A 57,671-nucleotide genomic window follows, 5' to 3' on the forward strand; every position below is an offset into this window, starting at 1 on the left:
GCCCGCAACCGTGCCTCGCGTTCTATCAGCAGCGCGGCGTGGGCGCTGGCAAGATCGTCAGGAAAGGAAAGCGGTGGTAACGACATGCCAGAATAAGAGCATATTTCTTCAACAAATTCAATGATGAAGAAACTCAAACGCGTGTTGGACGCCAAGTTTCCTGAGGAGCTCGCCAGTCAATTCCAGAGAGCAAATAGGAAAGCTGCGCCGGTGTGATCGCCACCGCGCCACCCTGCACATTCGGCCAGATAAACCGGCCGCGTTCTAATTTTTTCGTGAACAGGCATGCGCCCTGGCCATCATGCCAGATCAACTTTATCAGGTCACCGCGGCGGCCCCTGAAGCAGAACAAATGACCGCCCAGCGGATCATGCTTTAAAACTTCCTGCACCCGAAGGGCCAAGGATGGAAAGCCACACCGCATGTCGGTATGTCCGGTCGACAGCCACACCTTGATCTCCGCCCCCATCGGAAACGGATTCATCGCAATGTCTCCAAACCACGCATGATCCGTAGCAAAACGTCCACATCGATATCCTGGCCCATGATCACACGCCGGCCGTTCGCACTCACCACCTCTATGCGACCCCGGTCGGTGATGGGAGACGGCACCGCGACAGTTTCCGCAGGAGGCGTGCTCGCAAAAACAGGCTCGGCAGCAACGACAATCGCCGGAACAAACTCGTTCGTCGAGCGGTGGACAAGGCGTCCTTCCCGCACGGCCCTGCGCCAGGCATTCAACTGCCAACGCGTGATCCCGTGACGCTGCGCCGTGACTGTTACCTGCCGCGGGCCAGCATAACTCTCAGCCACGATCGCCAGCTTCGCTTCATCCGTGAAACGCCGCCGACGCCCGCTATCGACAATCTCCATCCGGCTGAAACGCCCCGAGTGATCGCTTGTGATGTCCATGAAAGCACCGTCTATATTGCCGTCTATATAGACAGAGCATCCACACGATCACTCAAATCCGCAATCCGGTTCAGCTCGGATGCGTACCTTTCAGATGACGCAGAGATCGAATTAAACGGTCAGAAGGTCACGCTCAAGGAGTTGAAAGAAGGTCATCTTCGCCACGCCGATTATACGCGCAAAACTCAGGAACTAGCCGAAAAGGCCAAGTTCGAAGACTCCCGAGTGGAGCAACTGCGCGAAGCCTCATTGCAATACTTCCAGAATTTGGAACGTGAAATCGCAATGGTGCTGCCACATGAGCCCAACTGGGCACAACTGTCGCAGGATGATCCTGTCACATACGTGCAGGAGTTGGAAAAGTGGAAACAGATCAACGCCCATCGTGACCGTTTGCGACAGGAACAGAACGTTCTTCAGCAGCAGGCCGCGCAAAAGCAGGCAGCTATCCACGCACAGAACGAGGCCCAAGGTCGTCGTAACCTAGCGCAGATGCATCCTGAACTAGCAAAGCCGGAAACGGGCAAAGCATCCCAACTTTCCGCATACCTGGAAGAACGCGGAATCCCAAGGGAAGCGATCGAAAAAGAGACGAACGCAACGATGTTCAGCATGGCCTATGAATCCATGTTGTACCGTCAGATGCAAAGCCAAAAGGCACAAGCAGTCAAGAAGGTAGACGCGAAACCTTTGCTGACCACGCCTGGCAGTAGCCTGTCAAAGACCGGCACAGCAAGCAAGACGGCTTTCGAAACTCAAATGGGCAAATTCAAACGCACTGGGTCACGTGAAGACGCGGCCAATGTTCTCAAGCATTTACTTTAATAAGGAGAGGCAAAAATGCCCACACTAATCACTAACTCCGCGACACATATTCGCGAAGACCTTGGCGACGTTATTTCCCGTATCTCGCCAGAAAAGACACCTTTCAAGACCGAGATCGGCACGACAAAGGCAACCGCAACCAATCACCAGTTCCTCAAGGACGCACTAGCTGCTCCAAACAAGAACAACGCTGCAATTGAAGGCGCTGACGCCGCTGCAAGCACGCTGGTAACTCCAGACCGCATCAGCAACCAGACGCAGATCTTCACAGGCAACGTTGTCGTTTCCGGCACGCTACAGGCTGTTGACACTGCTGGTTCCAAGGATGAATTCGCCCGTCAGATCGCCAAGGTTGGTTCGGAAATGAATCGCGACATCGAAGCGGCTCTCGTTTCGAGCAACGCATCGGTTGCTGGTACTGGCTCCGTTGCTGGTAAACTCGGCGGTGCAGAAGCGTGGATCGCATCCAACGTTCAGAGCGGCACAGGCGGTTCTACTGCTGGTTATGTCGGTGGTCAGGTTGGCGCAGTTGTCGCTGGTACTGCTCGTCCGCTTACAGAAGTGATGTTCAACACAATGGCACAGCAGGTTTGGAACGCTGGTGGCGATCCTACTTTGGTTCTTGCTCCTCCACTGTTGAAGCAGAAGATTTCTGGCTTCACAGGCAACGGAACAAAGTACCAGCAGGCCGACAGCAAGACCATCTACGCTGGCGTCGATTATTACGTCTCGGACTTCGGCAAGCACAACATCATCCCACACCGTTGGATGAGCACAACCACTGTTTTGGCTTTCGATAAAACACTTTGGGCAGTTGCTACGCTTCGCTCGATGAAGAAGGTTGATATCGCCAAGACCGGTGATGCCGACAAGAAGCAGTTGGTCACAGAACTCACACTAGAGTGCATGAACGAAGCCGGTAACGGTAAGATCGCTGACGTAAACTAACATAGAAAATGGGCCGGAGCATCTTGCGGTGTACTCCGGCCCATTTGCAAATCGCCAAAATAATAAAAACAAAAAGAAGGCGACTGATGAATGAAGATACTTTTCTAGCCTTAACAATGAATGAAGTGGTTCCCGATGGAGCGACAATTTGCGTCGAGGATGACGAAACTAAAACCGTTTACTGGAAGCGCTCGGGTGACAAGATCGAGCAAGTTACTTGCTGGAAGAACGTTTCCGCAGTGCTCGAAGCCAATCTAGCCGAAGCCAAAGAATTTTCCCGCACAGGCAAATTGAGCGAGTTGGTCAAGGTTGCATCGGTTCCGATTGGTCTCCACTACGACTGGAAAGCCAAGGGCTACACCGAAGACCCGGTCAAGATGGCTCGCCTGCTCAATGATCCTGACTTTGCGAAACTTCGCACCAACACGTTGAGGGTCTAACGATGGCCCTGCAAACGTATGCCGATCTCACCAGTGCCGTCGCGTCGTTCTCGCTGTGGCCGAACGCTCCAATCCCCATGTTTATCGCGCTTGCCGAAGAAGCAATCCGTCCGGTGCTCAAGCATCGTCTGATGGAAACCACAATCACGCTCAGCGTGGTTGGCGGTTCGTCTCCAACGCTGCCCGATGACTATCAGGAAATCCGCGCCGTCCTGTATAACGGGTATCCGATCAAGCCCGTCAGTTTTTACCGCACATCCAAAGCGTGTTCGGAAACCGGATACGTGATCACCGGCAACACCCTGCAAATTCTACCAACTCCCGCCGATGATTACACGATCGACCTCTATTACTATCAGCGCTTGCCGGCTCTCACAGACGCCAACCAGACCAACTGGTTGATGGCGAATTTCGCCTCTGTGTACCTCCACGCGACGCTTGCTCAGCTGTATCACTGGGCAAAGGATTCGGACGCAGAAGCAAAGGAAAAGAGCCTGCTAGGCGAAAGCCTGACCGTCATGGCGAGAGATCACACCCGCACCACCCAGTACGGCAACACTATTATTGAGGAGTTGTCTGGATGGTAATTGATCAACTGTTTGGGCCATGGCGTCCAGACTTGCCCGCCCTCAATAATCCCGGCGTGACCACTGCCAACAATGTCAGTCCCGCTCCGGGTACGCAGGGTGGGTCGATCTCGTATGAGCCGGTTCGACTTGCCACCCAGTATTCCAGCGGCACGCTTGCCAGCCGTCCACTGGGCGCGGTTAGCGGTCAGGACAAAGCCGGAAACGGCAAGGTGTACGTGGGCATCAGCGGCAATCTGTTGAAACTCACCCCGGCTACACTGCTTTGGACCAGCGTTGCGCGAACAGGAACCGCATACATCACTGGTACTGAACATTGGAAATTCACCAAGTTTGGCACTTGGGTGGTTGCCACAAATATTCTGAACAACCCCCAATACATCGACATGAACGTGGACGTTCGTTTTGCCGACCTGACCACGCTGGTCAAAGGCCGCCATATCACCACGGCTCGTGACTTCGTGGTGATTGCGAATACCAACGACGCCTTCGATGGTGACGTGCCGTATCGCATTCGTTGGAGCGGTCTTGCCCAGCCTCAGAGTTGGGATTTCTCCCTGACCACACAGGCCGACTTTCAGGACCTCAATGGGGGCGCTGGCGTCGTGCAAGGCATTGTAGGTGGCGAAGACGTGACCATTTTCATGAAGGAAAGCATCGTCAAGATGACCTACGTGGGCACGCCTTTGATCTGGCAGTTTGACGAAATCATCAAAGGCAAAGGCTGCGCAGTTCCAGAGAGTATCATTACGGCGGAAGGCCTAACGTTCTTTCTCAGCAACGATGGCTTCTATTGCTTCAACGGCAGTCAGACCCTCGAACGTATCGGTGAGGGCAAGGTCGATAACTTCTTCTACAAGAACGTCGATCCTAACCAGTTCGCTTTCATGAGCGTGGCAACCGATCCACGTAAGAAGTTGATTTACTGGAACTACGTGAGCACCGACGCCGTAGCAGGCAAGCCCGACAAGAAACTAATCTACAACTACGCGCTCAAGGAATGGTCCATTGCTGACGCGCAGGTTGATTTCATCTTCAACAGCGTAAGTCTGCCGTATACCATCGAACAACTCGACCGCTACGGCACAATCGAGAACGTCCCATCGCCATTCGATTCCGATGTATGGGCTGGCGGTGCGCCAACACTCGCAGGCGTCAAACAGGACGGTACGATCTGGACATTCGACGGCGTGAATGCCGTGGGCACCATCGAGACCACAGAGCAATACCTCATCCAATTCCTTCAGCAGTTGAACCCCAACATTCAGGGTGATCGCAGCGTGGTCTTGCGGGTTCGTCCGGTTGCCGATGGCAGCGGCGAAATCATGGTCAGCGTGGGCAGCAGAACGCTCAGTCAGGGCGATGTCAGTTGGTCATTGCCATGTCCTCGCGATCTCACAACGGGCTGGGCCAACGTCCGACAACCCGGTCGTTTCCATCGCGTTCGTCTTACATGCACAGGGTTTTTCGATCAGGTGCAGAGCATCCAGTACGACGCTGTGCCCGCTGGCTTTAGGTAAATAAGGCTAGAAACGGAGCAGGGGCGATGGCAGGTCTACGTCTAAAAGCGGGTGGCAATTTTACACCCACACAGGTCAAGGCAGTGACCGACCAACTGGGCGACCAAATCAAGTTGGTCTCCAACGTGGTTGATCAGACCACCGGCATCATCACCCCGGCTTCTTACACCGTAGCGCAATTGACCGCGTTGACCGGCCTTGTAGCGCCCAAACTCGCCTATGCGAAGAACGGCCGCAGAGCAGGACAGGCAGCAAACGCAGGCACAGGCGTCATGGTATTTTTGGACAACACAGGCGTGTGGATCGCTTGCGACACAGGTCTAGCAGTCACAGCATAAGAGAGAAGGACGTGGATGGCAGTACGCAGGATTGATGACGGCAAGGAATTCGAAACCGAATACCCACGCGTCCGATCCATGCTGCTTTCAGCCCTCGAAACTTCCACAAATCCCGACGAGCAGGCCCTTTTGCAGGGCCTTATTGATCGCCAATACCTGCTTTGGATCGGTGAGAAATCAGCTGCTGTAACCCATAATGTTGTCTGGGATAACCGCTTGGTTTGCCAAGTTTATCTGGCCGCTGGCGATCTCGATGAGATCCTCAATGTGGGCATCAACACAATAGAGGAATGGGCGAAATCAAAGGGCTGCGAGGGTTTTGTCCTCATGGGCCGCACCGGTTGGAAACGTGTGCTTGAGGCTCGTGATTTCAAATTTTCATCCATCGTCATGTTTAAGGAATTTTAAAAATGGGACAGTCATCCGCTCCATCAACCACAACTACGACCACAGAGCCGTGGAGCGGTGCAAAGCCGTACCTCACAGACCAATACGCGAAACTGGATTCCTTGTACTCGGCAGGCGCTCCGTTGCCGTATCAGGGCTCGACGGTTATCGACCAGTCCGACGCTACGAAATCCGCACAGCAGAGCGTGTTGAATACAGCGGCTGATGGTTCACCGTTGATCAAGAACGGCCAGAACGCCGTCAACAACGTAACCACTGGAGCAGCATTCACGCCCACAGCGGGCAACACGCTGACAAGAGGCACCAACTATACGAATGGTGGAATTGCCAATTCGCAGAGCCTCTACAGCACGCTCAGCGGTTCGACCAATCCCGGCCAGACGAGTTTGCAGGGAACGGCAAATGGCGATTACCTCAACAGCAATCCGTACCTGCAAAGCGCGATCAAATCGGCAAATCAGCCCCTAATTGACCAATACACTCAGCAGGTTGCTCCGGGTATCGACAGTCAGTTTGCCGCTGGTGGTCGTACTGGCTCCGGCGCTTACGCGGCAACCCGCAACACCGCTGACACCACGTTTACCAAGGCGCTGACCGATCAGACCGCCAACATCATGAACACCAACTATGCGAACGAGCGCCAAAATCAGGTTGCAGCGGGCACAAGCATTGGCAACCTGTACAACGCAAACGCACAGAATGCGCTCACAGCAGCAGGCCAGGTCACATCGGGCAATCAGGCACAGCAGGATTCACGAAACGCGGCTGCGAGTGCTCTATCCGGCGTACAGAACGCACAGGCACAGACACAGTTGACCGGCGCAGGCATGACAGGCCAGCAGCGTGCAAACGATTACTACGATGCTTCGCAGGTTGCAGGCGTCGGCGCAGCACAGGACACGTATGCGGACCTGTTGAAGCAGGCCGAAATCAGCAAGTGGGACACTGCTCAGCAACAGCCCATCAATAACATCGCGAATGAAATCTCGCTGCTCAACAACGGCGGATACAACGCGCAGACCACAACCAAGCCCGTCTATTCCAACGGCCTTTCGACCGGCATTGGTGCACTGGGCTCCATCGCAAGCATCTTCGGTATGCTCTGCGACACGCGTGCAAAGAACATCATCCGTGAAAGCGGCTGGATGCTCAACGGCACTCGTCTTTACGAATTCACCTACAAAAACGACCCCACCGGCACCGTCTATGAGGGTCCAATGGCACAAGAAGTTGAAATCACCCGTCCATATGCGGTTCGCGAGATCGATGGCTTCAAGCGCATTTCTAATGATGCCCTAATCGGAGGCCCCGCATATGTTTGATAGTATTAGCCAATTCCTAGATATGCTAAAGCAGGGAGGCTTGGCTGGTCAGGCTGGCCCTACTGACGGCAGCATTCCAATCCCCACGGCCAATCCCAATGGTCCCGGCTTGCCAGCGCCAATGGCTCAGCAGGTTGATCCTACGACAACCGGAGGAACTGCACCGAATACCGGTGTTGGCTTGCTAGCGGGTGCTGGTCAGGCAATCGGCACTAACGATGGCAAAGGTGGAGCAAGCACATTTGGTGGTCTGTTGAATTTCAAATCCGACGACAACAAGCAGGCATTTTTGCGTGGTCTTCTCTCGGCATCCGGCAGCATGTTGCAGGCCGGCGCTCCCTCAGATCATCCTCAGAGCCTAGGTGGCGCTGTCGGTGGTGCATTGCAGGCTGGAACCGGCGCTTACGATGGCTACGGTCAGAACAAGGCTCAACTGGCAAAGGCAGGCGCTGACACACTGAAGGCCACAGCAGCTGCCAATGCCGACCTTTACAAGACATCGCAGGAACAGCAGGCCGATCAGGCACGTCTACAGTACCTCAAGAGCCTTGGTGGCGTCGGATCTTTTAACGGAGGTAGCAACGCTGGCGCTACCAACGCTCCAGTTGATGCCAGCGCAGTTGGTGGCGTGTTGGGCAGTGGTGCTACGCCTGCTCAAACAGCGCAGGCCGGAAATGGCGATGCCGGTCAGTTCGGCTACACCATGGACAAACTCAAGAAGATTTACGCCTACAACATCGCCATCAAGAACGATGCCGGTGCAAACGATGCCCTTGGCATGATCCAGAAACTACAGCAGCAGGGCGCTTCGCAGGGTCTCATTGCTGGTCCTAACGGTTTCGCGGTCGCTCCGGGTTACGCCGAAGGCTTGGGCACAATCAAGCAGGCAGAGGCCACAGGCACGTCTATCGGCAACCGCAAGGAATGGACCAACGACCAAAAGGAACTCGCCGCGATTAACGAAGAGAACGCTGCGAACGGCAAGCCTGCTCTCGCTCTCAGCGATTATCTCGCAGCAAAGCGTCCAGATGGCGCAACCGGCGACATGAAGAACCTAGTCGTGATCAACCAGCAGCGTGTGGCGGCAGGCCAACCATCGCTCTCGTTGGAGCAGTATCAGGAAAGTCAGAAGCCAAACACAACCGTCACCAGCGATGGCAAGGGCGGCGTGACCGTCACACAGGGTGTGGGCAAATCCGGTGCTGGCCTCAACGAGGGCCAGACTGCATCGGCTACATTCTATGCCCGCGCACGCAACGCGCTGGCCAACTACGACAAATCAGGTGGTGACGACGCTTTAAACTCCGCTGCTGGCTACGCGACCAATGGTGTCCCCATCATGGGTCCGGTTGTGACCAGCGAAGGATACCAGTTGGCCAACAACTCCAAGCAGGAAATGATTCGCGCATTGCTCCGCAAGGAATCAGGCGCAGCCATCGGCAAGGACGAGTACCGCAGCGCGGATCAAACGTACTTCCCGCAGCCCAACGATCCACCGGCAGTGATCAAGCAGAAGAAGGACATGCGCGAGCAGGCCATCAAAACGCTCAAGATCGGCGTACCTGACTCGGTGATTTCAAGCATCGATGGGAGCGGCAAACAAGGCGCTCCCTCTGGAACGGTAACTACTAAAGCGGATTACGATGCACTCCCAAGTGGTGCGGTGTTCACTCGCAACGGAAAGCAATTTCGTAAGCCCTAATAAAAGATCCCCGAAAAGGGGACGAGGTGACTATTGGCCGATTTCAATTGGCAACGATATCTAACTGGTGGAGCGGCTGGCCGTCCTGATTCTATTTCAGGGATGCAGCCGCAATTCCGCGATGCCTTGCAGCAAATGATTGCATCGGCTCCTGCCAATGTCCAATCTCAGTTGCAGATTACCAGCGGGTTTCGCAGCCCACAAACACAGGCCCAAATTCTCGAACAGAGCCTAGGCAAGCGACTTGGACCGGATGCGGTTGCCAAGTGGCAGGGTTACGTCGCGGCAAATAACGGCGACGTGGTTGCAGCGGGACAGGCTGCTCGTCCATGGCTCAAGAGCGAGGGTATCACCAAGTGGGTAGCACCTCCGGGTGGTTCGAATCACCAAAAGGGCGATGCCGCTGACTTCAAATATCTCGATCCATCTGCGACCCAGTGGGCACACGACAACGCACCCAAATACGGCTTGAACTTCCCGCTATCCAACGAGGATTGGCACGTCGAACCCGCAGGGCTTCGCAATGGCGGTGCCCCGGCTGCATCGACGCCGGATCAGATGATGGCGCAGGTCCAGGCGAAAACAGCCGATCCCGTCGCTGATGTGATGGCCGCAGCAGGCAACCCCACGATGGGTTTTGCTTCTGCGCCAACCGATCTGACTGCAACACCAGCGCCAACGCCTGATGCTTCGCCGACCACGCAGCCAAGCATTTTGGGCATAAACGTCCCCAAGGGCTTGCCTGACCTGTTGAAGTTTTCGGCCAGTGCGATTGCAGCGGGAACACCTCAACCAACCGACGACAGCACACCACGCGGTGGATTGCTCCAGTCGCAACCACTCCAGAATTTTCAGGCCGCAGCCAATGTGGCTCCCACTCCTGTTCTCAAGCCGTGGGAACAGCAGATCATGAACATGTTTAGCAGAGGGGTCGTATAATGGCTCAAAGTCTCGGTCTTTTGGCTCATCCACAACCCGCTACAGATAGTGCGGTGCCGGATTGGATGTCCGACGCAATTCCCGTCGATGCCGCTGCACCCGCTGATGACACCCCTGATTGGATGGCTGATGCTATTCCGATGAGCACTGGTCCCGACGCAAACCAGATCGATCACACCATGGAAGCCCCGGCAATGGTGCGAATGCAGGTTGGTGCACTCGACAAGCCGGAAGACCGTTTGAAGGCTTTGCAGAAGACCTATCCAGACGCTCAGCCCTATGGCGGCGACAACTTCATCATGACCGATCCAGAGACTAAAAAGACGATCATTTACAACCAGCCGAATTGGTCGCCTTTTAATGCCGGTGACGTGGCTAGCATTGTGCCGGAAATCGGCGAAGGCATTGGCGGCATTCTCGGCGCTGTTGGTGGTGGTGTTGGCGGTGCAGCCGCAGGAACGGCCGTTCCTATCGTGGGAACAGCTGCTGGCGGTGTCAGTGGAGCAATTGCCGGTGCCGGTGCTGGCGCAACCGCTGGCCGTGAGGCTACACAGCGCAGTCTCAACTACCTGTTCGGCAACGACGACACACGAACAGCAGGTGAACAGGTTGGCGATGCCGCAAAAACATTCGCGCTAAATGCGGCGGGTGAAGGCGCTGGCTTGGCCGTGGCCAAAGGCGCAGGCGCACTTTACAAGGGCATCAAGGGCGGCGTTAAGAGCGGCGTTGTTGGAGCAGCTGATAATGCTGATGCTGCGGCTGCTCGTGCCATCGACCTCAGAGACATTGGTGTTGAGCCAACCGCTGGTATGGTCAACGCTAATCCGGCAACCGCTGTTAAGGAACAGGCTTTGGCCTCGACTAGCAGCGGCAAGCCAATTCAGGATCGCATTGCCCAGGCATTCGATGCACAGGGTAGATTGTTCAATCAGACCGTTGATGGCCTGACCCCACAGACGTTGAGCCGTCAGGAACTGGGCGATGCCCTCAAAACTCAGGCACAGGTTGCCAAGGACGCAAGCGCGGCCCGAGGCGATGAGCTGTATGGTCGCGTTGGCACGCTAGCAGGTGATGCACCCGCTACGGGCAACAATGTCGAGGAGTTCTTGACCAAATTGGAAAGTCAACGTGCTGGCCTAGGTCAATCCGCTGCTCTGAACAAAGGTCCCGCTTTCGAGCAGGCACTAGCGCAGGCACGTGCGATCCACGGAGACATCAGTGGTGGCAATGCTACGTTCAGCACGTTGAAGGATGCCCGCACTAGCATTGGTGCGCTGGCAAACGATCCGTCTACTGACGCTGTTCTAAAGGGCCATGCTAACGATCTGTATGCGGCTCTCACAGCGGACATGAGCGATACCGCTGCTGGTGCTGGTGATGACGCGCTGGTCGCATGGAAGAAGGCAAACAATCGTTTCCGTCGCACGATGACGCCCGACAGCGTTTTCAATCCCAAGACTGCGATCGATCCCATCATCAAGGCGAAGACGCCGGAACAGGCAGCGGATTGGGTTCTAGCGCAAGCCAACAAGGGTGGCACGCGTTTGCAGGCTGTGCGTCGTCAGGTGGAAAACTCGGATGGCGGTCGCGACGTGTGGAATCAGGTCACAGGCTCGGTTGTCGAGCGCATGGGCAAGAGTGCACCCGACGCGGAATTCAACCCAAACCAGATGGCGAGACAGTGGAACGCGATGTCGCCTGAGGCCAAGAGCGCACTATTCGCGGGCACAGATCGTGTTCAGTACCGTCAGAACTTGGATCGCATCGCTCGTGTTGCAGAGAATTTGAAGAACTATCGCCGCATGGACAATCATTCCAACACGGCCAAGTTTGGCGAAAACCTCAAGACCTCGAACATCATTTCGAATGCAACTGTGCTTGGCGTGTTGTTCAGCAACCCCGTTGCTGGTGCTGCGATGGTCGCCGGTAAAGTGGGTGATGTAGTTGCGAACAAGGCGTATCGCGCGATGCAGGTCAAAATGCTGACCAACCCCGAAACCGTCAACTGGCTTGCCGGTGCAAGCGCGGCGTCAATGCGTTCAGGTGGATGGAAAGCACACATGGCCAAGTTGGGCGAAATCGCTGCGAACACCTCGGATCAGGCATTGGCCACGGCGATCAACGATTACAAGCGTGAACTAAAATACGACGACAAAAAATAACTGCGCCCGACAACGATCAGGCGTCACCCAATAACAAGAAAAATAAAGTGGTGCACATATGGCAGACCTAACCAACAACAGTTGGAACGAGAACGATTCCCAGAACACAGCAGCAAGCCCCAACGGCTTGGCTACCGGCTCGCTTCCATCCAACATTCCAGCGGTCATTCGCATGATGATGGGAGCGCTCAAGCGTTTCTTCGACCGCCACAACAACGTGGCTGTGGTCGCCAACACCGGCAACGACTACACGCTGACGTATTCGGTTGCCCCGGATGGGTACGTGAAAGGTGAGGAATACACGTTTTTCGTCAACGCGACGAATACCGGTCCTGCGACACTCAACATCAACGGGCTTGGTACGAAAGCACTCCTTGCTCAAGGTGGTGGTGCTTTGACCAGTGGTGATTTGCTGGCCAGCGCGTCAGTTTCGGTTGTCTACGACGGCACCGCATTCCGCCTCAAAGGCCCATCGTTCAATCCCTCGTTGGGCAATATGAACGCGTCTGCGTTGAATGTGGCGGGTTCGCCGGTTTTGACATCGGCAAATTTCACCGCAGCCACGTACGTACCGCAATCAAGTTACGTTTCGTATCAAAGCGCCGTTCAGGCAGCGCTCAACACCAAGCAGAACAACTTGGGATACGCACCGGTAAGCCGAACCGGCGATGCGATGAGTGGTGATCTTAACCTGACAAGGGCGAGCGCATCTCCGGGGCTATTCTTCACCGCCAGTGGCGTTCGTCAGTGGTACTTGCAGGCCAACAGCGATGCGTTTTTTCGAGTTGTAGATGCCAGTGCTGGTGCAGAGGCATTCAGAGTTGGTCCGAGTGGTGAACTTTGGTGCCGTCAGTTTGGTGACGTGAATTCTCAAATTGAAAACCGTGCCCAGGCTTGGGCAACAGATCGCGCAGTCGCCTATTCCAACAACTGCGTTCAGCAGTCGCAGGCCGCTGGCTACGTGGAAGCATCGATCAAGACTGGCTCGGGCGGTGGTGGCGATATCAACAACGGCGGCTACTACATCTGCCGAATTTACAAGAGCGGCACAGAGCAGATCAACGCGGCAAGCCGCCAACTTCAACTTTACGTTCCCAGCCGTGGTTGGTTCGCAGCGTTCCCATTTTAAGGATTTTCATATGTACGATTTTGGTATTCTCACAGCACGACCAGAAACCGTTGACATGCAACTGCCCGATGGCAGCCTCACAGCGGTAAAAATCTCCGTGCTTTATAATAATGATGGGGTGGAGTGGCACGATGTTTTCCGCGACAGCCCAACATGCGATTACTATGTAGCATTGGACAGCAAGAGCCGCGTAGTGTCCATGGAAGCCGATCCAGAACATTCTCAGATCGCAGGCCATCGCATCGTCGGCCTCACAATTGCTGAAACCAGCGGTTATACGCGTGGCGAAGGCGGTAACGTTTATGGCAAGCAATGGAATGGCACTGCGCTGGGCGATCCTGTGCTCTCGCGTGACGAGTTTGTTCCATTGAGCCCAGCGCAATTGCGCAAGACACTTGTGCGCAGGGGTTATAGCCTCGCCGTGATCCAATCGGCTATCGATGGGATGCCAGAAGGACCGGCAAAAGACGAGGCCCAGATTGACTGGGAATTTGCCGAGTCCTTTGAACGTCTCAACCCTACGCTACTGGCTGTGGCAGCTGCTCTAAGCATCACGGATGACCAGATCGATGAGATGTGGGAGCAGGCTTTGGCTTCCTAATGCTTCACTCTGAGTGAAGGCTACGAGTTGCTAGCCTTCACTTTCTCATGCGCTGCCATAATGCCATCAACCCGATCTGCGGGATAAAAGAACTCAACCACTTCGCGCATTGCATCGGTATCCGATTTGCAATGCCAAACGTTGATCAGTTTCCCGGTGCGGTCGAAGTCGTAGGACTTGGTCGCCCCGCCAACTTGAATTCGAACGGTCTGCGCGTGGAAATCCACGCAGATGTCGTGAACAAAGTTGCGGATGGCCTGCGCTACTCGGCTTCGGCTCAGGAAAACCTCTTCGGGAGAGCCAGAGACCCATAAGGCTCGTTCCTTGCGGATCATGTCCACAACGTCAACAGCCTCGCTTTGCTTGTCATCGATTTCGCGTAGTTCGCTCTGGCGCTCGCTTAACTCTGCGCGTGCCTGATCGATCTGTGGCCGCAACTCTCGCAGCGCTAGGACCAACTCGGCCCTGTCTTCGTCTTCCTCGACGGCCTGAGACATGGCCAGAGTGTTCTTGCGTGCCTTTTCCAGATTGGCCAGTTTTTCACTAATCACTGATATCGCGGCGAGGAGTTCGTCACGAGGTGTTGAGCCAGCCTTTCGAGAAAGATCGCTGTCCAGATAGAATTCGCTGACGTTATCAAGAACGGCTGCTTCCAGTGCGGTATAGGGGAACAATGCGGATGGACCCGGGCAATTAGCGTCCTGATATCGCCGTTTGCAGCGGTAATATTGGTATTCGCTTGTGGTCGATCTGACCAAACCCAACCCACCACCGCAGTGCTCGCAGCGCGTTATCGTCTGGAACAGGTTCGCGTAGGAAAGCCCTTTGCGACCGGCTTTTGCTGCCTTTGGCTTGTTGCGTTGTACGCGCCAAAACAGTTCTTCGCTGACCGCCCCCGGATAGTAGTTGGGGAGTGGATCGCCCATTGGCACAAGTTTGCCGTTGACCGTGTCATGAACCTGTAGCGTGCCGATAGCGGTCTCGTTCTTGAGGATACGAGCGACCGTGTTCTCCCACCATTTCGTGCCAATCGCTTTTAGGGGTGGAGTATTTGATTCATTGAGAATGCGGGCGATGCTTAGGGGACCAACGCCTTGATCGGCCAGTTCGAAAATCCGCTGCACCGACTTCGCATGAGCGTTTAACGAGAATTTGCAGTCCTTGGTGCCCTCGATCCGCGTCTGGTCGATCCAGCCAACACAACCCGACTGGAAGCGGGGTAGGCCAGCCAGCATATCTCTGCGGTTAGCGTCGTGGTTCTTTTTGCTGTTGTAGGACTTTCTCGCGCTTTCTTCGTGACCTCGCGACATGATCGTCAGCGAGACAATCATTTGGGTGAAATCTCTGCCTCGCTCGTAGACTTGACCGTCCATGAGAGTGACGATTTTGATTCCCGCTTGTAGGATCGCGATGAACTGAGCCTGCGCGTCGATTGGCGCTTGTCGAGATAGCCGGTCTAAATTTTCCACCAGCAGATACGAGCCGACCGCGATCTTGCCGCGTGCCACAAGGTCCAGAAACACACCTAGCGCACCCGATTTAACGTGATCGCCATGAAAGCCTGATTTACCAGGATCAATGTGAGACTCGTCGAGATTGAGGCCATGTTTGGCAGCATACTCACGCGCTGCATCCAACTGCCGTTCTTCGCCTCGTCCCTTGCGTTGCTCGGGGGTGGAAATACGAACGTACGAGTATGCCTTGATCGCCATGCTTGCTCCTTGACCCGATCCTAGCGCAGCACCCTTAATGCGTTGTGTACAATACATACGAAGCGCGTCGGCGGCGGCGTGCAGGATTTCGAGGCGATCAAGCTGATCAAGTTCTCGGTCAGCTGAAGCACCCCTCATCCGCCTGACTGCACCTTCTCCCCGAGGGGAGAAGGGAATGCCGGCACCGCCTCTCGCTCCATCTCCCTCTGCCTTCGGGGAGAGGGCAGGGTGAGGGCGCGGGCCGCCTACTCGATCTCATATGAAAGATGTCCCATGACCTATGCCCAGATCACTCCGCCCTCAGCGGAGGCGTTGACGCTCGCCGGGGTGAAGGCCCATCTGCGGCTGGATACGTCCGACGAAGACGAGCTTGTTGCCGGCCTGATCGCGGTTGCCCGCGAGCATCTGGAGCGCAGCACAGGCCTTTGCCTGATGACCCAGCGCTGGCGTCTCTATCTTGATTCAATCTGTGAAGACGGCGTGATTCCGATTGCCAGGGGCCCGGTGCAAGCCATTGTTGCCATTACCGTTTATGACGAGCTCGGCCAGCCCTCGATAGTCCCGCTCGAAGGTTATGTGCTGGATGGCATCAGGCAACCGGCGCGGCTTATGCTCCGCCAGCGCCTGTCGTCCGGTCGCGCCGTCAACGGTATCGAAATCGATTTCGTCGCCGGTTTCGGCCCGACCGCCAACGATGTGCCGGACACGCTGAAGCGGGCAATGCTGACCCATGTGGCGCAGATGTTTTCGTGCCGCGGCGTCATCGGCATCGAGGACCAGCCGGCGCTGATCCCGCCCGGCTACGACCGGCTGGTTGCGCCCTTCCTGCTCCGGAGCCTTTGACCATGCGCTCGACCTTCTTCGACCCCGGCCGCATGACCGCCCGGCTCAATCTGGAGGCGCCGCTCGAAACGCCAGACGGCCAGGGTGGCGTTACCCGGACCTTCGTCGAGACGGCATCGTGCTGGGCGCTGATCGAGCCGGTCAGCGGGTCGGTGGAAGAGGAAGCGTCGAGCGAGATATTCAGGCGCACGCACCTGATCTGGCTGCGCTGGCGCAGCGATGTCGTGCCCGGCATGCGGCTTCGCAAGGGCAACCGGCTGTTCTCTATCGGCGGCACGCAGGACCCCGACGATAGCCGCCGGTATCTGATCTGTCATTGCCAGGAGAAGTCGGTATGACCGCCCTTTCGACATATACCCTGCCAGACCTCGCGGCAGTGCTGGCAAAGCTCTTGGCTTCCGGCAACGCGCCTTTTCGGCACCCGGCAGGCAAGGAGACCCGACGATGAGATCCGCTGCCAACGAGTTGTTGCAGGCCATCCACACCGCGCTTGCCGGCAGCATATCCCTGACAGAGACGATCGGTAGCGACGGTATTCGCGATCGGCTTGTCACCGGCCGGCAATTGCCGTGCATCGTCGTTTCCGAACTCGCCAGCAACGATTATTCGACATCCACCGAGCCCGGAGAGGAGCATTTTCTGACGCTGCAGGTCTGGTCCGATGCTGCCGGCCAGCGACAGGCCCAGCAGATCGCCGCCATCGTCGGCAGTCTCCTGCAGGACGCGTCCCTGCCACTTGCCACATACGCGCTGGTCAATTTCCGCCATCTCGCAACGAAGGCAAGGCGCGAGCCGAAGACGCGGCTGTTTTGCGCCGAGATGCGGTTTCGGGCGGTGACCGAGTAGAGATGGCAGCGACCGGCTATGACTCTCACGCTTGCGCCAGCACGGCACCCACCGCCGTTGCCCGCCGCACCAATAGTCCGAGCGCCAGGATCAGCATGAGTGCGCCCGACGAGAGAACGACACAGACGCCCAGCGCAGTCGGCGCTCCGGCGTAATCGAGGACGGCGGTGAAGACTACAGGGGCAGTGGCATTGGCGAGGTTCTGCGGCAGCGATAATCGTGCGGAATGCAGGCCGTACTCGCTTGGCGAAAACAGCGCCAGCGGCAGCAGCGCCCGCGCGACCGCCATGACGCCGGAGCCGAACCCGAACAGCAGCGTGAAAATGACAAGCTGCGCCGTGGACGCTCCGAAAAGCAGCAGGAGCAGGAAGCTCGTGACCATGAGGCCTATGCCGATGATGGCGCTCAGCACCGGGTTGCCGCGCCGGCCAAGCAGCATGTCCATCAGCCGCGCGGAAATACCGATGACACCGCGTGCCGAACCAAGTTGCAGCGCCAGTGCCGGCGACGCGCCGTATTGCCGGAAGATCTCGAGCAGCGACGGGGCCAGCCCGAAGGTCACGAAGGTGGATATCGTCGTCGCCGATGCTATCAGCAGGAAGGCCTTGCGCCGGCCCGCCGGTGACAGCGGTACAGGCGGCGTCAGGTGTCCGGGCTCGCCTCTTTCGACGACGACAGGCTTCGGCAGGGCAAATAGATAAAGCGGCAGGCAGAGACAAAGGTGCAGGGCGGCGCAGGCGACATAAGTTCCCCGCCATCCGAGATGGGCATTGAGCAGGGTCAGGATAGGCCAGAAAAGGGTGGCCGAGAGGCCGGTAAACAGCATCATGATGGTGATGATGCGCTTGCCGTTCATCCCCTCGCGCTCGATGACGGCGGCATAGGCCGGTGCATTCAGCCCGAGCGCACCGCCGAACCCGATGACAAGCCAGGCGATCCCGTAGACGACGATACCGTTTGCCGCCGAAAGCAGCAGCAGGCCGACTGCAAAGACGATCGATGAGGCTGCAAGCACACGCGCCGCGCCGTAGCGGCCAAGCCAGCGACCGGTGACCGGGCTGCAGAGGCCGCTGACTACCATCATCAGGGTCAGGCCGGAAAAGACCACCTCGTTGGGAAGGCTGAGATCGGGCGCTACGATGCGCCCCATCACGCCGAGCATGTCGAAGCTGGTGCCCCAGCTGATAAGCTGCGTGATGCTGAGGACGGCAACGATCTGGGCCGAGCGCGGTGAGAAGGCTTTGGGCATGAAAAGCGGTGCTTTGTGACCTGTTTGTGACCTTGCGTAGCAGCTTGGCCGAGGCGTTGAAAGTGACATCTCGATGACGTCCGGACGCTGCCTTTTGCCGATGTCCGGCGCGCAGAAAATTCCGGTTTTGCAAGCGCCGGTTACGGCGCATTTTCCTTGAAAGGATATCCCGATGGTCGCGCAGAAAGGCAAGGACCTGCTGTTGAAGATCGACAATGGCGGCGCTTACGAGACGGTGGCGGGCCTGCGCAGCAAAAAGCTGTCGTTCAACGCCGAGACGGTGGATATCACCGATGCCGAGAGCGCCGGGCGGTGGCGCGAGCTTCTTGGCGGCGCCGGCGTCCAGCGCGCCGGGCTTTCCGGTTCGGGCCTGTTCAAGGATCATGCGTCGGACGCCCTGATCCGAACCGCCTTTTTCAACGGATCGATCCTCTCCTGGCAGATTGTCATTCCCGATTTCGGCACCGTCAGCGGTGCGTTCCAGGTATCGGCGCTCGATTATGGCGGCGAGCACAATGGCGAGGTTACCTTCGATATCGCACTGGAATCGGCAGGCGTCATCACCTTCGGGGTGCTGTGATGCTGCGCCCGCGCACAGGTGCCCGCGCCAATCGTCGCCGCGGCGAGATCGAGGCGGAAATCGACGGCGAGCGCCGCATCCTCTGCCTGACGCTCGGCGCACTGGCCGAACTCGAGACCGCGTTTGCTGCCGACGATCTCGCCGGCCTGGCGGCAAGATTTTCGCAAGGCGGCCTTAAGGCGGCCGATCTCATCCGCATCCTCGGTGCCGGCCTGCGGGGAGGCGGTAACGTCTATTCCGACGACGACGTCGCGGCGGCCGGCATCGGCGGCGGCATCGCTGCCACGGCGGCTATCGTTGGCAATCTGCTGGCGGCAACGTTTCTCGGCGATCAGGAGCAGGCATCGCCGGGCCCTCGCTAGCCGCAGCAGGCGAGGCAGTTGACGGGGCCGACAGGGCAGGGCCAACAGCCTTTCCCTGGCATCGTGCCTTGCATGTCGGCCTCTGCCTGCTGCGGCTTCCCCCCGGCATATTCTGGGCGATGACGCCCATTGAATTCCACGCCATGGCCGGAGGCCTGTCGCCGCACAGTTCGTCGCTCGACCGCGCCGGACTGGCCGCAATGATGGTGCTCTTTCCGGACTGATCCCATCAAACGTTGCACCGAGCTGCAGGAACCCGATGACCGAAACAACCGATCTCTCAGACACCAACACCGAGGCGCAGGCCTTGAAGCATACCCTCGACGATCTCGACAGCCGCTCACGGTCGTTCGGTTCGGCGCTCGGCAGCGCACTGACGTCTGCGACCACAGGCGGCAAGGGGCTCGACAGCGTGTTGCAGGGCCTTGCCAGCCGGCTGACCAATATCGCCCTGTCGGCCGGGTTGAAGCCGCTCGAAACGGCACTCGGCGGCGCTGCGGACAGCCTGAGCAGCGGCATCGGCAAGCTGTTCGGCTTTGCCAAGGGTGGCGTACCCGGGAACGTAACGGCCTTTGCCGACGGCGGTGTAGTAGCCTCGCCAACCTATTTTCCGATGGGCAGCGATCTCGGGCTTATGGGCAAGGCGGGCTCCGAAGCGATCCTGCCGCTGAAGCGCGGCTCCGACGGCTCGCTCGGAGTGGCGAGTTCAGGCGGCGGCGGTTCGTCCGTTGTCGTCAACATCACCACGCCGGATGTCCAGGGCTTCCAGAAAAGCCAGGCGCAGATTTCCGCCATGCTGGCGCGCACGGCACTGCGCGGCCAGCGCAATCTTTGAGGCTACCGATGACCCTCGCATTCCACGATATCCGCTTTCCGCTGCGCCTGTCGCTGGCCACCAGCGGCGGGCCGGTGCGGCGCACCGATATTGTCAACCTGTCGAACGGCCGCGAAAGCCGCAACAGCCGCTGGCGCGATGCCCGCCGCAGCTACGACGCCGGCTCTGGCGTCCGCTCTGTCGCCGATCTCTATGAGGTACTGGCGTTCTTCGAGGCCCGCAGCGGCCAGCTTTCCGGCTTCAGGTTTCGCGATCCCATCGACTTCGCATCCGCACCGCCCGGCGCACCGGTGACGGCCCTCGACCAGCCGATCGGCACGGGTGACGGCACGACGACCAGTTTCCCGCTTACGAAGACCTATGCAGATATGGCCGGGCAGTCCGTGCGCGGGATCGCAAAGCCGGTGGCCGGCTCTGTGCTGGTGGCCGTCGGAGGCATCGCCGTTCCGGCAGGCGACGTCTCCTGCGATCCGGCGACAGGCCTTGTCGTCTTTGCAAGCCACGCCATTCCGGCGGCGGGTGTTTTAGTGACCGCCGGCTTTGCCTTCGATGTCCCCGTAAGGTTTGCCATCGACCGCATCGATATCAGCCTGTCCGCCTTTCAGGCGGGCCGCATCCCTTCCATTCCCCTGGTGGAGATCTTGCCATGAGAACGATCGATCCGGCGCTGGCTGCCCATCTCGCCGGCGACGCCACAACGTTGTGCCATTGCTGGCGTGTCATCCGCCGCGACGATATCGTTCTTGGCTTCACCGACCACGACCATGACCTTAATTTTCTTGATACACGTTTTCTCGCGGCAAGCGGCTTTGCAGCCAGCGACGGCGAGGAACAGGCCGGATTGCCAGCAACCACCAGCGATGTCACCGGAGGCTTCTCAAGCGATGCCATTTCCGAGGCGGACCTCGCCGCCGGCCGCTACGACGCGGCTCGTGTTGAGGTCTATCTCGTCAACTGGTCCGCGCCCGACCAGCATCTGCTCCTGAAGGTGCAGGAGATCGGCGCTGTCACCCGCCAGATCGGCCAGTTCCAGGCGGAGTTGCGCAGTCTCGCCGCCCGCCTCTCCGAACCGCAGGGACGCATCTACAACCGCCGCTGCGACGCCATCGTCGGCGACCCCAGGTGCGGCATCGATCTCGCCTTGCCGCAATACCGCGCTGAGGGACTTGTCGCGTCCGTGGAAGATGCAACCAGGATGACGCTAACCGGCATTGCCGGGTTCGCTGACGGCTATTTCGCGCGAGGCAGCATGGTTCTTCTCGATGGGCGAAACAGTGGCACGGCCGCCGATGTCGATAGCCATTCGACCAGCGGCGCGGTAACGCAACTGACCCTTTGGCTGCCCCTGTCAGACGCGCCCGAGATCGGCACCCGCGTTGCGCTGACGGCCGGCTGCGACAAGGCGTTCACCACCTGCCGCGCCAAGTTTGCCAATACTGCCAATTTTCGCGGCTGCCCGCACATGCCGGGCGCCGACTTTGCCTACACCTACGCGGACGGGACGAGCCTGCACGACGGGAGCCCGTTGTTTCCATGAGCGAAGATGTTGCACGACAGGTGCTGGAGATTGCCGAAAGCTGGATTGGCACGCCCTACAGGCACCAGGGCGCCAGTAAAGGCGTGGGGTGCGATTGCCTTGGTCTCGTCAGGGGTATCTGGCGCGGACTCTACGGTGAAGATCCGGAGTTGCCTCCTGCTTACGCGCAGGACTGGGCGGAGCGCAGCGGCGAAGACCGTCTGTTGAACGCAGCGCTTCGGCATTTCGGACCATCCGGGTGCCTCGAAAATGCAAAGCCGGGCGATCTCCTCCTGTTTCGCTGGCGAGCGGAGCATGCTGCCAAGCATGCCGGTATTCTCGATCATGCCGGACATTTCATCCACGCCTACGAACAGGCAGCCGTGATCCGCTCGCCATTCGTACCGTCCTGGCGCAGACGGGTGGCCGCCACGTTCCGCTTCCCGCCGCGTTAGACAAGGGCGGTCACTTGCAAAAGGGCGCAACCTTTAGTATTTTGAAGTGGTGAGCGAAGCGCTAACCTCGCTCACCGTTTGCCTACGCTATGATGTGGACCCGGACGGTTACAAACCAGCCCGTCCGGGTTTTTCTCACAGTAAGCGTGATGCTAAGTGGAAACCACCACATAACCTCACCTCCATGTTCGAGAGCAAGGCCTTTGCCAATGCCGGCGTAGCCAATGCTCGCCGACGCGCCGGCTGGTACGACGCTTTCTGCTTCTGCTCCCGATCTTTGACGACAATACAATTTAAAAGGGTATTTTCAAGCGCGGGATTTCCCGGCGCTGACCTCCCTTGTCCAACTCAGCGAGATGTTCATGGCAACCATCCTCTTTCAGGCGGCGGGTGCTGCTCTCGGTAGTGTTTTCGGACCGGTCGGCGCGATGATCGGCAGGGCCGCAGGTGCGTTGGCGGGCAGCGTCGTCGATAAGGCGCTGATCAACGGCAGCCGCACCGTTTCGGGTGCGAGAATGGCGACGGCGCGCATTCCGGGTGCCGACGAAGGGGCGGCAATCATCTGGCTCTACGGCACTGCACGACTGGGAGGCACCTTGATATGGGCGACCCGTTTCGAGGAGGAGGTCTCCACCGAGCGCTCCGGCGGCAAGTCGACCGGGTCGCGTGTCGAGACATTCCGCTATTTCGCCAACTTCGCCGTCGGCCTTTGCGAGGGACCCATCGCCTGCATCCGCCGCGTCTGGGCGGATGGCAAGGAGGTGGATCTGACCCAGATCGAGATGCGCGTCTACAGAGGCTCCGAAGACCAACTGGCGGATCCGCTGATCGAGGCCAAGCAGGGCGCAGGCCATGCACCGGCGTACCGGGGAATTGCCTACGTCGTCTTCGAACGACTGCCACTCGATACATTCGGTAATCGCATTCCGCTGTTCCAGTTCGAGGTGGTGCGGCCGATCGGGCGCCTGGAGCGGCAGATCCGCGCGGTAACGATCATTCCGGGCTCGACAGAGCACGGTTACAGCACGACCCGGGTAACCGAAAAAACCGGTGCCGGCAGCATGCGCGCCATCAACCGCAACGTGTTGACAGCGACGACCGATTGGCAGGCCTCGCTCGACGAACTGACGGCACTATGTCCCAATCTGAAAAGCGTCGCACTCGTCGTTGCCTGGTTCGGCACCGATCTGCGCGCCGGGCACTGCCGCATCGTTCCCGGCGTGGAGACGCTGGCCCGTGACAGCGAGAGCAGTCGGTGGTCCGTGTCGGGTATCAACCGCGCGGACGCCCATCTGATCAGCCTCAGCGAGGGTACGCCTGCTTATGGCGGCACCCCGGATGACGCCAGCGTATTGCAGGCAATCGCCGATCTCAGGCAGCGCGGGCTGGGCGTTTTCATCTACCCGTTCCTGATGATGGATATTCCGCTCGGCAACGGGCTCCCGGATCCGGAAGGGGCAGGGGAGCAGGCGGCCTATCCGTGGCGCGGCCGGATCACCGCCTTCCCGGCGATCGGCAGGCCCGGCACGGTGGACCGGACAGCTGTGGCGGGCGCACAGGTTGCGGCTTTTTGCGGCGCGGCCTCCTCAACCGATTTTTCCATGGACGGCGCGGCGGTCGCCTATCACGGCACTGACGAAGGTTATCGCCGCATGCTGCTGCACTACGCCCATCTGGCTGTTGCAGGGGGTGGCGTCGACGGGTTCATCATCGGTTCGGAACTTCGTGGGTTGACGCAACTGCGCGATGCCGGCGGCAGCTTTCCCTTCGTACAGGCTCTGGCGACGATGGCGACAGACATCCGTGCCATCGTCGGCCCCGCGACAAGGCTCACCTATGGCGCCGACTGGAGCGAATATTTCGGCTACCATCCAGACGACGGCTCCGGCGACGTCTATTTCCATCTCGACCCGCTGTGGGCCTCGCCGGATATCGACGCCGTCGGCATCGACAATTACATGCCGTTGTCCGACTGGCGCGACGATGACCTCGCAAAGGCCAATCCCGACGGCTTCCGCATCCAGGACGATCTTGCGGGCATGACGGCGGCAATCGACAGCGGTGAAGGCTTCGACTGGTACTACTCAAGCGCCGCTGACAGGATTGCGCGGGACCGGTCGGCGATTTCGGACGGCCTTGCGGCAAAGCCCTGGGTGTTTCGCTACAAGGATATCGGTAGCTGGTGGAGCAGCCTTCATTATGAGCGCGTCGGGGGTGTCGAGCGCACCACGCCGACAGCCTGGGTACCCCATGCAAAGCCGATTTGGCTGACGGAACTTGGATGCCCGGCAATGGACAAGGGCGCCAACCAGCCGAACGTCTTTCTCGACCCGAAATCGGTGGAATCTGCCGCGCCCTATTTCTCCAACTGCATGCGTGCCGACAGCGTTCAGCGCCGCTTTCTCGAGGCCCACCACGATCACTGGGCCGGCTCCGGCGTCGTCGATCCCAATCGTATTTTCGTCTGGACCTGGGATGCGCGGCCTTATCCTGCTTTCCCTGTCGATACCGGCCTTTGGAGCGATGGGAGTAACTGGCGGACGGGGCACTGGCTGAACGGACGGCTCGGCGCCGGCACCCTAGCCGACGTTATCGCTGCCATCCTGACGGATCAGAATTTCACCGATTTCGATGTTTCCGAGGTGAGCGGAGACCTCTCCGGCTATGCCCAGGGAGATGTCACCTCCGCTCGCGACATGCTGACGCCGCTCCTTGAGATCTTCCAGATCGACGTGATCGAGGACGGTCCTGTGCTACGGTTTCGCTCGAGGGCTGCGGCCAGCCTGGCTCCCATTCTTATTTCCGCCGTCGTCGATGTCGAAAGCCAGCCGCTCTGGCAGGAAACGCGCGGCCACGACAGCGATTTCGCCGCCGAGGCCATCGTCACTTTCTACGACCCCCTGGCCGACTACGAGCAGGCCAGCGTCCGCTCGAGGCGGGCACCCTCTGCATCGAATCGCGTGCTCCGCAACGATCTCGGCGCCGTCGTGCCGGAGGAAGCGGCGCTGCAGGCAGCCGAAAATCTGTTGCGCGACAACAGGGCCTCGCGCCGCTCGGTCACCCTGTCGCTTTCGCCGACAGCCAGTCACCTCCAGCCGGGCGATGTGATTTCCATGGCAGATGGCCCCGAAGGCCGCTTCCTGGTGACCCGCATTGAGGACGGTGCCGCGCGAAGTATCGAAGCGCGCGAGTTCGCATCGCTTGGCGGCGGCGCGATCGCAGCCTCGACGCCGGTAAAGGCGAGTGGCGGCGGGGCGGCCTCTGATGTCTTTGCCCCTGTCGTCGAACTGATGGACCTGCCGCAGTTCGAAAGCGGCTCGCCAAGCGATTTTGCATGCGGTGCCGTCTACGCCCGACCGTGGCGCACGACCGTCCTGTCCTCGTCACCATCCACCGAGGCGTTTGCCCGGCGCGTGATGCTCGACCGTCCGGCAAAGATAGGCTCGGTCGTGGCGCCACTATTTCCCGGCGTCAGCGGTCGGTTCGACTGGTCGCAGTCGCTTACCGTCGATCTTGCCTATGGCGGGCTGGAGTCGGCACTGAAGATCTCGGTGCTCAACGGCGCCAATCGCTTTGCGGTGCAGAGCGTCCCGGGAATGTGGGAAATCGGCGCGTTCATCGAGGCGGAGGAAATTGCGGCTAAACGCTGGCGGCTGTCAGGCCTGCTGCGCGGGCTGGCGGGAACGGAGGATGCTACGGCGGCAGGCATTGCCACACATGCTCCGTTCGTCATACTCGACGCGGCCGTCAAACCGCTCGGCCTTGCCAGCGGCGAGATGGGCCTGCACCTCAACTGGATCGCCGAGGCGCCAGGATCGAACGACCGGGCAGGACCCATCGTCTTTGCAGGCGGTATCCGCGCCGAGACGCCGCTGTCGCCGGTCCACATCGCCGGGAGCCGGAATGCGGAAGGGGCGGCTGTCTTCACCTGGATACGCCGGGGGCGGATCGATGCGGACAACTGGATACCGTCCGACATTGCCCTCGACGAGCCGACCGAGCGCTACCGTGTCGATCTCATGCAGGGCGGGGTGCTGAAACGGCGGGTCGAGGTCGTTACGGCCGGATGGACCTATTCGGCGGGCGACGAGATCGCCGATTTCGGCGCGACCCAGCCCCATCTTGAGATTGTCATTTCGCAGATGGGCCAGCGGGTGCCGATCGGCATTCCGGCCGCTGCCGTCGTGGCAGTCTAGTTTTCAACCAGAGGAGTAGAGCATGGAAGACGGGAAACACTGGTACTATTCGAAGACGATCTGGGGCGCGTTGCTGGCGATCGGGTCGTCCGTCCTGCAGATGAAGGGGCTTCAACTTGGCGAGGCGGACCAGGCGACGATCGTCAACTCCGCCGTTTCGATCGCCGGCGCAGTGGGCGGATTGCTGGCAGTCTACGGCCGCATCGCTGCCAGCACCGCGATCAAAGCCAGCTAGCCAACGCTGCTTTCGGGGAATGCCGTTCCCCATACAGGATGGGCACAGGATATCTATGCCCATTCATTTGCCATTCAGACGGCTTTGAGTAACTATTCGCTCACGTTATTGTCCCCCACGGAAGTTAATGAGCATGGCATCATCCTTGAGCGTAGCAGCGGTACTCGCCATCATGGCGGGATCGGCTGTGTTGCCGGTGACGACGCCGACGCTTGTCGCGCGAGCGAAGTCGGATTGCAGCGATGCGGCGTCGCAGGTGGTCGAGAAGACCGGCGGGCAGCTTCTGTCCGTCCAGCCGTCCGGCGACAGCTGCGTCATAACAGTTCTCGTTCAGGGCAATGGGGAGCGCCCGCGTAAGGTGACTGTAAAGGTTCCGATGTAGGAGGAGCCTCGTCAGGTATCGCGAATCGTTAGGAATTGGGCGGAAACATGCGCATTCTCGTAGTTGAAGACGACGTCACACTGAACCGGCAGCTTGCCGACGCGCTGAAAGAGGCCGGCTACGTCGTCGATGTCGCTTTCGATGGTGAAGAGGGACACTATCTCGGCGATACCGAGCCATACGACGCCATCATCCTCGACATCGGCCTGCCGGAAATGGACGGCATCACCATGCTGGAAAAATGGCGTGCGTCCGGCAAGGGAATGCCGGTGCTGTTGCTGACGGCCCGCGACCGCTGGAGCGACAAGGTCGCCGGCATCGACGCCGGTGCCGACGACTACGTGGCCAAACCATTCCATGTGGAAGAAGTGCTCGCCCGCATCCGTGCGCTCATCCGGCGGGCTGCCGGCCATTCCTCCTCCGAAATCACCTGCGGCCCGGTGCGGCTCGACACCAAAAGCTCAAAGGCGAGCGTCGATGGCAAGCCGTTGAAACTCACCTCGCACGAGTATCGCCTGCTCGCCTATCTCATGCATCACAAGGGCGAGGTGGTCTCGCGCACCGAGCTCGTCGAGCACATGTACGATCAGGATTTCGACCGCGATTCCAATACCATAGAAGTATTTGTGGGCCGCTTGCGCAAGAAAATGGGAGTTGATCTCATCGAAACGGTCCGGGGGTTGGGCTATCGTATTCAAGCGCCGACCAATGATAATTAAGTCTCTCACCGCCCGCGTCCTGCTGCTGACCACGATCTGGTCTGCCATGGCGCTGGTGGCCATCGGCTTCGTCATCTCGACCCTATACCGAAATAGCGCGGAGCGCGGTTTCCAAGACCTCTTGCGGGCGCAGCTTAATAACGTCATCAATTCCGTCACTATCGGCGAACAGGGCACGCTGACAGGCAACCCACAACTCGGCGACCTGCGCTATGCCCAGCCGAAGACAGGCTGGTACTGGATCGTTGAGCCGCTAGGCACCTTCACGTCAGCGCCGTTGGTGTCCCCCTCGCTGGGTTCGGTCAACCTGCCGGTCCTGTCAGTGATGGAAGCGCCTTTCAACAAGTCCTACGAACGGTACTACATCGTCACCGACAGCGTCGGCAACCGGGTCCAGGTGGCAGAGACGGAGATCGTGTTCGTCGAAGGGGATGGCCGTGCGGCACGGTTCCGGGTGACCGGCAATATCGGCGTCATCGAAGCCGATGTCGAAACCTTTTCCCACAGCCTCTATCTAGCGTTGGGCGTCTTCGGGATCGGCAGCCTGATTGTCAACGCGCTTGCCATTCTTTACGGCCTCAGGCCGCTCGACGAGGCGCGTGGTGCTCTCGAGCGCATCAGGGCGGGTGAAAGCGAGCGGCTGCAGGGCGATTTCCCACGCGAAATCCTGCCGCTTGCCAACGAAGTCAATGCGCTGATCGACAGCAATCGCCGCATCGTCGAGCGGGCCCGCATGCAGGTCGGCAATCTCGCCCACTCGCTGAAGACGCCGATCGCCGTGCTGCTGAACGAGTCGCGCGTGCTGGATCAGTCGCATGGCGATCTCGTCAAAGGTCAGGCCGAGGCCATGCAGGGCCAGGTGCAGTCCTACCTCAACCGCGCCCGCATCGCAGCCCAGCGGGAATCGGTACTTGCCCGGACCGACGTAGAGCCGGCGCTTGAGCGCCTGGTTCGGGTGATGCGGCGGCTGAATACCGAGATCGAGTTCCAGCTCACTGTCTCCCCCGGTCTGGCGCTGGCGATGGAGCAGCAGGATCTGGAGGAAACGGTGGGCAATCTGCTCGAGAACGCCGCCCGCTTTGCGAAGACAAAGGTGATTGTCACAGCCAGCGAGGCCGCCCCGGACGTGAAGGGTCTCGATCCCGCCCGGCGCCACTGGGTCGCGCTTACCGTCGAGGACGATGGTCCGGGACTGGAGCCCGATCAGATCCGCGAGGCGATGAAACGCGGCCGCCGTCTCGACGAGACGAAGCCCGGCACAGGCCTTGGCCTGTCGATCGTCAGCGAGATCACCGCGGAGTATCAGGGAGTGCTGACCCTCTCGCGCGGCAGCGCGGGTGGTTTGCAGGCAGCCTTAATTCTGCCGGGCATCGTAAAGGATGTTGCGTGAGAGACGGCATGATGACAGAAAGATCATACGCGCCATGGGGATGCCCTGTGGAGACCACGGAACGATATTTTATTTTTTTGGCAGTTAATTCTGGTTCGGTTGCATGAAGCTTGGCATTTCCTCTTTGACCGCTGCCGCCCTCCTGGCCGCCCTGTCCCTATCCGGCTGCAGCACTACAGCTGGAAAAGGCGCTCTGGCGCGCCTGTCGCCGATCAAGAGCAACTCCTCGGCGACCTTCATTACTGCGCTCGACGGTGGCATAATCGGCAATACCGGGCTGACGATGAGCGACAGCGACAAGCAGCGCGCGCTGGAAGCGGAATATCGCGCCCTGGAGGCAGCCCCGGGCGGCCAGCCGGTGGTCTGGAGCGGCCGTACGATGAGCGGCCAGGTGGTCGCCGCTGCGCCCTACCAGGTGGGATCGCAGAATTGCCGCCAGTACACCCATACTGTCACTGTCGACGGCAAGCAGACCGTCGCACGCGGCTCCGCCTGCCGCAACGACAACGGCACCTGGACACCGCTGGAATAGGTTTTCGGTCTAGTCGGGAAATGAGAGCGTCAAGCTCTCTGTGTCCAGCACAGCGTCGCGGCCGATCGGAACGACGAGCGGCGACATGCCGTGCCCGAGCGGCAGTCCGCCGAGAACCGGAACGCCGAGCGTTTCGAGATGCTCCCTTAGAATATCGATGGCTGACATTACACGCGGCGTCTCGAACCCGGTGAACTGGCCAAGCGCTATTCCGGCCACGCCCTGAAGGTGTCCCGCCTTGCGGAGCATTGTGAGTTGGCGATCCAACTGCCCACGCATCATGTTGACTGCCTCTAGCAACTGGATGGCGCCAGCCAGCGGTGGCAGTGCCCAGCCCGCAGTCGTTGCCACCATATCGAGATTGCCGCCGATAAGCGGACCCCTTACATGGCCGGATGTGGTGAGCGCCGCAGTCAACTCGTCCGGTCGCGAGAAGATGGAGGCATGACCCGGCAGCATCAGCGCCTCGTGCATGGCCTCGCAATTTTCTGCATCGAAGGCTCCGTCGGCATTTGGCATGACGGCACCGTGAAGCCCGACCAGGCCGCAGTGGCGATAAAGGCTGAGATGCAGCGCGGTGATGTCGCTGAAGCCGACCATGAATTTCGGATCCCTGCGGACGGCGTCGAAGTCGAGACGGTCGGCGATGCGGTAGGAGCCCTTGCCACCCCGCGTCGCGAAAATGGCGCGAATCCCAGGATCCTGGAATGCTGCGTTGACGTCGGCCAGCCGGTCGTCGTCTTCGCCGGCAAGATATCCTTTTTTATCGAAGATGTGGTCGCCGAACTCGACCTGCAGCCCCCAGCCTTCGAGGATCGCGGTCTGGGCAAGCACACTTTCTCGCTCGGGAGGGCTGGCTGGCGAAACGAGCCGGACCCTGTCGCCAACCGTCAGCGTCGGTGGGATGACGGCCATCGGTATCTCCCGTCGCGTCGAATGATGCACAAGACTTAGCGGCGATGATACGGCCCGGCAAGCGGCTGCAAAATCCCGGCATGATTGCGCCTCACTGCGCCTCTAGGATGCTTGCGACCAATCGCCTCAAATCTCTGCGATTATCGCTTTGGTGATTGGAATGTCTTGGCCGTTCAAGTATTGGAAATCCATGTTGTTCTGGATCATCGTCGCCGTACTGACGGCCAGTGTCGGGGCTGTTTTACTCAGGCCGTTGTTGCGCGGCGCGCAGGCGGTAGCGCTTGGCCGCGAGGGCGAAGCTGCCGTATACCGGGACCAGCTTGCAGAACTCGACCGCGATCTCGCAGGAGGGGCGATTACCGCCGAACAGGCAGGTTACGCCCGGGCGGAAATCGGCCGCCGCCTGCTCGCAGTCTCGGCTGCTCCCGAGAAGACGCGGCCGGCACAGACCGGACGCAAGACCTACCGGCTGGCGCAGGCTTTCATCATCGTTCTTCTGCCTGCCCTCGGGCTCTGTCTTTACTTGCGGACCGGCGATCCCGGTCTCCCGTCGCAGCCGCTCCAGGCGAGGCTCGACAATCCCGGCAACGACATGGCCATTCTGGTGGCCAAGGCCGAGCGCCATCTGGCAGAACACCCGGATGACGGAAAAGGCTGGGATGTTCTGGCGCCGATCTATTTCAGGACGATGCGCCTGCTCGATGCCGAGGTTGCCTATCGCAACGCGATCAGGCTGCTGGGGCCGACACCCGATCGGCTTGGCAACCTTGCCGACACACTGATGGCTGCCTCCGACGGCATGGTCACTGCACAAGCCCGCGAAGTGCTGCAGCAATCGATACAGCTTCAGCCCGACAACCCGCGCGCCCAGTTTTACCTGGCGCTGGCTTTCGAGCAGGAAGGCAAGGCGGAAGAGGCGAGAAATGCCTTCACCGCCCTCGCCAGCCAATCTCCGGCGGATGCCCCTTGGCTGCCTGTTGTCAACGAGCATATCGCCAAGAACGGCGGCACGCCTTCAACCCCGAAGACTGCGGACGCGAAGAGTGCCGACCCGAAGGCGCCCGGCGGCCCCGATGCCGCGCAGGTTGCTGCTGCCCAGACCATGGACGCCGGCGACCGCCAGCAGATGATCAGGGGCATGGTCGACACGCTCGATGCCAAGCTCCGGCAGGACCCGTACAATTTCGAAGGATGGATGCGGCTGATACGATCCTATGCCGTGCTGAACGACAGGGAGCGGGCGGCCGATGCGCTGAAACGCGGACTGGTGGCTTTCCCGGCCAGCGGCGAGAAGGGCCAGCAACTCGCCGCCCTTGCAACCCAGCTGGGTCTTCCTCTTGAAGGTGCCACGCCATGACCCGCAAGCAGAAACGCCTGGCCGTCATCGGTGGCGGCATGAGCTTCATCATCGCGGCCGTGCTGCTGGTGATGTTCGCCTTCAGCCAGTCAGTCGCCTATTTCTACATGCCCGGCGACCTCGCCAAGAAGCCGGTCGGGCCCGGCACGTTGATCCGGCTCGGCGGCCTGGTCGGCGAGGGGTCGGTGGTGCGCGGCGAGGGGACGACGGTGCAGTTTGCCGTCACCGACGGCAGCGACGCCATCAAGGTCCGGTATACCGGCATCCTGCCCGATCTGTTCCGAGAGGGGCAGGGCGTCGTCACGGAGGGGCGTTTCGAGCCGGGCGACGATGTTTTCGTTGCCGACACGGTGCTCGCCAAGCATGATGAGCGCTACATGCCCAAGCAGGTTGCCGACCGCCTGAAGAAGGACGGCGTCTGGAAAGGCGAGGAAGCCAGCAAATGATCATCGAGCTCGGCCATTACGCACTGGTTCTGGCCTTGGCCACCGCCATCATTGTCGCGACACTGCCGATGGTCGGTGCGCGCAGGCTCGATCAGGCAATGATGGACGTGGCGCGGCCGGGCTCGATCCTGCTGTTTGCGCTGGTCGCGTTTTCGTTCAGCGTGCTGACCTATGCCCATGTCGTCTCCGACTTCTCGGTCGCCAATGTCTGGGAAAATTCCCACTCGCTGGTGCCGATGGTCTTCAAGGTGTCCGGCGTCTGGGGCAATCACGAGGGATCGATGATGCTCTGGCTGCTGATCCTCGCCCTGTTCAGCGCCCTCGTCGCCCTGTTCGGCCGCCATCTGCCGGACACGCTGCGAGCCAACGTATTGTCCGTTCAGGCGTGGATTTCGGTAGCATTCCTGTTCTTCATCCTTTTGACCTCCAATCCCTTTATCCGCCTCGACCCGGCGCCGGCCGAGGGCAAGGATCTCAACCCGGTGCTGCAGGACATCGGCCTCGCCATCCATCCGCCGCTGCTTTATCTCGGCTATGTCGGCTTCTCCGTCTGTTTTTCCTTTGCCGTCGCCGCGCTGATCGAGGGCCGCATCGACGCGGCCTGGGCGCGCTGGGTGCGGCCGTGGACGCTGGCGGCATGGATCTGCCTGACGGCAGGCATCGCCATGGGGTCCTACTGGGCCTATTACGAGCTCGGCTGGGGCGGCTGGTGGTTCTGGGATCCGGTCGAGAACGCCTCGTTCATGCCGTGGCTTGCCGGAACCGCGCTGCTGCATTCGGCGCTGGTCATGGAAAAGCGCGATGCGCTGAAGATCTGGACGGTGCTGCTGGCGATCCTGACCTTCTCCCTGTCGCTGCTCGGCACGTTCCTCGTGCGCTCCGGGGTTCTCACCTCCGTGCACGCCTTTGCCAGCGACCCGACGCGCGGCGTGTTCATTCTCTGCATCCTGCTGATCTTCATCGGCGGTGCGCTGTCGCTGTTCGCCTTCCGCGCCCCGCGCCTCACGTCCGGTGGGCTGTTCGCGCCGATCTCGCGTGAAGGGGCGCTAGTGCTGAACAATCTCATTCTCACAGTCTCCTGCGGAACGGTGCTCACCGGCACGCTCTATCCGCTGGCGCTGGAAACGCTGACCGACGACAAGATCTCTGTCGGCCCTCCCTTCTTCAACCTGACCTTCGGCCTATTGATGATCCCGCTGCTGCTGGCGGTTCCCTTCGGACCGCTGCTCGCCTGGAAGCGCGGCGACCTGCTGGGCGCCTTCCAGCGGCTCTATACGGCGGCGGGCCTTGCCTTCGTCGCGGCGCTGGTGCTCTTTTATGTGCAGCATGGCGGGCCGGTGATGGCCGTTCTCGGCCTTGCCGCCGGCCTGTTCCTGATTTTCGGCGCGGCCACGGACCTCTGGTTCCGGGCCGGCATCGGCAAGGTTGCCGCCGACGTGGCGTGGCGGCGTTTTGCCGGCCTGCCGCGATCCGCCTTCGGCTCGGCGCTCGCCCATGCCGGACTTGGCGTCACCGTTCTCGGCATCGTCGCCGTCAGCACCTTCCAGACTGAAAACATCCTCGACATGAAGCCCGGCTCAACCACGGAACTCGGCGGCTACAGCCTGCATTTCGACGGCATGAAGCCCGGCATCGGTCCCAACTTTACCGAGGATCGCGGCACCTTCACCGTCAGTCGCGGCGGCGTCGCGGTCGCCACCGTCTCGTCGGCCAAACGCATCTTCACCGCCCGCAAGAGCGCCACCACCGAAGCCGGGATCCTGACCTTCGGCCTCAGCCAACTCTACGTCTCGCTCGGCGATGCCGGCGCCAATGGCAGCATTGTCGTGCGCATCTGGTGGAAACCGTTGATCGTCTGCATCTGGGGCGGCGCCATCATCATGGCACTCGGTGGCATGGTCTCGCTTAGCGACCGCCGCCTGCGCATCGGCGCCCCCAGCCGCCGTGCCAAGCCTGTGCGCGTGGCGATGGAGCCGGCGGAATGAGAGCGTGGGGGTTATACCCCCCTCTGTCGGCTGCGCCGACATCTCCCCCACAGGGGGGGAGATCATTCTTTTCCCTATTTGGCTCTAACGTCTCGGCTAATCTCCCCCCTTGTGGGGGAGATGTCCCGAAGGGACAGAGGGGGGCTCTCGCCGCAATCGCGATACTCCTGGTCCTCATGCTGTTCCCCGTGGCGGCCCTTGCCGTCAATCCGGACGAGGTATTGCCCGATCCAGGTCTCGAGGCGCGGGCGCGGGCGATCTCGACCGAACTGCGCTGCATGGTCTGCCAGAACCAGTCGATCGACGATTCCAACGCGGATCTTGCCCGCGACCTTCGCCTGCTGGTGCGCAAGCGGCTGATGGATGGCGACAGCGACCGGCAAGTGCTGGATTACATCGTTTCCCGCTACGGCGAGTTCGTGCTGCTGAAGCCTCGGCTTAGTGAAAAGACCTATGTGCTCTGGGGCGCCCCTATTGTCCTCTTGGCCGTCGGCGGCCTCGCCATGGCACTTTTCGTCCGTCGCCGTGGCGGTAAGCCGACTGGCACAGGTCTTACTCCCGACGAGGAAGCGCGTCTCGAGGAATTGCTCGGCAAGTAACGTTTCGGTTTCTTCACCTTGGCGGAAACATTCTGCAACATTACCAACATTTCATGGGCCGGACAGTTCACCGTAACGTGCAAGATCCTATATCCTTTCCATCAACTGATCGCCGCTGACCCCACGGCGCCAGTCCAGACGAAAGAGAAGGTAACGCACATGTTCGAGACCATCAAAGGCCGCCTGACGCGCAGCACTGCCTTGAAGGCTTCCGCTGTCGCCGGCATTGCTGTTGCTGCCCTGGCGACAGGCGTCCCAGCCATGATTTCCAATTCCTATGCAGACGCCGTGGTCGTCCAGGCGCCGCAGGTTCCAAGCTTCGCCAATGTCGTCGATGCCGTGTCTCCCGCCGTCGTGTCGGTGCGTGTCGAGTCCCGCGTCAACCCCGCGGCTGCCGATGAGGACGACAGCTTCGGGCTCGGTCGCGGTTTTGACGACCTGCCGGACGATCATCCGCTAAAGAAGTTCTTCAAGCAGTTCGGCCAGCAGCCGAACGGCAAGGGCATGCAGGGCGAGCAGCAGAAGCCGAATGCCGACAAGGGTCGCCTCCGTCCGGTTGCCCAGGGCTCGGGCTTCTTCATCTCCGATGACGGCTACCTCGTCACCAACAACCATGTCGTCTCCGACGGTGCCGCCTTCGTCGTCGTGCTCAGCGATGGCACAGAACTCGATGCCAAGCTGATCGGCAAGGATCCGCGTACCGATCTTGCCGTGCTCAAGGTCGACGACAAGCGCAAGTTCACCTACGTCAAATGGGCCGACGACGAGAAGGTCCGCGTTGGCGACTGGGTCGTCGCTGTCGGCAATCCCTTCGGTCTGGGCGGCACGGTCACCGCCGGTATCATTTCCGCCCGTGGCCGCGACATCGGCTCCGGCCCTTACGACGATTATCTCCAGGTCGATGCGGCCGTGAACAAGGGCAACTCCGGTGGCCCCACCTTCAACCTCAGCGGCGAAGTCGTCGGCATCAACACGGCCATCTTCTCGCCATCGGGCGGCAGCGTCGGCATCGCCTTCGCGATCCCTTCGACGACCGCCAAGGACGTCGTCGCCGACCTCATCAAGACAGGCTCCGTCTCGCGCGGCTGGCTTGGCGTGCAGATCCAGCCCGTCAGCAAGGACATTGCCGAATCGCTCGGACTTTCCGAGGCAGCCGGGGCGCTTGTCGTTTCGCCGCAGGAAGGTTCGCCGGGCCAGAAGGCCGGTATCAAGAACGGCGACGTAGTGACCGCAGTCAACGGCGAACCTATCAAGGACCCACGCGATCTCGCACGCCGCATCGGTGCCATGGCGCCGGGCAAGAAGGTCGAGGTCGCCATATGGCGCAACGGCAAGTCGCAGTCTGTCACCGTCGACCTCGGAACCTTGCCTGCCGAGCAGAAGGCATCGGCCGACGGCAACAATGCGCCGCAGGCAGAACCGCAGCAGCCAGCCTCGGAAAAGGCGCTTACCGATCTCGGCCTCACCGTCGGTCCGTCCGACGATGGCAAGGGTGTCGCGATCACCGGCGTCAATCCGGACTCCGACGCTGCCGACAAGGGCGTGAAGGAAGGCGAGAAGATCACCTCGGTCAATAACCAGGAGGTCGCCAACGCCCAGGATATCGCCAAGGTCATTACCCAGGCGAAGAAGGACGGCCGCACCCGCGCGCTCTTCCAGATCCAGTCGGACAACGGCAGCCGCTTCGTGGCTCTGCCGCTCAGCCAGGGCTGATCGCGGAGAAAGTAACGTGGAGGAAGCCGTGCAAGCCCCCGCCTGCACGGCTTCCTTGTTTTCAAAGCAACCATGGGTGAAATCATGACCACCGGTAGCCAGCCAAAATCAAACGCCGCCGATTCCGGTTGTGCAGCAGTACCGCCGGCGGGTAATGTCACGCACATGAAGATTTTGATCATCGAAGACGATCTCGAGGCCGCCGCTTACCTGACAAAGGCGTTCCGCGAGGCCGGTATACTTGCCGATCACGCCAGCGATGGCGAGAGCGGCCTCTTCATGGGCTCGGAAAACACCTACGACGTCATGGTCATCGACCGTATGCTGCCGCGACGCGACGGGCTTTCGGTCATCGCCGAACTGCGCCGCAAGGCGATCCATACGCCTGTGCTGATCCTTTCGGCGCTCGGCCAGGTCGACGACCGCGTCACAGGCCTTCGCGCCGGCGGCGACGACTACCTGCCGAAACCCTATGCTTTCAGCGAATTGCTCGCCCGCGTCGAAGTTCTGGGCCGCCGCAAGGGCACGCCGGATCAGGATGTGCTGTACCGCGTCGGCGATCTCGAACTCGATCGCCTGTCCCACGAGGTCCGCCGGGCCGGCAAGGAGATCGTCCTGCAGCCGCGCGAGTTCCGCCTGCTGGAATACCTGATGAAGAACGCCGGCCAGGTGGTGACCCGCACCATGCTGCTGGAAAATGTCTGGGATTACCACTTCGATCCCCAGACCAACGTCATCGATGTCCACGTCTCGCGCCTGCGTGCCAAGATCGAGCGGGATTTCAACATGCCGCTGCTGAAGACCATTCGCGGGGCAGGGTACATGATCAAGGACGAGGGATGAGTCGCTTCCGCGTCCTCTTCAAGTCCACCGCCGTCCGCCTGTCCGCCCTCTACATCCTGCTTTTCGCGCTCTGCGCTGCGACGCTGGTGTTCTACGTGACATCCATGTCCGAGCGGCTGATGACGGGCCAGATCCGCGATGCCGTCAGCCAGGAAGTCAATCAGGTCAAGCACGCCTATGAGGGCGGCGGCCTTAACCTTCTGCTGCGTACGATGGAGCGCCGCGCTCGCCAACCGGGAGCCAATCTTTACGTTATTGCGAGCCCTACGGGCGTCATTCTTGCCGGCAACGTCGCGTCCGTACAGCCCGGCACCTTCGACGACCAGGGCTGGACCGAAGTCCCCTTCACCTACGAGCGATATGCCGATACCGGCGCCGAGCGTCGCCACCTCGCCATCGCCAACATCTTCACGCTCGACAACGGCCTGCGCATCCTGATCGGCCGCGACCTCGGCGAGCCCGAGCGGTTTCGTCTGCTCGTACGCCAGGCGCTGATGCTGGCGCTGGCGATCATGGGTGTCGGGGCACTGGTGATCTGGTTCGGCATCGGCCGCAATGCGCTCCGCCGCATCGACCGGATGACCGATGCGAGCCGCAAGATCATGGCCGGCGACCTGTCGCAGCGTCTTCCGGTCGGCGGTTCCGGCGATGAGTTCGACCGCATGTCGGATTCGCTGAACACCATGCTGGAGCGCATCGAGAAGCTCAACGAAGGCCTGCGCCAGGTTTCCGATAACATCGCCCACGACCTGAAGACGCCGTTGACTCGTCTGCGCAACAAGGCGGTCGACGCGCTCGACATCGACAACGAGGATCGCCGGCGCGGCGCACTCGAAGGCATCATCGCCGAATCAGACCAACTGATCCGCACCTTCAACGCTCTTTTGATGATCTCCCGTGTTGAGGCCGGCGCGGTTGCAGCCGAAATGACCACGGTCGATCTCTCCGCCATTGTCGCCGACACCGCCGAACTCTACGAGCCGGTCGCCGAAGATGCCGGGCTTGTCCTCACGGCCGAGATAGAGCCCGGCGTTGAAATCCAGGGCAATCGCGAACTGATCGGCCAGGCGTTGTTCAACCTCATCGACAACGCTCTGAAATACGCGCCTGGCGGCAATGGTCAGCCGGAGGTCATTCTCAAGCTCAGCCGTGGTGCCGATGGCGTAACGCTCTGTGTCGCTGACCGTGGTGCAGGCGTGCCGGTAGAAAGGCGCGAAGACGTGGTGAAACGCTTCTTCCGTCTCGACGAAAGCCGCTCGAAGCCGGGCACCGGCCTCGGCCTGTCGCTGGTCGAAGCTGTCATGGAACTGCACGGCGGCAAGCTGCAGCTTTCCGATACCGACCCCGACAGCAGCGAGGCCCGCGGCCTGACCGCGACGATGGTGTTTGCGAACGCCGGCAAGGCGTAGGGCGGCCTTCACAAATCGGACATCGACCCATATTACCGCTGTGAACAACTTCAATGAGGACCTCACGCCATGGCTTCAGTCATTTCCGTCGCCCGTGATCAGGTGCACCAGTTCTCCAAGGCTGTGGTCGATCGCATCGAGATCGTCGAGAATTTGGGCGTTGAGGGCGATGCCCATGCGGGCGTCACGGTGCAGCATCGCTCGCGGGTGGCTGTCGATCCGAACCAGCCCAATCTCCGTCAGGTCCACCTGATCGAGCGTGAACTGCTCGATGAACTCGCAGGCGAGGGGTTCGAGCTGCAGCCGGGCGATCTGGGCGAAAACATCCTGACCGAGGGAATTTCGCTTCTGGAACTGCCGACCGATACGATCCTGAAGATCGGACCCGACGTGAGGCTGAAGGTGACCGGCCTGCGCAATCCCTGCGCCCAGATCGAAAACTTCCGGACCGGGCTTTTGAAGAAGGTCGTCTATACCGGAAAAGACGGCAACATCGTCCGCAAGGCCGGGGTCATGACCATCGTGCTTTCTGGCGGCAGAGTGCAGCCCGGCGACCAGATCGCGGCCGACCTGCCTCCGTTGCCGCACCGCCCTCTGGAACGTGTGTAAGAGAAAATCATTGCCATGCCCTTGTCGCGAACCATCGCGATCAACGCTATTGGCGGGGAGTGCACTTCGTCCTAGATTGGCTGGCAATCAGCGTCGCGCCTGTTGGCCGGGGCGTCTGACCACGACCGCTTGAACAGGCCGGAGTGCTGTGTGACCCCATCGACAGATCGACTGGATACCGTGGCTCCCGGCCTTCTGCGACCGTTGAGCCAGGCCGAAGCCAAATCTGCCCTGGCCAGACTGAAGACCCTTGGCAAGACCGAGCCGACAATAGCGGCGTTGCTGGACGGCGATACGGCGTTGCGGGATTTTATCGTCGCGGTCTTCACGCTTTCACCCTACCTCCGCGATACCGCCGAGCTCGACGCGCCTCTGCTCGCATCCGCGATCAATGTGCCGTTGCTGTCGCAGATCGACCGGTTGGTTGCCGATGCCCGGGAGGCGTGGCGGCCCGTCGACGGCGTCGCCCCTTCCGAAACCGAGCTGATGGCCCGGCTGCGGCGTATCAAGCGCAAGACGGCATTTCTGATCGCGCTCGCCGACCTAGGCCGGCTGTTCGATGCAAAGACGTCGGCCCGCCTGCTGAGCGGACTTGCCGAGGCCTCCATTTCCGCAGCAATCGACTTCCTGTTGCTGTCGGCCCACGAGGCCCGCAAGCTGACGCTGGTGAACGTCACGGCGCCAAGCCAGGGCTCCGGCCTGATCGTTCTCGGAATGGGCAAGCTCGGGGCAGAGGAACTGAACTATTCATCCGATGTCGATCTGGTCATCTTTTTCGACGAGATGGCCGGCATCGTTGCCGATCCCGACGACGCGATAGAGATCTTCCCGCGACTGATGCGGCGGCTCGTCCGCATCCTGCAGGAGCGCACGGCCGACGGATATGTGTTTCGCACAGACCTGCGCCTGAGACCCGATCCTGGCGCCACCGCCCTTGCCATGCCTGTCGATGCGGCGATGATCTATTACGAGGGCAGGGGACAGAACTGGGAGCGCGCCGCCTTCATCAAGGCCCGCCCCGTGGCCGGCGACCGGGAGGCCGGGGCAGCCTTCATCCGCGATCTCGTGCCCTTCGTCTTCCGCAAATATCTGGATTTCGCCGCCATCGCCGATATCCATTCGATCAAGCGGCAGATCCACGTCCACAAGGGCCACGGCGCGATCACCGTGAAGGGCCACAACGTCAAGCTCGGGCGGGGCGGCATTCGCGAGATCGAATTCTTCGCCCAGACCCAGCAGTTGATTGCCGGCGGACGCATGCCGTCGCTGCGCAGCCGGGCAACGGAGGCAACGCTTGCTGAACTGACCAGGGCAGGCTGGATAGATGCGGAAACGCGCGACGAGTTGACCGAGGGCTACTGGTTCCTCCGTGATGTCGAGCACCGCATCCAGATGGTGCGTGACGAGCAGACCCACCTGCTGCCCGAGACAGACCCCGAACTGAGGCGCATCGCGCTGATGATGGGCTTTGCGGACCTGCCGCGCTTTTCGGAGCGGCTTGTGTCCGTGCTGAAGACAGTCGAAAAGCGCTATTCCCAACTTTTCGAGTACGAGAAGGGATTATCCGGCGAGGCCGGCAATCTCGTCTTTACCGGCCAGGCTGATGATCCCGAGACACTCCAGACCCTGCAGCGTCTCGGCTTTACCCGCCCGGCCGATATCTCCCGTATCATCCGCACCTGGCATTACGGCCGATATCGCGCGACCCAATCGGTCGAGGCACGGGAGCGTCTGACGGAACTGATGCCGCAATTGCTGCGCGCCTTCGGGGAAAGTACGCGGGCCGACGAGGCGCTACTGCGCTTCGATCAGTTTCTCGCTGGACTGCCGGCCGGCATCCAGCTCTTTTCTCTGCTCGGCAACAATCCCGTGCTGCTCGGCCTTCTCGTTACCATCATGTCGGCGGCGCCACGGCTAGCCGATATCATCGCCGCGCGCCCACATGTCTTCGATGGCATGCTGGATCCGGGCATCATGACCGAGCTGCCGACGCGTGACTACCTCTCCTCGCGCCTCGAAAGCTTCCTGCAGCCCGCCCGGCACTACGAAGACACACTCGACCGACTCCGCATCTTTGCCGCAGAGCAGCGCTTCCTGATCGGCATCAGGCTGCTCACCGGTGCGATATCGGGAGAGATGGCGGGACGGGCGTTCAGCCATCTGGCCGATCTCGTCATCGCGTCGGCGCTGGATGCTGTTCAAACCGAAGTAAGCCTGGCGCACGGCAATTTCCCCGGCGGCCGCATCGCCGTCGTCGGCATGGGGAAGCTGGGCAGCTTCGAACTCACAGCCGGATCCGATGTCGATATTATTTTGCTCTACGACTACGACGATGGCGCAACCGGCTCGGATGGTCAGAAGCCGCTCGACGCCACCCGCTATTTCACCCGCATCACCCAGCGCCTGATCGCCGCCCTGTCTGCGCCGACGGCCGAGGGCATTCTCTATCAGGTCGACATGCGGCTGCGGCCCTCGGGCAACAAGGGGCCGGTTGCAACCCGCATCAATGCCTTCGAGAAATATCAGCGCGAGGAAGCCTGGACCTGGGAGCATATGGCTCTGACCCGGGCCCGGCTGGTTTGCGGCGACCCGACACTGGTCTCGCATGCCGAACGGATCATCGCCGGCATTCTCGCAGCGCCCGCAGACAAGCCAAAGATCGCCACTGACGTGGCGGACATGCGGGCACTCGTCGATACCGAGAAGCCGCCCGCCGGAGTGTGGGATCTCAAGCACATGCCGGGCGGCCAGATCGACATCGAGTTCCTCAGCCAATATGCGCGGCTGGTGTCGCCGCTCGCCGTTACGGCGGAAGAAAACCGGGGCTTTACTACCGCGGAAGCGCTTGCGCGCTTCGGCCCCGGTCTCATCCCCGAGCAGGATCTCGCCAGGTGCCGGCAGGCGCTGGCGCTCTATACCGAGCTGTCGCAGCTGATCCGGCTTTGCATCGATGGTGTCTTCGATCCCGCACAAGCGCCGGCAGGGTTGATCGATCTCGTGGCCCACGCCGGCGATTGCCCGGATGTGGTGACACTGGAAGCTGAACTCCGCCGCCTAGGCGACGCGACGCGCCGCATATTTCATGCGGTCCTCGTGCGGTAAGGCACCCGTCGAGGTTGGCTGGTCCGGAATATAGACGGAGATGACGGTGCCGACGCCTTCGCGAGAACGGATGTTCATGGTGCCCTGATGCAGCGTTGCCAGTGAGCGAGAGATGGCAAGTCCGAGACCGGACCCACCTTTGCTCTTGGCGTATTGGTTCTGCACCTGCTCGAAGGGCTGGCCGATCTTGCCGAGTGCGGATTTCGGGATGCCGATACCGGTGTCAGCGATCGTCAGCATGACACCCTCGCTGACATCGCGCAGGCGCACGGCGATCCGCCCGCCATTGTTGGTGAACTTGACGGCGTTGGAGAGCAGGTTGAGCAGGATCTGCTTCATGGCTCGACGGTCGGCTGTCAGCGTCCTGCCTGTCAAGAAGCGCTGCTCCACCTGAATATTCTTCGAAGCAGCGGGCACGGAAGTAAAGCGCAGGCATTCCTCGATCAAAGGCACCAGGTCGATTGTCTCGCATGACAGCTTGACATGGCCGGCCTCAATTTTCGACATGTCGAGAATATCGTTGATAACGTTGAGGAGATGCTTGCCGCTGTCGTGGATATCGCGGGCATATTCGTCGTATTTTTCCGATCCGAGCGGACCGAACATCTGGTTCTGCAGAATTTCCGAAAAACCTAGAATGGCGTTGAGCGGCGTGCGCAGCTCATGCGACATGTTGGCGAGGAATTCGGACTTAGCCTTGTTGGCCGCTTCGGCGCGGTCTTTTTCGGCCAGGTAATTTGTGTTGGCAATCGAGAGTTCCGCTTTCTGGCGCTCGAGAGTCTGCCGTGAGGCGGAGAGGTCGTCGATGGTCGCGTTGTTGCGGCGCTCGGATTCGCGCAGGCGCTCCTGGTGGCGTTTCAGCAGCGTGATGTCCGTGCCGACGGAAACGGTGCCGCCATCGCGCGTCCGGCGCTCGTTGATCTGCAGCCAGCGCTCGTCGGCAAGTTGCACTTCGGTGGTGACGGAGTAGCCAGAGCGGTCCGCATCGGCGATGCGCCGCTCGATCACAGGACGGGCTGCGGCTGCCGCCACGGCCGAACGCTCGGTACCGGGCATCAGGACGCTGTCTGGAAGCCCGTAGGCCTGCTGATAGTGGGCGTTGCACATGACCAGGCGGTCGTTCTTGTCCCAGAGCACGAAGGCTTCCGACGTACATTCGATAGCATCCGCCAGCCGCTGGTCGGCTTCGGCGTAGCGCTGCGCCAGCCGGTGCTGTTCGGTGACATCCATCGCGATGCCGATCATGTGCTCCTGGCCGGAATTGGTGCGGATAACCTGGGCACGGACCCGCATCCACACATAGTGACCGCCGGCATGGCGAATACGCAGGATCTGGTCGATCTGGCCGGCCTTGCCTTTGGCGACGGCGCGCGCCAGCTCATACAGGCTGTTGTCGTTCGGATGCATCAGGCGGGCCGCGTCGCCGAAAGATAGCGTCTTGTCCGAGGCGGGCAGGCCGAGCATGTCGTACATCGAGCGCGACCAGAAGAATTCGCGGTTGGCAAAATCGAAATCCCAAAGGCCACACCGTCCGCGCGACAAGGCAGTCTCGACGCGCAGGTTGGATTCCAGAAAAGTCTCGTCTGCATCCCGGGCTCGCCGGACCTGCATGTAGTAGGCGTAGAGGATGACCAGCAGGATCGATGAAATCCCGGCAAATAGCGTCACGTTCAGGGTGAGCTCGTCGCGCCACAGGCGGCCGATCTGTTCCAGCGACACGGCCGACACGATGAACCCGCCCTTGTCGCCGATAAGCGCGATCGAGGCGTAGTAGGGCAGGCCGCCGATGGTGGTTTCGATCACGCCGCCGCCGTCCCCGAACCGGCGAATGGTTGAGACTTCAGGAAAGAAGTCCGAGATCGTCAGGCCGACGTACCGGACCCCGTCGATGGAAGAGGCAAAGACGCGGCCGCTTGCCTGCACAAGCAGCACGAAGTCGCCGCTGTCGAGCCTGTCCTGCGGCAGGAAGGTGCGAAGCCGCGCTTCGGCCGCATCCCTGTCGCCGACATCGAACAATGTCACGTCATGGGCAAAAGCGGCGGATGCGACAGACGCGGAGAGAACCGTGGAATGACGAGCCGCTGTTTCCATGCGGCCGTGCTCCATCACCATCGCTACGATATGCGAGGCAGCCACGACGGAGAGAAAGGCGAGGATCAGGATCGGGATTGCCCGCTTGAGGATGTTTTCTGCCTTGGAAAAATTGCGTGAAACGTTGCCGACGCTTACCCCCGCACGGTCGATAAGACCGTCATGCCAAGATTTAAGATCGTCAAAATTGACACGCAGCCGCCCCTCGGCCGCAGTCGCCCGCCGCACGTCCACCATATCTCGCCCTGAACCTCGTGTGATTCGCGGCGCCGCTCGCCCGAACCTGCGCCAATGAATCATTCGCGATTCGGCTTGTCCAGAGGGCGTGATAAAACTTTCTTAACTATTTGCTATTGCAGGTTTTTTAGAAGTCGAGATTGCGCGCGTCGGAGGCAATGCCCAGTCTTCGTTGCTCTTGTCGCGCAAATCACCTGTTGCGTCGCCGCAAATCACTCCTTCAAAATGCGGTCAACGATGTCACGGACGTCGGTAGAAAGCTCTTCCGCCCGCTCGATCTGCATCAGCGCCGCGCGCGCATGATCGGCGCGGACCGGCTCCAGTGATCGCCATGAACGCATCGATGTCAGGATACGGGCGGCAAGCTGCGGGTTGCGGGGGTCTATGGTCAGGATTTCCTCGGCCAGGAAGCGGTAGCCTCCGCCATCGGCGCGGTTGAAGCCCGTCGGATTGTTGAAAGCAAGGGTTCCGACCAGCGCCCGCACCCGGTTGGGATTGGCGCGCGTGAACAGCGGATCCTGCATCAGCGCCTGGACGCGCTGCAATGTTGCAGCGCCGGGAACGGAAGCCTGGATTGCAAGCCACTTGTCGACGACCAGTGCATTGTGTTCGAAGCGGGTCTTGAAGGTCGCCAGTGCCTCGTTGGCTTCCGCCGTTTCCGGAAAGCGATGCGCCAGGATTGTCAGCGCGTGGCTCAGATCGGTCATGTTGTTGGCAGCGTCGAAGGCGGCCTTGGCGCGCGCCGGCGTGTTGTCGGACAGCGACAAAAAGCCGAGCGCGGCGTTGCGGAGCGCGCGTCGGCCGGCGCTGGCGGCATCGGGGCTAAAGTCGCCCGGTGTTGCCATGCCCTCGTGGAGCGCCGCAAAGATATCCCTTCCGGCGTCGGCGATCTGCGAAAGGATCGCCTGGCGGCCGGCGTGGATCGCGTCCGGGTCGTTGTTGGCACCAAGCTCGCGAGCCAGGTCGGCCTCGCTCGGCAGGTTCAGCACCTGAGCGCGGAAGGCCGGCTCCAGTGTTTCGTCTGCGGCAGCCGTCAAAAGGGCGTCGATCAGCGTCTGGTCGCAGGCGACGGGCGCACGATTGCGGGTGTCCTGGACTGCCCGCAGCAGGATCGGCAACGCCAGATCGGTGAGCGCCTGCCAGCGCGCAAAATGATCGGACTCGAAGCGGGCAATGAGGGCAAGATCAGCTGCGCTCTGGTCGAAGTGCAGGTTGATCGGCGCCGAGAAACTGCGGTTCAGGGAGAGCACGGGACGTGACGGGATGTCGTGGAAGACGACAGTCTGGGCGCGTTCGACCAGATGCAGCACGTCCGTCGTGAACTCCGCACCCTCGACTTTCGCCGGTGTCATTGGCTTTCCGTCTTCGGAAAGCAGGCCAAGCCGCAGCGGAATATGCATCGGCTCCTTGGCAGACTGGCCGGGTGTCGCCGGTACCATCTGCTCGAGCGACAGGGTGAAGGTCCTGGCGGAAGCATCGTAGGCGCAGGAGGCGGTGACCAGCGGCGTACCGGCCTGATGATACCACAACGAGAACTGCGTCAGGTCGCGGCCGCTGACCTCTGCAAAGCAGGCAACGAAATCCTCGACCGTCGCGGCGTCGCCGTCATGACGCTCAAAATAGAGATCCATGCCTTTCTTGAACAGATCGCTGCCGAGGAGCGTCGCGATCATGCGGGTGACTTCGCTGCCCTTTTCGTAGACCGTCGTTGTATAGAAATTGTTGATCTCGCGATATTTCGTCGGGCGGACGGGATGCGCCAGCGGTCCGCCGTCTTCCGGAAACTGTTCGGATTTCAGATGCCGGACCTCCGCGATGCGCTTGACCGGGCGCGAGCGCTGGTCGGCTGAAAACTCGTGGTCGCGGAAAACCGTCAGGCCTTCCTTCAGGCAGAGCTGGAACCAGTCGCGGCAGGTGATGCGGTTGCCGGTCCAGTTGTGGAAATACTCGTGGGCAATGATCGCTTCAATGTTGGCATAGTCGGCGTCGGTCGCCGTTTCCGGATCGGCCAGAACGTACTTGTCGTTGAAGACGTTAAGCCCCTTGTTCTCCATTGCCCCCATGTTGAAGTCGGAGACGGCGACGATCATGAAGATATCGAGATCGTATTCGCGGCCGAAAACCTCTTCGTCCCACTTCATCGAGCGCTTTAGCGCATCCATGGCATAGGCAGCGCGCGGCTCCTTGCCGTGCTCGACATAGATCTTCAGCGTCACTTCGCGCTCGGACATGGTGACGAACGTGTCTTCGATGACGCCGAGATCGCCGGCGACCAGCGCAAAGAGATAGCTCGGCTTTGGATGCGGATCGAACCACGCGGCAAAGTGCTTGCCTTCGCCATACCCGGCACCGCCGAGGAAGTTACCGTTCGACAGAAGCAGTGGATTGGCAGCCTTGTCGCCGATGATGTTGACGGTGTATGGCGCCAGCACGTCGGGGCGGTCGGGAAAATAGGTGATGCGGCGAAAACCCTCGGCCTCGCACTGGGTGCAATAGATGCCGCCGGTGCGGTAAAGGCCCATCAACTGGGTATTGGCTTCCGGGTTGATGATCGTGGTGATCGTCAGTTCGAAAGGCAGCGTTGATGGTAGATCGCGCACAGTCAGGTTTTTGTCGGTGACTGAATACTGCGACGCCGGAACTTCTTCCTGGTCAAGCAGCAGGCCGGAAAGGCTCAATTCGTCGCCGTCGAGGATCAGAGGCGCTGTTGCATCGACCCCTTCGCGGCGGTGAAAGATCAGCCTGGCTTCCACCTTGGTTGCGGTCGGATCGAGTTCGAAGGTGAGGTCTACGCGCTCCAGGACAAAATCTGTGGGACGGTAGTCCGCCAAATGGACGATCTGGCCGATATCAGTGCGCATGGGGGTTCCTAGGTAGACGTTAGGGACGGTGGCCGAGCGGGCGCGAGCGTCGATTTGAAACAGCTTTATTCAATATGATTACATTAAAATCTGAACCAAAGCTAAAGCCATGTATTTCTTCGACCGCAATTTGCAATTGCTGTCCGAAATTCTTTGATAACAGAAGAATTTACCGGCGATCAGGCAAGGCGGTCGTCTGGCGAAGCAGTACGGACGGATGTCTCCGTCCCGCGCACCGGGATCGGCATGGCCTTGAAATCAGTTTTGTCGATGCGCCCCTCACCAACTTTTCGCCGCGCAGTGCGCCAGCCCGCGTAACCAGCATAGAACGCAAAAACCAGCGCCAGAAACCAGAGCAGTCCCGACGTGCCGAAGACCTGCATCATTGCACCAGCAGCCAGCGGACCGACGACGGTGCCGAGGCCGTAGAGGATCATGATGCCGCTGGAGATCGTCACATATTCGTCCGGGGCCGCGCGGTCATTGGCATGCGCGACGTTGATCGCGTAAATCGGGTAAAGCACCGTGCCGACGAAGAAGGCGGCGATATAGAGCGAGACGATGGAACGGACATCGAATAGGGTCATGACCGCACAGGCGACGACGCCGACGATGCCGCAAACGATCATCACCATGCGACGGTCGATCAAGTCGGATACCCTGCCTATCGGCATTTGCGAGATCGCCCCACCTGCCAGCACGCAGGCGAGGAGTGTCGCCCCCTGCGCCGTATTCATGCCGACGATCTGGGTGTAGACGCCGCCAAGACTATTCCAGGTGCCGGACAGGGCGCCCGATAGCAGCGAGCCGACAAAGGCAACGGGAGATAGTTGATAGAGCTTGGGAAGGTTGAATTTGGCTTGGGCTATCGGTGTCGGAGAGGCGGCCGTCGACAGCGCCGTCGGTAGCATGGCCAGCGCGAAGATGATGCCGCACAGGATGAACAGAGACGTCGATTTGGGATCGCCGAGCGGGACAAGATATTGCCCGCCGATCGATCCTACCAGGCAGGTGATCATATACACAGAGAAGATCGTTGCCCGGTTGGCATTGGTGACGCGCTCGTTCAGCCAGCTTTCGATGATCAGGTAGCTGCCGGCGATGGCAAAGCCGCTGATGAAGCGGAACGCCACCCAGGCCCGCCAGTCCACCAGCAGCGCGCAGAGCAGGATGCCGACGCCGAGCAGTGAAATCAGGGCGCCGAACACGCGTACATGGCCAACCCGCTTCACAAACAGCGGAGTGATGATGCAGGAGATGGTAAATCCGAGCGTATAGCCGGTTGCGATGAAAGAGATCGTGAATGTCGACCATCCCTCCGCCACCGAACGGATCGGCACGACATAGTTCATCAACCCCAGCCCGACCATCATCAGGAGGGTCGACAGCATCAGGCTGGCGATAGAGATCAGGCTTGCCAGCATGGCACTGTTCCGCTCTTGGCAGGGGTGGATGGCAGAGAATGTATTGTCCTCTATCCCACCATAAGCGCGCAATCAATCGCGACACTGCGCGGCGCATAAAGCGCGTCACCGAAAGCGAAATCGTATTGCCGTTTGAATGTGAATTGGCGGCTGAGGTTCTCGTGCCGCTGAGGCTGTTGCCCGGCTTGCTCTTTCAAGGCTCTCGCATCGCCACGTTCACCGAGGCACCTCAGCTATGCGGACCCTGCACGCTTTTCAGGAGGCGCGAAATTCCGCGAACATCGTGGTCGGGCGGACAAGACGGGAAGATGTGCCGGTTCCACGAGCCGTTATCTGTTCGTTTGTCGCCTCGAGGCGGCGATAGCCTTGTGACCCGCGCAAAGAAGCATTTACCTGACGGAGGGTTTCAAACCCGCAATGTATAGGACGCGAACGAATGGTCATTGCCTTGGATCCTGATCGTGGTTCCTCCCAAGACGCCCGATTAATATCGCAATGCAGCATCGATTCTACAACGCATGTTGCCGCCATGGCAGTCATGCGTAAATCACATGGCTAAATTCATAATTTCATTATAGTGCCAAAAAAATAGTCGTTTATCAGACTGCATCGATCCGGCGGCGAAAAGCCAGAAGATCCTGCCACGCCAACCGCTTGTTGATCGGCGCGGTCAGCAGATCCTGGGGATGCAGCGTCGCAATCGCCGGGACAGAGCCGGCTCCGGCGCCGATTTCACGCCAGTGTCCGCGAAGGGCATGGATGGTCTCGTTACCGCCGAAGAAGAAGCGCGCGGTGAAATTTCCAAGCAACAGCAGGACTTTCGGCTCTGCCAAAGCGATTTGTCGCTCGATGAAGGGGCGGCAGATATCCGTTTCCGGAATGGATGGCGCACGGTTGCCCGGCGGCCGCCACGGAATGACATTGGTGAGTAGTATGCCATCACGATCAAGGCCGATCGACGCCAGCATCCGGTCGAGAAGAAGGCCGGACCGTCCGGCGAACACAGCGCCCTCGCGGTCATCGTCGGCGCCCGGCATCGGGCCGATGACCATGATTCCGCTCTCCGGGTTGCCGCTCGCAAACAGTGTCGAGCGCGCGCTATTCTTCAGATTGCAGCCGTTGAAGGCTTCCAGGGCGGCTTTCAGTTCCGGCAGCGAGCGAGCGCTTTCAGCAGCAAAGCGCGCCTGGTCGATAGCCTGTTCGTCTGGAATAGCCGGCGCGCGCGCTGCAGCGGGTGGCGCAGTCGCAACCGCCTGTGCCGAAGGCCGACGTTCGGCAGCGCTGGCGAGCGGGCTTGCCGGCGTAGGCGAGGGTGCCGGCGCCGGACGCCCCGCCTGTCTCGCCGCTTTCAGCGCCTCGAATTCGGCAAAGCGGTCCACCGGATCCTCTTCCAGCATCCAACTGATGCCCGCGTCGGCATGGAAATGCAAAAGCGCGGCAAGTTCGGCCGGGGAGAGGTCTTGAACGGAGATCATTGCTGAACTCTAGCGAAGCCGGTCGGGCAAGGGAAGGGCCAAAGCCCCCACCATCCCCGGCTCAGGAGGTCCATTGGGCGATATCGTCGCGCTCGCCGATCAGCGCCAGACCGTGCGCGATCGACAGCAATTCGCCACCGGTCTCGATCCGGCTCACGTCGAAGCGCTCGGTGAACAGCCGGCGCACGGCGGGCACGAAGGACGTCCCGCCTGTCAGGAACACCTTGTCGATGCTGGCAGCCGGTGTGTTGGTCTTTTCCAGCACCTCGTCCAGGGCCGCCTCGATCCGCGCCAGTTCCGGCGCTATCCAGCCATCGAAATCGCTGCGCCGGATCGATGTCTTGCCGGCAGCGCCGAGAGGCGGAAAATTGAACTCGGCCTCTTCCGCGGATGACAATGCCATCTTGGTGGCGGAAACCGCCTGGTAGAGCGGATATCCCTCGTCATGCTCGATGAGCTCGATGAAGGTTTCGAGCTTGTCAGGCTCGATGGCCGTGCGGACCAACTTTTGCAACTCCGGAAATTCGCGCGATGTCTTGAAGATCGACAGCTGGTTCCAGCGGCCGAAATTGGCGTAATAGGAGGAGGGCATCTCGAGCAGCTTGTCGAAGCTCTTGAAGTAGCTTCCCTTGCCGATCAGTGGCGAGACGACATTGTCGATAATGCGGAAGTCGAAATGGTCGCCGGCGACGCCGACGCCGGAATGGCCTATCGGCGTTGCGGTCAGCCGGCCCGCCGCAGTCTCGAACCGTATCAGCGAATAATCGGTCGTGCCGCCACCGAAGTCGGCCACCAGCACCGTGGCGTCGCTCTTGAGGTTCTGCGCGAAGTAGAAAGCCGCCGCGACAGGCTCGTACACGTAGTGGATTTCCGGGAAACCCAGCCGCGTCAGCGCTTCGTTGTAACGCGCTGTCGCCAGCGCTGGATCCGGGTTGGCGCCGGCGAAATGCACAGGCCTTCCCGTGACGATACGGCCGATATCCGATGGCCAGTCGTCGCCGGCATAGGCCTTCAGGCGACGCATGAAAATTTCCATCAGGTCTTCGAAACTATGCCGCTTGGCGTGCACCAGCGTTCCCTGGAACAGCGCGCTGGCTGCAAAGGTCTTGATGGACTGGAGAAAACGGCAATCGCCGGGATTGTCGATGAATTGGCGGATCGCAGCGTTGCCTGCCTCGACTTTCAGTGCCGCCGCACCGAGGTGACGATCCTTCATGAAGGAGAGGGCGGTGCGCATGCTGTCTGCAGAGCCGGCAGCGCTGGTGAACGAGACCGAGCGCGTGGCCGCTCCGTCTGCCAGCGCCATCACGCTGTTCGTCGTGCCAAAGTCGAAACCTAGCGCCTGAGCCATGCTCGCACTCCTGTCTGCCGAAAATGTCTGGATGGGGCGATGTCCCGCGCCAAAGCGAAACGCCCTCTGATCGAAGAGGGCGCGTCATCGCATAGGCCATCAGGCTGCGCAAGATGGTGAAGGCCCTGAAATCTCTCCGGACAGGCCAGAGGTCATTCCGCCGCAATCGCGGTCGGAGGGTTCTCCTGCTGCGGCTGCTCTTTCCTGCGGCCGAGGCGCCTGACGAAATTGTCGAGCCGGTTCATCTCCAGGAAGATGACGGGCGTGATGAACAACGTCAGGATCTGCGACACGACGAGGCCGCCGACGACTGCGACGCCAAGCGGCTGGCGGAGTTCCGAACTCGCGCCGCCACCGATGGCAATCGGCAGGGCACCGAGCAGGGCGCAGAATGTCGTCATCATGATCGGCCGGAAACGCCGGACGCACGCCTCATGAATAGCCTCGGCCGGCGACACCTTGTCCGACGATCGCAATGTCTCGAGCGCCACGTCGATCATCATGATCGCGTTTTTCTTGACGATCCCGATCAGCATCAAGAGCCCGATCAGCGCAATGATCGACAGGTCGAAGCCAAACACTTTTAGCGCCAGCAAGGCTCCGAGCGCCGCTGCCGGCAGGCCGGAGAGAATGGTCAGGGGATGGATGAAGCTCTCGTAGAGCACGCCGAGGACGACATAGATCGTGAGCACGGCGGCCAGGATCAGGTAGGGCGTGCTGCCCTGCGATTGCTGGAAGATCTGGGCCGTACCGCCATAGGACGTGAAGACGTCAGCCGGCATGTTGATCTGCTTCTTGATCTGGTCGATAAACGCCGTCGCATCGCCCAGCGCCTCCCCGGCCGGCAGGTTGAACGACACCGTCGTCGAAACCAGCTGTCCCGTCTGGTTGATCGTCACAGGTCCGGTATTGCGCTCGATATGGGCGAAATTGGATAGCGGAACCTGCGCGCCGGAGGAGGACGAGACGCGGATGCGCGAAAGCTTCTGGTCGTCCCAGGGCTGGTTGGCATCGTATTCGATGATGACGTCGTAGCTATCGCCGGTAGACTGGATCTGCGCGGCGGCATAGTCGCTGAATGCCTCCTGCAGCGTCGTGCGCAACGAGGCATTGTTGATGCCGTAGGCAGCGGCCTTCTCCGTGTCGATGACGATATTGGCCTGCAGCGCATTGTTCTGGGCGTCGGTCGTCACGTCGGTGAAGCGCGGATCCTTCTTCATCTCCACGAGCAGCTTGTTGGCCCAGGTGTTGGTCAGGTCGGCGCTGAGGGCCTGGACTACCAGCTGATACTGGCTGGCCGTCTGTCGTCCGCCAAAACGCAGGCTCTGCTGCGGATTGATGAACACCTGGATGCCCGGGATGGTCGCCACGGCGGCCCGCATTTCCCGAAGTGTCTGGTCGAGCGGCGGACGATCCTTCTTGTCCTTAAGCTGGGCATACATCGTGCCGTTGTTCAGCGTCTGGCGGGCACTGGCACCGACGATCGACATGACATGTTCGACAGCTGGGTTCTTTTCGATCAGTGCCGCAGCCTGGCTCTGGAGATCGCGCATGGCATCATAGGAAATGTCCTGCCGGGTGCGAGTCGAAATCTGCAGGCGGCCAATGTCTTCGGTCGGGAAGAAGCTCGCCGGCAGGGTCATGAACAGGTAGATCGACAGCCCCACGGAGGCAAGGAAGCTGCCGAGCACTATGGCGCGGTTGCGCAGGCACCAGGCAACGCCCTTGTCGTAGTTACGCTCAGTCCAGTTGAAACCCCGGTTGAAAAGTCGAACGGGATACGGCGGATGACTGTGGCCGCTCGACAGGCGCGAGCCTAGCATGGGCGTCACGGTCAGCGAGACGATTGCCGACGAGACGATAGCGATTGCCACCACCATGCCGAATTCGTTGAAAATACGCCCGACGACGCCGCCCATCAGCAGGATGGGTATGAACACCGCGATCAGCGAGATCGACATCGAGATGATGGTGTAGCTGACTTCCGCCGAGCCCTGGATGGCCGCTTGGCGCACCGGCATGCCGTTCTCGACATGCCTGAGGATATTTTCCAGCATGACGATGGCGTCGTCGACCACAAGCCCGACCGCTATCGTCAACCCGAGCAGTGAGATGTTGTCGACGCTGTAGCCGAGCACATACATCATGCCGAATGTTGCAACCAGCGACAGCGGAACTGCCAGCCCGGGGATGATCGTTGCCATCACGTGGCCGGTGAAAAGGTAGATGACGAGGACCACGAGCCCGATTGTCAGTGCCAGCGTAAACTTGACGTCGCCGATCGCTTCCCGGATCGGTGCGGCCGAATCGTTCATGACAACCGTCTTCACCGATGCCGGCATCTCGGCATGCAGCTTCGGCAGCGTCTTGTTGATCTCGTCGACGACATCGACGGTATTGGCGTCGGGTTGGCGCTGGATCGACAGGATAATGGCCCGGCTGCCGTCATACCAGCTACCGACATTCTGGTTTTCGACGCTGTCCTGAACGTTGGCAACATCGCTCAAATGAATAGGCGCACCGTTGGGATTGGCGATGACCAGAGTGCGGAATTGCGCGGCGTTGGTGCGCTGCGTATCCGCATTGATGGTCATGCTCTGGGCGGAGTTCTGCAATGTGCCGACGGGCACCTGGCTGTTGGCGTTCACGACCGCAGAGTTGACGGTGTCGATGCCGATGCCCCGGGCAAGCAGTTTGTCTGGGTCGACGCCGATCCGCACGGCATAGGTCTGAGCACCGTTGACCGTCACTTCAGCGACGCCCGGCAATGTCGACAGCGATGGGGAAATGATGTTCTCGGCGATATCGTCGAGCTTGCTGCGCGGCAGGGTGTCGCTCTGCACGGCGATCAGCATGACGGGTGCGTCTGCAGGGTTGGTCTTGCGATAGCTCGGAGGCGTCGTCAAATTGTTCGGCAACTGCCGCGTTGCTGTGGAAATCGCCGCCTGGACGTCTGCGGCCGCAGCGTCGATGCTGCGGTTGAGATCGAACTGCAGGACGATGCTGGTGTTGCCGAGCGAATTGGTCGAGCTGATTTCGCTGATCCCCGGAATTGTCTCGAACTGCTTGATCAGCGGCGTCGCCACCGATGTCGCCATGGTCTGCGGCGAGGCGCCGGTCAGCTGGGCGGAAACGTTGATAGTCGGGAAATCGACCTGCGGCAGGGCTGCGACCGGGATCAGCTGGTAGCCGGCAAGGCCGGCCAGAACCACGCCGATCGCGATAAGGGTAGTTGCGACCGGACGCTGGATACAAAAAAGCGGGATCATGGCTGGGCTCCGACCGTAAAGTTTTCGGTCTTGCCGTCAGCGGCAGATGCTACCTTCTGTGCCGCACCGTCGCTGAACTCTTCCTTGATCGTCTGGCCGTCCGTCACCTGCGACTGGCCCTCGATGATGACGTGATCGCCGACGGCGAGACCCTTGGCGACGGCTGTGCGGTCGCCGTTGGCGCGCGCGACAGTTACCGGCGTGACGTGAACCTTGCTGTCCTTGCCGACCACGAAGGCAATAAAGCCGTCCGGGCCTGGTGCCACGGCGACCGTCGGCACCACGATCAGCGGCTCCTTGTCCGAGAAGTGCACGGAGACGTTTTCCGATCTTCCGGGCCACAGCGCCCCATTGGCATTGTCGAATTTCGCCTTGACGATGATTGTGCCCGAGGCGGAATCAACCGTGTTATCGAAGAAGCTGACTTCTCCCTGGCGAGGCTTGCCCTTGGCGGAGCGCGGAACGGTGCTGACGGGAACCGGACCAGCAGCGAGCGCCTCCTGCAACTGGCGCAGACTGGTTTCCTGCAGGTTGAATTTGACAAAAGCAGGATCGTACTTGGTGATCGTGACGATGGCGGTGCCGGGGCTCACATAGGCGCCGAGGCTGAGGGAGATGTCGCCGAGACGTCCGTCATAAGGCGCACGGATATCAGTGTGCTCCAGCAGCACCTCATCCGACGCAAGCTGCGCCTTGTCGGCCGCAGCAGTCGCCACAGCTGCGTCGCGCGCCTCCTGCGCCTCGTCCGCCGTTGCCTGGGTGCCCGCCTTGCTGCTCAAAAGGTTCAGCGCGCGGGTCAGCGCTGATTCTGTCTGGGCCAGCGTTGCCTGGTCCTTCGCATACACCGCCTTGTCCTTGTCGACGGTGGCCTGCGCAGTGCGCGGATCGAGTTTGGCGATCAGGTCACCGGCCTTAACCGTTGCCCCATCCTGCGCAATGATCTGCGTGATCACACCACTTTCTTGCGCGGCTATGGTCGTCGAATCGACCGGCACCACCCATCCCGTGGCCGTCACATCCATCGGCAGTGTCGTCTCGACCGCAGCAACGGTTTTGACGACGACCGGCGCGCCTGACTTCTTACGATTGCCATTCTCGGCCGTGCTGGTGCTTGCGGGCGACGTGGAGCCCTTTCCAAGCAGGGCAGAAACATAAGGAAGACGTTCCCGGTAAGTCCAAAGCGCCGCACCTGCGACAATGACGAGACACAGCGTGATCCAGAATTTCTTCATATGTGCTACCGATAAGGAACGACTTCGTAAGTAAGCGGCCTACAGATGTGCAATGAAACCAACGCAGAGATGACAGCGCCGGAGTAACACTTCACATTTCCGTTACCGCGCCATTAGAATACGTTCAGTTTATCTTGGCTGGCGAACCATTAGCGGGCAATCTATCACAGTTATTTCCGTGGAAAAATTAACACTTGGAAAGCTTCGGGCCGCCCGGCATGCCAAAAGGCGTTGAATCGCTCCGGAATTACATCCCAAGATTTCTCATTGCTTTCACATGCCTCCGCTGATTGCAGTAGGCGCGTTGTCGCCTCAACAGTCCTAACTTACCGCACTCGTGGCCAAGACTGAGAGCAGCCCGAACCAGGCGATCAATGTCGGGTTCGGCATCCGCAATCAGAGGGAGCGCGCGGCGCCGCCGTCGCAACGGATCATCGAGCCCGTGATATAGCTTGCCGGTTCGCTGCAGAGAAACGCCGCCGTCGCCGCGAATTCGTCGACCCGCCCGTAGCGCCCGACCGGGATGCGTGCCTGCTTCTCGGCACGGATATCTTCCATCGGACGGCCCGTACGCTTTGCCGCTGCGCCGTCGAGGTCGTCGAGACGGTCGGTTGCGATGCTGCCCGGCAGCAGCATGTTCGAGGTCACTCCATAGCTCGCAACTTCGCTTGCCAGCGTCTTGCTCCAGCCGGCAAGCGCCGGACGCATCGTGTTGGAAAGAGCCAGATTAGCCAGCGGCTCGATGACCCCGGAGGACGCAACGGTCAGGATGCGGCCCCAGCCCTGCGCCTTCATGGCTGGCAGCAGCGCGTTGGTGAGGGTGATGACGCGCGCCACCATGGTGATAAAGTAGCTCTCGAGATTTTCAGCGGTCATCTCTTCGGTGGTGCCGGGAGTAGGGCCGCCGCTGTTGTTGACGAGGATGTCGAGGCCGCCGAGCTTTGACGCAACTCCCTCGGTGAGTGTTTTGACGAAGTCGGGATCGGCGAGATCGGCTTGCAGCCAGAAGGCCTTGCCGTTTCCCTCGGCATTGATGGCTGCGCAGTTCGCTGCCAGCCTTTCGCCGCT

The 57,671-nt window shown here is 60.5% G+C and carries 52 protein-coding genes (1 of these 52 running past the window's edge); 38 read left to right on the forward strand and 14 right to left on the reverse strand.

The features are described from left to right. Positions 1-133: 133 nt before the first annotated feature. Positions 134-484 (reverse strand): IS66 family insertion sequence element accessory protein TnpB, encoded by a 351-nt coding sequence (gene tnpB / locus EQW76_RS14865; RefSeq protein ID WP_143122947.1) that lies wholly within the window; start codon positions 482-484, stop codon positions 134-136. Then, positions 481-873, reverse strand: coding sequence for a transposase (locus EQW76_RS14870; protein WP_244616969.1), 393 nt, complete (start codon positions 871-873; stop codon positions 481-483). The genes tnpB and EQW76_RS14870 overlap by 4 nt, the downstream gene beginning before the upstream one ends. Between EQW76_RS14870 and EQW76_RS14875 the strand changes: the two genes are divergently transcribed. The 13 genes from EQW76_RS14875 to EQW76_RS14935 all read left to right on the forward strand — a co-directional run bounded on the left by EQW76_RS14875 (position 760) and on the right by EQW76_RS14935 (position 13,833). Then, complete coding sequence (locus tag EQW76_RS14875; protein ID WP_244616971.1) at positions 760-1,737, forward strand: hypothetical protein; 978 nt, start codon at positions 760-762, stop codon at positions 1,735-1,737. The two genes, EQW76_RS14870 and EQW76_RS14875, sit on opposite strands and share 114 nt — an antisense overlap. Positions 1,738-1,752: 15 nt before the next feature. After that, positions 1,753-2,685 (forward strand): DUF5309 domain-containing protein, encoded by a 933-nt coding sequence (locus EQW76_RS14880; protein ID WP_143122949.1) that lies wholly within the window; start codon positions 1,753-1,755, stop codon positions 2,683-2,685. An 86-nt stretch (positions 2,686-2,771) separates the two neighbouring features. Beyond that, positions 2,772-3,125 carry a hypothetical protein gene (locus EQW76_RS14885; RefSeq protein WP_143122950.1) on the forward strand — a complete coding sequence of 118 codons (354 nt, stop codon included), beginning with the start codon at positions 2,772-2,774 and terminating at the stop codon, positions 3,123-3,125. 2 nt (positions 3,126-3,127) lie between these two features. Next, positions 3,128-3,712 (forward strand): hypothetical protein, encoded by a 585-nt coding sequence (locus EQW76_RS14890; RefSeq protein WP_143122951.1) that lies wholly within the window; start codon positions 3,128-3,130, stop codon positions 3,710-3,712. Next, positions 3,706-5,232, forward strand: a complete 1,527-nt coding sequence (locus tag EQW76_RS14895) for a hypothetical protein (protein WP_143122952.1) — start codon at positions 3,706-3,708, stop codon at positions 5,230-5,232. Before EQW76_RS14890 ends, EQW76_RS14895 begins: the two co-directional genes overlap by 7 nt. A 26-nt stretch (positions 5,233-5,258) precedes the next feature. Continuing rightward, the gene (locus EQW76_RS14900; RefSeq protein WP_143122953.1) at positions 5,259-5,570 is read left to right on the forward strand and encodes a hypothetical protein; all 312 of its coding nucleotides are present in this window, start codon (positions 5,259-5,261) and stop codon (positions 5,568-5,570) included. Between the two features lie 15 nt (positions 5,571-5,585). Then, positions 5,586-5,978 (forward strand): hypothetical protein, encoded by a 393-nt coding sequence (locus EQW76_RS14905; RefSeq protein ID WP_244616967.1) that lies wholly within the window; start codon positions 5,586-5,588, stop codon positions 5,976-5,978. A 2-nt stretch (positions 5,979-5,980) separates the two neighbouring features. Then, on the forward strand, positions 5,981-7,300 hold the full coding sequence (locus EQW76_RS14910; RefSeq protein WP_244616968.1) for a tail fiber domain-containing protein: 1,320 nt from the start codon (positions 5,981-5,983) through the stop codon (positions 7,298-7,300). After that, positions 7,293-9,002 (forward strand): hypothetical protein, encoded by a 1,710-nt coding sequence (locus EQW76_RS14915; protein WP_143122954.1) that lies wholly within the window; start codon positions 7,293-7,295, stop codon positions 9,000-9,002. Before EQW76_RS14910 ends, EQW76_RS14915 begins: the two co-directional genes overlap by 8 nt. Positions 9,003-9,035: 33 nt before the next feature. Next, a complete protein-coding gene (locus EQW76_RS14920) occupies positions 9,036-9,941 on the forward strand; it encodes a M15 family metallopeptidase (RefSeq protein ID WP_143122955.1) in 906 nt (301 codons plus the stop codon). Continuing rightward, a complete protein-coding gene (locus tag EQW76_RS14925) occupies positions 9,941-12,103 on the forward strand; it encodes a hypothetical protein (RefSeq protein ID WP_143122956.1) in 2,163 nt (720 codons plus the stop codon). Before EQW76_RS14920 ends, EQW76_RS14925 begins: the two co-directional genes overlap by 1 nt. A 58-nt stretch (positions 12,104-12,161) precedes the next feature. Further along, positions 12,162-13,232: a hypothetical protein gene (locus EQW76_RS14930; protein ID WP_143122957.1), complete on the forward strand. Its 1,071-nt coding sequence runs from the start codon at positions 12,162-12,164 to the stop codon at positions 13,230-13,232. 10 nt (positions 13,233-13,242) lie between these two features. Beyond that, positions 13,243-13,833 carry a hypothetical protein gene (locus tag EQW76_RS14935; RefSeq protein WP_143122958.1) on the forward strand — a complete coding sequence of 197 codons (591 nt, stop codon included), beginning with the start codon at positions 13,243-13,245 and terminating at the stop codon, positions 13,831-13,833. A gap of 20 nt (positions 13,834-13,853) precedes the next feature. Here EQW76_RS14935 and EQW76_RS14940 read toward each other — a convergent pair whose 3' ends face one another. Next, positions 13,854-15,545, reverse strand: a complete 1,692-nt coding sequence (locus EQW76_RS14940; protein WP_161991064.1) for a recombinase family protein — start codon at positions 15,543-15,545, stop codon at positions 13,854-13,856. 273 nt (positions 15,546-15,818) lie between these two features. Here EQW76_RS14940 and EQW76_RS14945 point away from each other — a divergent pair, with 273 nt between their 5' ends. The 3 genes from EQW76_RS14945 to EQW76_RS14955 all read left to right on the forward strand — a co-directional run bounded on the left by EQW76_RS14945 (position 15,819) and on the right by EQW76_RS14955 (position 17,234). Next, positions 15,819-16,388, forward strand: coding sequence for a head-tail connector protein (locus EQW76_RS14945; protein WP_142829882.1), 570 nt, complete (start codon positions 15,819-15,821; stop codon positions 16,386-16,388). Positions 16,389-16,390: 2 nt separating this feature from the next. Continuing rightward, a complete protein-coding gene (locus EQW76_RS14950) occupies positions 16,391-16,726 on the forward strand; it encodes a phage head closure protein (RefSeq protein ID WP_142829880.1) in 336 nt (111 codons plus the stop codon). 106 nt (positions 16,727-16,832) lie between these two features. Beyond that, on the forward strand, positions 16,833-17,234 hold the full coding sequence (locus tag EQW76_RS14955; RefSeq protein ID WP_142829878.1) for a DUF3168 domain-containing protein: 402 nt from the start codon (positions 16,833-16,835) through the stop codon (positions 17,232-17,234). A gap of 25 nt (positions 17,235-17,259) precedes the next feature. Here EQW76_RS14955 and EQW76_RS14960 read toward each other — a convergent pair whose 3' ends face one another. Next, positions 17,260-18,483 (reverse strand): MFS transporter, encoded by a 1,224-nt coding sequence (locus EQW76_RS14960; protein ID WP_202617156.1) that lies wholly within the window; start codon positions 18,481-18,483, stop codon positions 17,260-17,262. 172 nt (positions 18,484-18,655) lie between these two features. Here EQW76_RS14960 and EQW76_RS14965 point away from each other — a divergent pair, with 172 nt between their 5' ends. From EQW76_RS14965 to EQW76_RS15025, 13 genes are all read left to right on the forward strand, one after another. Then, positions 18,656-19,063 (forward strand): phage major tail protein, TP901-1 family, encoded by a 408-nt coding sequence (locus EQW76_RS14965; protein WP_111220336.1) that lies wholly within the window; start codon positions 18,656-18,658, stop codon positions 19,061-19,063. After that, positions 19,063-19,425: a gene transfer agent family protein gene (locus tag EQW76_RS14970; RefSeq protein ID WP_142829875.1), complete on the forward strand. Its 363-nt coding sequence runs from the start codon at positions 19,063-19,065 to the stop codon at positions 19,423-19,425. The genes EQW76_RS14965 and EQW76_RS14970 overlap by 1 nt, the downstream gene beginning before the upstream one ends. Further along, positions 19,407-19,649, forward strand: coding sequence for a rcc01693 family protein (locus tag EQW76_RS30160; protein WP_142829873.1), 243 nt, complete (start codon positions 19,407-19,409; stop codon positions 19,647-19,649). Before EQW76_RS14970 ends, EQW76_RS30160 begins: the two co-directional genes overlap by 19 nt. A gap of 35 nt (positions 19,650-19,684) precedes the next feature. Beyond that, a complete protein-coding gene (locus tag EQW76_RS14980) occupies positions 19,685-20,260 on the forward strand; it encodes a phage tail tape measure protein (protein WP_142829871.1) in 576 nt (191 codons plus the stop codon). 8 nt (positions 20,261-20,268) lie between these two features. Beyond that, positions 20,269-20,910 (forward strand): DUF2460 domain-containing protein, encoded by a 642-nt coding sequence (locus tag EQW76_RS14985; protein WP_143122960.1) that lies wholly within the window; start codon positions 20,269-20,271, stop codon positions 20,908-20,910. Beyond that, on the forward strand, positions 20,907-21,797 hold the full coding sequence (locus EQW76_RS14990; RefSeq protein ID WP_142829868.1) for a DUF2163 domain-containing protein: 891 nt from the start codon (positions 20,907-20,909) through the stop codon (positions 21,795-21,797). Before EQW76_RS14985 ends, EQW76_RS14990 begins: the two co-directional genes overlap by 4 nt. Beyond that, positions 21,794-22,231, forward strand: a complete 438-nt coding sequence (locus EQW76_RS14995; protein ID WP_142829866.1) for an NlpC/P60 family protein — start codon at positions 21,794-21,796, stop codon at positions 22,229-22,231. The genes EQW76_RS14990 and EQW76_RS14995 overlap by 4 nt, the downstream gene beginning before the upstream one ends. 362 nt (positions 22,232-22,593) lie before the next feature. After that, on the forward strand, positions 22,594-26,427 hold the full coding sequence (locus tag EQW76_RS15000; protein WP_143122961.1) for a glycoside hydrolase/phage tail family protein: 3,834 nt from the start codon (positions 22,594-22,596) through the stop codon (positions 26,425-26,427). A 22-nt stretch (positions 26,428-26,449) separates the two neighbouring features. Continuing rightward, the gene (locus EQW76_RS15005) at positions 26,450-26,662 is read left to right on the forward strand and encodes a hypothetical protein (RefSeq protein WP_142829862.1); all 213 of its coding nucleotides are present in this window, start codon (positions 26,450-26,452) and stop codon (positions 26,660-26,662) included. A 133-nt stretch (positions 26,663-26,795) separates the two neighbouring features. After that, positions 26,796-27,044 carry a hypothetical protein gene (locus EQW76_RS15010; RefSeq protein WP_142829860.1) on the forward strand — a complete coding sequence of 83 codons (249 nt, stop codon included), beginning with the start codon at positions 26,796-26,798 and terminating at the stop codon, positions 27,042-27,044. Between the two features lie 47 nt (positions 27,045-27,091). After that, positions 27,092-27,763, forward strand: coding sequence for a response regulator transcription factor (locus tag EQW76_RS15015; protein ID WP_111220345.1), 672 nt, complete (start codon positions 27,092-27,094; stop codon positions 27,761-27,763). Further along, entirely contained in the window at positions 27,753-29,153 is a 1,401-nt protein-coding gene (locus EQW76_RS15020; protein ID WP_142829858.1) for a HAMP domain-containing sensor histidine kinase, read from the forward strand. Before EQW76_RS15015 ends, EQW76_RS15020 begins: the two co-directional genes overlap by 11 nt. 103 nt (positions 29,154-29,256) lie before the next feature. After that, complete coding sequence (locus EQW76_RS15025) at positions 29,257-29,685, forward strand: hypothetical protein (protein WP_142829856.1); 429 nt, start codon at positions 29,257-29,259, stop codon at positions 29,683-29,685. Between the two features lie 9 nt (positions 29,686-29,694). Here EQW76_RS15025 and EQW76_RS15030 read toward each other — a convergent pair whose 3' ends face one another. Then, positions 29,695-30,600 (reverse strand): LD-carboxypeptidase, encoded by a 906-nt coding sequence (locus tag EQW76_RS15030; protein WP_142829854.1) that lies wholly within the window; start codon positions 30,598-30,600, stop codon positions 29,695-29,697. Between the two features lie 190 nt (positions 30,601-30,790). On the opposite strand from EQW76_RS15030, the gene ccmI reads away from it, so the two are divergent. The 9 genes from ccmI (at position 30,791) to EQW76_RS15075 (ending at position 42,663) form a co-directional block, all read left to right on the forward strand. After that, a complete protein-coding gene (gene ccmI / locus EQW76_RS15035) occupies positions 30,791-31,957 on the forward strand; it encodes a c-type cytochrome biogenesis protein CcmI (protein WP_142829852.1) in 1,167 nt (388 codons plus the stop codon). After that, on the forward strand, positions 31,954-32,403 hold the full coding sequence (gene ccmE, locus EQW76_RS15040; RefSeq protein WP_111220349.1) for a cytochrome c maturation protein CcmE: 450 nt from the start codon (positions 31,954-31,956) through the stop codon (positions 32,401-32,403). The genes ccmI and ccmE overlap by 4 nt, the downstream gene beginning before the upstream one ends. Next, on the forward strand, positions 32,400-34,388 hold the full coding sequence (locus EQW76_RS15045) for a heme lyase CcmF/NrfE family subunit (protein WP_142829850.1): 1,989 nt from the start codon (positions 32,400-32,402) through the stop codon (positions 34,386-34,388). Before ccmE ends, EQW76_RS15045 begins: the two co-directional genes overlap by 4 nt. A gap of 176 nt (positions 34,389-34,564) precedes the next feature. Beyond that, on the forward strand, positions 34,565-34,987 hold the full coding sequence (locus EQW76_RS15050; protein ID WP_142829848.1) for a cytochrome c-type biogenesis protein: 423 nt from the start codon (positions 34,565-34,567) through the stop codon (positions 34,985-34,987). A gap of 159 nt (positions 34,988-35,146) precedes the next feature. Next, positions 35,147-36,700, forward strand: coding sequence for a Do family serine endopeptidase (locus EQW76_RS15055; protein ID WP_142829846.1), 1,554 nt, complete (start codon positions 35,147-35,149; stop codon positions 36,698-36,700). Positions 36,701-36,865: 165 nt separating this feature from the next. Beyond that, positions 36,866-37,543 carry a response regulator transcription factor gene (locus EQW76_RS15060; protein WP_111220777.1) on the forward strand — a complete coding sequence of 226 codons (678 nt, stop codon included), beginning with the start codon at positions 36,866-36,868 and terminating at the stop codon, positions 37,541-37,543. Further along, positions 37,540-38,952: a HAMP domain-containing sensor histidine kinase gene (locus EQW76_RS15065; protein ID WP_142829845.1), complete on the forward strand. Its 1,413-nt coding sequence runs from the start codon at positions 37,540-37,542 to the stop codon at positions 38,950-38,952. Before EQW76_RS15060 ends, EQW76_RS15065 begins: the two co-directional genes overlap by 4 nt. A 69-nt stretch (positions 38,953-39,021) precedes the next feature. Next, positions 39,022-39,561, forward strand: a complete 540-nt coding sequence (locus EQW76_RS15070; protein ID WP_142829843.1) for an MOSC domain-containing protein — start codon at positions 39,022-39,024, stop codon at positions 39,559-39,561. A gap of 150 nt (positions 39,562-39,711) precedes the next feature. Beyond that, positions 39,712-42,663 (forward strand): bifunctional [glutamine synthetase] adenylyltransferase/[glutamine synthetase]-adenylyl-L-tyrosine phosphorylase, encoded by a 2,952-nt coding sequence (locus EQW76_RS15075; RefSeq protein WP_142829841.1) that lies wholly within the window; start codon positions 39,712-39,714, stop codon positions 42,661-42,663. Here the strand turns inward: EQW76_RS15075 and EQW76_RS15080 are convergent. From EQW76_RS15080 to EQW76_RS15120, 9 genes are all read right to left on the reverse strand, one after another. After that, on the reverse strand, positions 42,616-44,991 hold the full coding sequence (locus EQW76_RS15080; RefSeq protein ID WP_142829839.1) for a PAS domain-containing sensor histidine kinase: 2,376 nt from the start codon (positions 44,989-44,991) through the stop codon (positions 42,616-42,618). The two genes, EQW76_RS15075 and EQW76_RS15080, sit on opposite strands and share 48 nt — an antisense overlap. A 212-nt stretch (positions 44,992-45,203) precedes the next feature. Beyond that, entirely contained in the window at positions 45,204-47,852 is a 2,649-nt protein-coding gene (pepN, locus tag EQW76_RS15085) for an aminopeptidase N (protein WP_143122962.1), read from the reverse strand. 179 nt (positions 47,853-48,031) lie between these two features. After that, a complete protein-coding gene (locus EQW76_RS15090; RefSeq protein WP_142829836.1) occupies positions 48,032-49,276 on the reverse strand; it encodes an MFS transporter in 1,245 nt (414 codons plus the stop codon). Between the two features lie 255 nt (positions 49,277-49,531). Then, positions 49,532-49,720, reverse strand: coding sequence for a hypothetical protein (locus EQW76_RS29725; protein ID WP_142829834.1), 189 nt, complete (start codon positions 49,718-49,720; stop codon positions 49,532-49,534). 155 nt (positions 49,721-49,875) lie between these two features. Continuing rightward, positions 49,876-50,751, reverse strand: a complete 876-nt coding sequence (locus tag EQW76_RS15100) for a uracil-DNA glycosylase (protein ID WP_142829832.1) — start codon at positions 50,749-50,751, stop codon at positions 49,876-49,878. A 61-nt stretch (positions 50,752-50,812) separates the two neighbouring features. Further along, complete coding sequence (locus tag EQW76_RS15105) at positions 50,813-52,102, reverse strand: Hsp70 family protein (RefSeq protein ID WP_142829830.1); 1,290 nt, start codon at positions 52,100-52,102, stop codon at positions 50,813-50,815. A gap of 152 nt (positions 52,103-52,254) precedes the next feature. Further along, a complete protein-coding gene (locus EQW76_RS15110) occupies positions 52,255-55,371 on the reverse strand; it encodes an efflux RND transporter permease subunit (RefSeq protein WP_142829828.1) in 3,117 nt (1,038 codons plus the stop codon). Beyond that, positions 55,368-56,603, reverse strand: a complete 1,236-nt coding sequence (locus tag EQW76_RS15115) for an efflux RND transporter periplasmic adaptor subunit (RefSeq protein WP_142829826.1) — start codon at positions 56,601-56,603, stop codon at positions 55,368-55,370. Before EQW76_RS15115 ends, EQW76_RS15110 begins: the two co-directional genes overlap by 4 nt. 396 nt (positions 56,604-56,999) lie before the next feature. Then, positions 57,000-57,671, reverse strand: partial view of an SDR family oxidoreductase gene (locus tag EQW76_RS15120; protein ID WP_142829824.1) — the 3' portion only. 117 nt of this gene lie beyond the right edge of the window; 672 of the gene's 789 nt are visible here — the last part of the coding sequence; the start codon falls outside the window, past its right edge; the stop codon is at positions 57,000-57,002.

It is taken from the genome of Rhizobium sp. rho-13.1 (assembly GCF_007000305.1).
In the GTDB taxonomy this organism is placed as follows: domain Bacteria; phylum Pseudomonadota; class Alphaproteobacteria; order Rhizobiales; family Rhizobiaceae; genus Rhizobium; species Rhizobium rhododendri.

Coding starts and splice junctions, on each gene's coding strand:
- EQW76_RS15050 (WP_142829848.1), top strand. CDS start 34,565: ATGCTGTTCCCCGTGGCGGCCCTTGCCGTCAATCCGGACGAGGTATTG.
- EQW76_RS14985 (WP_143122960.1), top strand. CDS start 20,269: ATGACCCTCGCATTCCACGATATCCGCTTTCCGCTGCGCCTGTCGCTG.
- EQW76_RS14945 (WP_142829882.1), top strand. CDS start 15,819: ATGACCTATGCCCAGATCACTCCGCCCTCAGCGGAGGCGTTGACGCTC.
- EQW76_RS15045 (WP_142829850.1), top strand. CDS start 32,400: ATGATCATCGAGCTCGGCCATTACGCACTGGTTCTGGCCTTGGCCACC.
- EQW76_RS14935 (WP_143122958.1), top strand. CDS start 13,243: ATGTACGATTTTGGTATTCTCACAGCACGACCAGAAACCGTTGACATG.
- EQW76_RS15030 (WP_142829854.1), bottom strand. CDS start 30,600: ATGGCCGTCATCCCACCGACGCTGACGGTTGGCGACAGGGTCCGGCTC.
- pepN (WP_143122962.1), bottom strand. CDS start 47,852: ATGCGCACTGATATCGGCCAGATCGTCCATTTGGCGGACTACCGTCCC.
- EQW76_RS15090 (WP_142829836.1), bottom strand. CDS start 49,276: ATGCTGGCAAGCCTGATCTCTATCGCCAGCCTGATGCTGTCGACCCTC.
- EQW76_RS29725 (WP_142829834.1), bottom strand. CDS start 49,720: ATGACCATTCGTTCGCGTCCTATACATTGCGGGTTTGAAACCCTCCGT.
- EQW76_RS14965 (WP_111220336.1), top strand. CDS start 18,656: ATGGTCGCGCAGAAAGGCAAGGACCTGCTGTTGAAGATCGACAATGGC.
- EQW76_RS14995 (WP_142829866.1), top strand. CDS start 21,794: ATGAGCGAAGATGTTGCACGACAGGTGCTGGAGATTGCCGAAAGCTGG.
- EQW76_RS14900 (WP_143122953.1), top strand. CDS start 5,259: ATGGCAGGTCTACGTCTAAAAGCGGGTGGCAATTTTACACCCACACAG.
- EQW76_RS15060 (WP_111220777.1), top strand. CDS start 36,866: ATGAAGATTTTGATCATCGAAGACGATCTCGAGGCCGCCGCTTACCTG.
- EQW76_RS15025 (WP_142829856.1), top strand. CDS start 29,257: ATGAAGCTTGGCATTTCCTCTTTGACCGCTGCCGCCCTCCTGGCCGCC.
- EQW76_RS14980 (WP_142829871.1), top strand. CDS start 19,685: ATGACCGAAACAACCGATCTCTCAGACACCAACACCGAGGCGCAGGCC.
- EQW76_RS14925 (WP_143122956.1), top strand. CDS start 9,941: ATGGCTCAAAGTCTCGGTCTTTTGGCTCATCCACAACCCGCTACAGAT.
- EQW76_RS14885 (WP_143122950.1), top strand. CDS start 2,772: ATGAATGAAGATACTTTTCTAGCCTTAACAATGAATGAAGTGGTTCCC.
- EQW76_RS14930 (WP_143122957.1), top strand. CDS start 12,162: ATGGCAGACCTAACCAACAACAGTTGGAACGAGAACGATTCCCAGAAC.
- EQW76_RS14880 (WP_143122949.1), top strand. CDS start 1,753: ATGCCCACACTAATCACTAACTCCGCGACACATATTCGCGAAGACCTT.
- EQW76_RS14970 (WP_142829875.1), top strand. CDS start 19,063: ATGCTGCGCCCGCGCACAGGTGCCCGCGCCAATCGTCGCCGCGGCGAG.
- ccmI (WP_142829852.1), top strand. CDS start 30,791: ATGTTGTTCTGGATCATCGTCGCCGTACTGACGGCCAGTGTCGGGGCT.
- EQW76_RS15110 (WP_142829828.1), bottom strand. CDS start 55,371: ATGATCCCGCTTTTTTGTATCCAGCGTCCGGTCGCAACTACCCTTATC.
- EQW76_RS14895 (WP_143122952.1), top strand. CDS start 3,706: ATGGTAATTGATCAACTGTTTGGGCCATGGCGTCCAGACTTGCCCGCC.
- EQW76_RS14915 (WP_143122954.1), top strand. CDS start 7,293: ATGTTTGATAGTATTAGCCAATTCCTAGATATGCTAAAGCAGGGAGGC.
- EQW76_RS15000 (WP_143122961.1), top strand. CDS start 22,594: ATGGCAACCATCCTCTTTCAGGCGGCGGGTGCTGCTCTCGGTAGTGTT.
- EQW76_RS15115 (WP_142829826.1), bottom strand. CDS start 56,603: ATGAAGAAATTCTGGATCACGCTGTGTCTCGTCATTGTCGCAGGTGCG.
- EQW76_RS15065 (WP_142829845.1), top strand. CDS start 37,540: ATGAGTCGCTTCCGCGTCCTCTTCAAGTCCACCGCCGTCCGCCTGTCC.
- EQW76_RS14960 (WP_202617156.1), bottom strand. CDS start 18,483: ATGCCCAAAGCCTTCTCACCGCGCTCGGCCCAGATCGTTGCCGTCCTC.
- EQW76_RS14990 (WP_142829868.1), top strand. CDS start 20,907: ATGAGAACGATCGATCCGGCGCTGGCTGCCCATCTCGCCGGCGACGCC.
- EQW76_RS15010 (WP_142829860.1), top strand. CDS start 26,796: ATGGCATCATCCTTGAGCGTAGCAGCGGTACTCGCCATCATGGCGGGA.
- EQW76_RS14910 (WP_244616968.1), top strand. CDS start 5,981: ATGGGACAGTCATCCGCTCCATCAACCACAACTACGACCACAGAGCCG.
- EQW76_RS14950 (WP_142829880.1), top strand. CDS start 16,391: ATGCGCTCGACCTTCTTCGACCCCGGCCGCATGACCGCCCGGCTCAAT.
- EQW76_RS15015 (WP_111220345.1), top strand. CDS start 27,092: ATGCGCATTCTCGTAGTTGAAGACGACGTCACACTGAACCGGCAGCTT.
- EQW76_RS15005 (WP_142829862.1), top strand. CDS start 26,450: ATGGAAGACGGGAAACACTGGTACTATTCGAAGACGATCTGGGGCGCG.
- EQW76_RS14890 (WP_143122951.1), top strand. CDS start 3,128: ATGGCCCTGCAAACGTATGCCGATCTCACCAGTGCCGTCGCGTCGTTC.
- EQW76_RS14905 (WP_244616967.1), top strand. CDS start 5,586: ATGGCAGTACGCAGGATTGATGACGGCAAGGAATTCGAAACCGAATAC.
- ccmE (WP_111220349.1), top strand. CDS start 31,954: ATGACCCGCAAGCAGAAACGCCTGGCCGTCATCGGTGGCGGCATGAGC.
- EQW76_RS14870 (WP_244616969.1), bottom strand. CDS start 873: ATGGAGATTGTCGATAGCGGGCGTCGGCGGCGTTTCACGGATGAAGCG.
- EQW76_RS15100 (WP_142829832.1), bottom strand. CDS start 50,751: ATGATCTCCGTTCAAGACCTCTCCCCGGCCGAACTTGCCGCGCTTTTG.
- tnpB (WP_143122947.1), bottom strand. CDS start 484: ATGAATCCGTTTCCGATGGGGGCGGAGATCAAGGTGTGGCTGTCGACC.
- EQW76_RS15020 (WP_142829858.1), top strand. CDS start 27,753: ATGATAATTAAGTCTCTCACCGCCCGCGTCCTGCTGCTGACCACGATC.
- EQW76_RS14955 (WP_142829878.1), top strand. CDS start 16,833: ATGAGATCCGCTGCCAACGAGTTGTTGCAGGCCATCCACACCGCGCTT.
- EQW76_RS15055 (WP_142829846.1), top strand. CDS start 35,147: ATGTTCGAGACCATCAAAGGCCGCCTGACGCGCAGCACTGCCTTGAAG.
- EQW76_RS15080 (WP_142829839.1), bottom strand. CDS start 44,991: ATGGTGGACGTGCGGCGGGCGACTGCGGCCGAGGGGCGGCTGCGTGTC.
- EQW76_RS14940 (WP_161991064.1), bottom strand. CDS start 15,545: ATGGCGATCAAGGCATACTCGTACGTTCGTATTTCCACCCCCGAGCAA.
- EQW76_RS15105 (WP_142829830.1), bottom strand. CDS start 52,102: ATGGCTCAGGCGCTAGGTTTCGACTTTGGCACGACGAACAGCGTGATG.
- EQW76_RS15070 (WP_142829843.1), top strand. CDS start 39,022: ATGGCTTCAGTCATTTCCGTCGCCCGTGATCAGGTGCACCAGTTCTCC.